The 57,671-nt window shown below is 74.3% G+C and carries 41 protein-coding genes (2 of these 41 cut by a window edge); 20 read left to right on the top strand and 21 right to left on the bottom strand.

Annotated elements, in window-relative coordinates; all coding sequences use genetic code 11:
- Together AB0L89_RS11675 and AB0L89_RS11670 are read right to left on the bottom strand one after the other, a co-directional pair.
- A protein-coding gene (locus tag AB0L89_RS11675) for a cytochrome P450 (RefSeq protein WP_365138184.1) crosses the window boundary here: on the bottom strand, positions 1–317 show its beginning. The gene continues 961 nt to the left of window position 1, outside the view; 317 of the gene's 1,278 nt are visible here — the first part of the coding sequence; the start codon lies at positions 315–317; its stop codon lies off the left edge, out of view.
- The gene (locus AB0L89_RS11670) at positions 314–1,126 is read right to left on the bottom strand and encodes an alpha/beta hydrolase (RefSeq protein WP_365138181.1); all 813 of its coding nucleotides are present in this window, start codon (positions 1,124–1,126) and stop codon (positions 314–316) included. Before AB0L89_RS11670 ends, AB0L89_RS11675 begins: the two co-directional genes overlap by 4 nt.
- A 194-nt stretch (positions 1,127–1,320) precedes the next feature.
- Here AB0L89_RS11670 and AB0L89_RS11665 point away from each other — a divergent pair, with 194 nt between their 5' ends.
- From AB0L89_RS11665 to AB0L89_RS11650, 4 genes are all read left to right on the top strand, one after another.
- Entirely contained in the window at positions 1,321–3,759 is a 2,439-nt protein-coding gene (locus AB0L89_RS11665; protein WP_365138178.1) for a GTPase-associated protein 1-related protein, read from the top strand.
- 207 nt (positions 3,760–3,966) lie between these two features.
- Positions 3,967–4,626 (top strand): tellurium resistance protein, encoded by a 660-nt coding sequence (locus tag AB0L89_RS11660; RefSeq protein WP_365138574.1) that lies wholly within the window; start codon positions 3,967–3,969, stop codon positions 4,624–4,626.
- Positions 4,623–5,525: a protein phosphatase 2C domain-containing protein gene (locus tag AB0L89_RS11655; protein WP_365138175.1), complete on the top strand. Its 903-nt coding sequence runs from the start codon at positions 4,623–4,625 to the stop codon at positions 5,523–5,525. The genes AB0L89_RS11660 and AB0L89_RS11655 overlap by 4 nt, the downstream gene beginning before the upstream one ends.
- 16 nt (positions 5,526–5,541) lie before the next feature.
- The gene (locus AB0L89_RS11650; protein ID WP_365138172.1) at positions 5,542–6,891 is read left to right on the top strand and encodes a serine/threonine-protein kinase; all 1,350 of its coding nucleotides are present in this window, start codon (positions 5,542–5,544) and stop codon (positions 6,889–6,891) included.
- A 67-nt stretch (positions 6,892–6,958) separates the two neighbouring features.
- Here AB0L89_RS11650 and AB0L89_RS11645 read toward each other — a convergent pair whose 3' ends face one another.
- The 10 genes from AB0L89_RS11645 to AB0L89_RS11600 all read right to left on the bottom strand — a co-directional run bounded on the left by AB0L89_RS11645 (position 6,959) and on the right by AB0L89_RS11600 (position 24,911).
- The gene (locus AB0L89_RS11645; RefSeq protein ID WP_365138169.1) at positions 6,959–9,058 is read right to left on the bottom strand and encodes a hypothetical protein; all 2,100 of its coding nucleotides are present in this window, start codon (positions 9,056–9,058) and stop codon (positions 6,959–6,961) included.
- A gap of 3 nt (positions 9,059–9,061) precedes the next feature.
- Complete coding sequence (locus AB0L89_RS11640) at positions 9,062–9,550, bottom strand: hypothetical protein (RefSeq protein WP_365138166.1); 489 nt, start codon at positions 9,548–9,550, stop codon at positions 9,062–9,064.
- A complete protein-coding gene (locus AB0L89_RS11635) occupies positions 9,547–11,106 on the bottom strand; it encodes a hypothetical protein (protein ID WP_365138163.1) in 1,560 nt (519 codons plus the stop codon). The genes AB0L89_RS11640 and AB0L89_RS11635 overlap by 4 nt, the downstream gene beginning before the upstream one ends.
- 54 nt (positions 11,107–11,160) lie before the next feature.
- Complete coding sequence (locus tag AB0L89_RS11630; RefSeq protein WP_365138160.1) at positions 11,161–13,233, bottom strand: Hsp70 family protein; 2,073 nt, start codon at positions 13,231–13,233, stop codon at positions 11,161–11,163.
- Entirely contained in the window at positions 13,230–15,371 is a 2,142-nt protein-coding gene (locus AB0L89_RS11625; RefSeq protein ID WP_365138157.1) for an Hsp70 family protein, read from the bottom strand. Before AB0L89_RS11625 ends, AB0L89_RS11630 begins: the two co-directional genes overlap by 4 nt.
- The gene (grpE, locus tag AB0L89_RS11620) at positions 15,368–15,799 is read right to left on the bottom strand and encodes a nucleotide exchange factor GrpE (RefSeq protein WP_365138154.1); all 432 of its coding nucleotides are present in this window, start codon (positions 15,797–15,799) and stop codon (positions 15,368–15,370) included. Before grpE ends, AB0L89_RS11625 begins: the two co-directional genes overlap by 4 nt.
- Entirely contained in the window at positions 15,792–16,151 is a 360-nt protein-coding gene (locus tag AB0L89_RS11615; protein WP_365138151.1) for a hypothetical protein, read from the bottom strand. The genes grpE and AB0L89_RS11615 overlap by 8 nt, the downstream gene beginning before the upstream one ends.
- Positions 16,148–21,880 carry a CHAT domain-containing protein gene (locus tag AB0L89_RS11610; RefSeq protein WP_365138148.1) on the bottom strand — a complete coding sequence of 1,911 codons (5,733 nt, stop codon included), beginning with the start codon at positions 21,878–21,880 and terminating at the stop codon, positions 16,148–16,150. The genes AB0L89_RS11615 and AB0L89_RS11610 overlap by 4 nt, the downstream gene beginning before the upstream one ends.
- Positions 21,881–21,885: 5 nt before the next feature.
- Positions 21,886–23,733: a hypothetical protein gene (locus tag AB0L89_RS11605; RefSeq protein WP_365138145.1), complete on the bottom strand. Its 1,848-nt coding sequence runs from the start codon at positions 23,731–23,733 to the stop codon at positions 21,886–21,888.
- Positions 23,734–24,422: 689 nt separating this feature from the next.
- Entirely contained in the window at positions 24,423–24,911 is a 489-nt protein-coding gene (locus AB0L89_RS11600) for a hypothetical protein (RefSeq protein WP_365138142.1), read from the bottom strand.
- Between the two features lie 249 nt (positions 24,912–25,160).
- Between AB0L89_RS11600 and cyc2 the strand changes: the two genes are divergently transcribed.
- Both cyc2 and phsA read left to right on the top strand, forming a co-directional pair.
- Positions 25,161–27,326 (top strand): germacradienol/geosmin synthase Cyc2, encoded by a 2,166-nt coding sequence (gene cyc2, locus AB0L89_RS11595; RefSeq protein WP_365138139.1) that lies wholly within the window; start codon positions 25,161–25,163, stop codon positions 27,324–27,326.
- A 268-nt stretch (positions 27,327–27,594) separates the two neighbouring features.
- A complete protein-coding gene (gene phsA, locus AB0L89_RS11590; protein WP_365138136.1) occupies positions 27,595–29,496 on the top strand; it encodes an O-aminophenol oxidase PhsA in 1,902 nt (633 codons plus the stop codon).
- Between the two features lie 19 nt (positions 29,497–29,515).
- Here the strand turns inward: phsA and AB0L89_RS11585 are convergent, their stop codons facing one another.
- Complete coding sequence (locus tag AB0L89_RS11585; RefSeq protein WP_365138133.1) at positions 29,516–30,268, bottom strand: hypothetical protein; 753 nt, start codon at positions 30,266–30,268, stop codon at positions 29,516–29,518.
- Between the two features lie 95 nt (positions 30,269–30,363).
- Between AB0L89_RS11585 and AB0L89_RS11580 the strand changes: the two genes are divergently transcribed.
- From AB0L89_RS11580 to AB0L89_RS11570, 3 genes are all read left to right on the top strand, one after another.
- A complete protein-coding gene (locus tag AB0L89_RS11580; protein ID WP_365138130.1) occupies positions 30,364–31,266 on the top strand; it encodes a LysR family transcriptional regulator in 903 nt (300 codons plus the stop codon).
- Positions 31,267–31,287: 21 nt separating this feature from the next.
- Entirely contained in the window at positions 31,288–32,097 is an 810-nt protein-coding gene (locus tag AB0L89_RS11575; protein ID WP_365138127.1) for a PDZ domain-containing protein, read from the top strand.
- 136 nt (positions 32,098–32,233) lie between these two features.
- A complete protein-coding gene (locus tag AB0L89_RS11570) occupies positions 32,234–33,358 on the top strand; it encodes an aminopeptidase P family protein (RefSeq protein ID WP_365138124.1) in 1,125 nt (374 codons plus the stop codon).
- Positions 33,359–33,383: 25 nt separating this feature from the next.
- On the opposite strand, the gene AB0L89_RS11565 is transcribed toward AB0L89_RS11570, so the two are convergent.
- Together AB0L89_RS11565 and treZ are read right to left on the bottom strand one after the other, a co-directional pair.
- Entirely contained in the window at positions 33,384–34,394 is a 1,011-nt protein-coding gene (locus AB0L89_RS11565) for an aldo/keto reductase (protein ID WP_365138121.1), read from the bottom strand.
- A 74-nt stretch (positions 34,395–34,468) separates the two neighbouring features.
- The gene (gene treZ / locus AB0L89_RS11560; protein WP_365138118.1) at positions 34,469–36,214 is read right to left on the bottom strand and encodes a malto-oligosyltrehalose trehalohydrolase; all 1,746 of its coding nucleotides are present in this window, start codon (positions 36,212–36,214) and stop codon (positions 34,469–34,471) included.
- A gap of 145 nt (positions 36,215–36,359) precedes the next feature.
- Between treZ and AB0L89_RS11555 the strand changes: the two genes are divergently transcribed.
- Positions 36,360–36,911 carry a DUF1707 and FHA domain-containing protein gene (locus tag AB0L89_RS11555; RefSeq protein ID WP_365138115.1) on the top strand — a complete coding sequence of 184 codons (552 nt, stop codon included), beginning with the start codon at positions 36,360–36,362 and terminating at the stop codon, positions 36,909–36,911.
- Between the two features lie 21 nt (positions 36,912–36,932).
- On the opposite strand, the gene AB0L89_RS11550 is transcribed toward AB0L89_RS11555, so the two are convergent.
- Positions 36,933–38,228: a M14 family zinc carboxypeptidase gene (locus tag AB0L89_RS11550; RefSeq protein ID WP_365138112.1), complete on the bottom strand. Its 1,296-nt coding sequence runs from the start codon at positions 38,226–38,228 to the stop codon at positions 36,933–36,935.
- A 172-nt stretch (positions 38,229–38,400) separates the two neighbouring features.
- On the opposite strand from AB0L89_RS11550, the gene AB0L89_RS11545 reads away from it, so the two are divergent.
- Positions 38,401–39,681, top strand: coding sequence for a cytochrome P450 (locus AB0L89_RS11545; protein ID WP_365138109.1), 1,281 nt, complete (start codon positions 38,401–38,403; stop codon positions 39,679–39,681).
- Positions 39,682–39,693: 12 nt separating this feature from the next.
- On the opposite strand, the gene treY is transcribed toward AB0L89_RS11545, so the two are convergent.
- On the bottom strand, positions 39,694–42,111 hold the full coding sequence (treY, locus tag AB0L89_RS11540) for a malto-oligosyltrehalose synthase (RefSeq protein WP_365138571.1): 2,418 nt from the start codon (positions 42,109–42,111) through the stop codon (positions 39,694–39,696).
- A gap of 90 nt (positions 42,112–42,201) precedes the next feature.
- Here treY and AB0L89_RS11535 point away from each other — a divergent pair, with 90 nt between their 5' ends.
- The gene (locus tag AB0L89_RS11535) at positions 42,202–43,491 is read left to right on the top strand and encodes an MFS transporter (protein ID WP_365138106.1); all 1,290 of its coding nucleotides are present in this window, start codon (positions 42,202–42,204) and stop codon (positions 43,489–43,491) included.
- Here AB0L89_RS11535 and glgX read toward each other — a convergent pair.
- Entirely contained in the window at positions 43,466–45,571 is a 2,106-nt protein-coding gene (glgX, locus tag AB0L89_RS11530; RefSeq protein ID WP_365138103.1) for a glycogen debranching protein GlgX, read from the bottom strand. The two genes, AB0L89_RS11535 and glgX, sit on opposite strands and share 26 nt — an antisense overlap.
- Before the next feature lie 194 nt (positions 45,572–45,765).
- Between glgX and AB0L89_RS11525 the strand changes: the two genes are divergently transcribed.
- From AB0L89_RS11525 to AB0L89_RS11510, 4 genes are all read left to right on the top strand, one after another.
- Entirely contained in the window at positions 45,766–46,521 is a 756-nt protein-coding gene (locus AB0L89_RS11525; RefSeq protein WP_365138100.1) for a Tat pathway signal sequence domain protein, read from the top strand.
- A gap of 64 nt (positions 46,522–46,585) precedes the next feature.
- Entirely contained in the window at positions 46,586–47,899 is a 1,314-nt protein-coding gene (locus tag AB0L89_RS11520) for a copper amine oxidase (protein WP_365138097.1), read from the top strand.
- A gap of 104 nt (positions 47,900–48,003) precedes the next feature.
- Complete coding sequence (locus tag AB0L89_RS11515; protein WP_365138094.1) at positions 48,004–49,245, top strand: SAV2148 family HEPN domain-containing protein; 1,242 nt, start codon at positions 48,004–48,006, stop codon at positions 49,243–49,245.
- A 100-nt stretch (positions 49,246–49,345) separates the two neighbouring features.
- Positions 49,346–50,056 carry a 3'-5' exonuclease gene (locus AB0L89_RS11510; RefSeq protein WP_365138091.1) on the top strand — a complete coding sequence of 237 codons (711 nt, stop codon included), beginning with the start codon at positions 49,346–49,348 and terminating at the stop codon, positions 50,054–50,056.
- Between the two features lie 18 nt (positions 50,057–50,074).
- Here the strand turns inward: AB0L89_RS11510 and AB0L89_RS11505 are convergent, their stop codons facing one another.
- The gene (locus tag AB0L89_RS11505; RefSeq protein WP_365138088.1) at positions 50,075–50,938 is read right to left on the bottom strand and encodes an aminoglycoside phosphotransferase family protein; all 864 of its coding nucleotides are present in this window, start codon (positions 50,936–50,938) and stop codon (positions 50,075–50,077) included.
- Positions 50,939–51,109: 171 nt separating this feature from the next.
- On the opposite strand from AB0L89_RS11505, the gene AB0L89_RS11500 reads away from it, so the two are divergent.
- The 3 genes from AB0L89_RS11500 to AB0L89_RS11490 are packed head-to-tail and all read left to right on the top strand — an operon-like array spanning position 51,110 to position 54,161.
- Complete coding sequence (locus AB0L89_RS11500) at positions 51,110–52,033, top strand: sugar ABC transporter permease (RefSeq protein ID WP_365138085.1); 924 nt, start codon at positions 51,110–51,112, stop codon at positions 52,031–52,033.
- Positions 52,033–52,866: a carbohydrate ABC transporter permease gene (locus AB0L89_RS11495; RefSeq protein WP_365138569.1), complete on the top strand. Its 834-nt coding sequence runs from the start codon at positions 52,033–52,035 to the stop codon at positions 52,864–52,866. The genes AB0L89_RS11500 and AB0L89_RS11495 overlap by 1 nt, the downstream gene beginning before the upstream one ends.
- Positions 52,866–54,161, top strand: coding sequence for a sugar ABC transporter substrate-binding protein (locus AB0L89_RS11490; RefSeq protein ID WP_365138082.1), 1,296 nt, complete (start codon positions 52,866–52,868; stop codon positions 54,159–54,161). The genes AB0L89_RS11495 and AB0L89_RS11490 overlap by 1 nt, the downstream gene beginning before the upstream one ends.
- A gap of 10 nt (positions 54,162–54,171) precedes the next feature.
- On the opposite strand, the gene AB0L89_RS11485 is transcribed toward AB0L89_RS11490, so the two are convergent.
- Positions 54,172–54,900: a response regulator transcription factor gene (locus AB0L89_RS11485; RefSeq protein WP_365138079.1), complete on the bottom strand. Its 729-nt coding sequence runs from the start codon at positions 54,898–54,900 to the stop codon at positions 54,172–54,174.
- Complete coding sequence (locus AB0L89_RS11480) at positions 54,897–56,132, bottom strand: sensor histidine kinase (RefSeq protein WP_365138076.1); 1,236 nt, start codon at positions 56,130–56,132, stop codon at positions 54,897–54,899. Before AB0L89_RS11480 ends, AB0L89_RS11485 begins: the two co-directional genes overlap by 4 nt.
- A gap of 276 nt (positions 56,133–56,408) precedes the next feature.
- Here AB0L89_RS11480 and AB0L89_RS11475 point away from each other — a divergent pair, with 276 nt between their 5' ends.
- Positions 56,409–57,671, top strand: the 5' portion of a protein-coding gene (locus AB0L89_RS11475) for an MMPL family transporter (RefSeq protein WP_365138073.1). The gene runs 957 nt beyond the window's last position; only the first 1,263 of its 2,220 coding nucleotides appear in the window; the start codon lies at positions 56,409–56,411; the stop codon falls past the right edge of the window.

Here is a 57,671-nt window from a genome sequence, read left to right as displayed (position 1 = left end):
GGGGGATCCTGGTTGAGCATCATGCGCCGGATGAACGGCAGGTCGTCCGGGGCGGGGTCGCGGATCTGGGTGGCGCCCAGGTGCGAGGAGAAGGTGACCGGGTCCTTCAGGACGCGCACCACGTCCGCGTGCCGGGTGACGGCCCAGAACCCCGGGCCCGCGGGCCAGCCGAGCACCCCCGGCTCGTCCTGCCGGGCCACGGGGTGGTGGTCGCGCAGGACGCGGTAGCGCTCGTGGGGGACCCCCGTCGCGTACAGGCGGGGGTCGAAGACGTCGGGGACGGGCGGCGGGGTCGTCGGCGCGCTGCCCGGTCTCACGCCGCCCCGCCCGCGGCGTGGTCCTCGTCCGTGACGCCGCCCCCGTCCGCGCGCAGGAAGTCCTCCACGGTGCGGATCAGTTCGAGGGGCACCTCGTCCATCGCGTAGTGCCCGGACGTGGTCAGCTCGGCCAGCTCCCCCTGGGGGTAGGAGCGCAGCCAGGTGCCGCGCATGAGGTCCGCCGAGAGCGCCGGGTCGAGCGCGCCCGTGACGGCGAGCGCGGCCACGGGGGAGCCGTCGACGTCGGTGTGGAAGTCCTCGCACGCCCAGGAGTCGAGCCAGGCGCGGAACGCCTTCACGTCGCTGACCTCCAGCGAGCGGCGCACCATCCGGTCCAGCCAGGCCCGCGGCCGTACGCCGCCCGTGGTGACGTCGAGAATGGCGCGGCGGGCGTCCGGGTCCTGCGCGGCCGAGGCGAACAACTCCCATTGCTCCGTCGGCAGTTGCAGTCCCGAGGCGGGCACCGGCGACACCCCGACGAGGCGGCGCACGCGGTCCGGGGCGGCTGCCAGGACGCGCTGCGCGACGCTCCCGCCCATGGAGTGCCCGATCAGCGAGAACCGCTCCCAGCCGAGCCGGTCGGCCAGGTCGAGCACGTCGGCGGCACCCTCGCCCGTCGTGTACGACCCCGCGGTGTCCTTGGCCTCGCCGTACCCGCGCAGATCCACCACCGCGTAGGTGAACGCCTCGGTGTCGAGGTCCGGCAGCACCGGCGCGTACGCCGACCGGTCGGCGAACCAGCCGTGCACGGCGACCACCTTGTGCGGACCGTCGCCGAGCAGGGTGTGGGGGAGCAGGAAGGAGGTCACGTCGACTCCGATCGCCGGCAGGGTCCGGGCACCCGGCGGTGCGGGACGATCCCACGGTGTCCCCAAGTCCCGGGCCGCGCAAGGGCGCACGGAAGGGGTCGGGTGCCCGGCCGGGTGCGGGCGGCGCGCACTGGGGCGGGGGTGAACTTGGCGGACGGCCTGCGGGGCGGTGCCGCTGTTGGTCAGAATGTGGCATGGCCATTCGTCGCCTCAGCTACCGGCTCGATGAGGAGCCGGACACCGGAACCCGTTCTCTGGTCCCGGCTGCCCCGGGAGATCCGCAGGAGCATCAACTCGGCTCTGAGTACGGTGAGTTGAGTGATGTCGTCGAGCGCCTCATCGGCGTCGGCTCCGAGCTGAGCTACAGCCTGCTCCCGGACGGCGCCCGGCTGCTGTGCGCGGCCCTGCCGGACCAGCGGGTCGAGGCGCTGCACCTGAGTGCCGACACCCCCGGACCCGGACCCGTGTGGCCGATCGACACCTGGCGCTCGGCCACCTGGGAGCCGGGCGCCGAGGACACGCTCGGGGCCGGGTTCGTCGAGTCCGAACTGCCCGTCCCCGAGGCGCACGTCGACCGCGAGATCCTCGTGGAGTTCGCACGGGCGCACGCCGAGCGCGTGGCGCCGTTCCTCGCCGACGTACGACGCCTGTTCGAGGACCCCGCGGGCCGGCAGATCGTCCTCGTGGAGCGGGACGCCGAGAGCGTGGCCCGCTGGGTCGCGCTCGCCTGCGCCTCGCTGCCCGAGGCGTACGTCCCCGCACTGACGTTCACCACCTGGACCACCGACCCGCACGGCGCGCCGCAGCAGATCATCGGCATCGGCCCGGACGTGGAGTTCGACCGGTCCGACGACGCGACGGTCGAATACCTGTACCGCGTCCACGACGCCACGGGCGGCCCCGAGAGCCCGCACGCCGAGCTCGACGCCTGGGCGCAGCTGACGGCCGAGCGGTGGCTCGCGGGCCATCCGCCGCGCCCTCGACCCGGCGCGGCGGCCGGAGCCGAGAGCGCCTTCTCGCTCCTCCCGCTGATCTCGGGGACGCCGACGGGCGGCAGCAAGGGCCGGCGCGCGCACGCGAAGGGCGAGGCGGAGCCGGCGGAGGAGACCGGCACGCGGTCCGCGGCCCCCGCACCCTCCGGTGCCGACCTCGCGGGACTCGGCGGCGACTCCCTGCGGACCGTCGTCGAGGCCTTCACCCGGTCCGTGGGCAGGGGCGAGCTCGACGCCCGCACCCTCGACGAGCTCGACCGGCTCTGCCGTGGCCTCGACGGCGACCAGGCCCTCGCCGTCCGGCCGCTCGCCCTCGCCCTCGTCCGGCACCGGCTCGACGCGGCCCGCTCCCGCGGCACCCTGCCCGACCTCGGCGCGTTCGAGGGGCTGCCGCTCGGCCAGGACGCGTGGCGGGAACTGCGCGAGGAGTACGGCGGCCGCGCCGACGACGCGCTGCGCGCCCGGCTCCGCGACCCCGTGCCCACCTGGACGGAGCCCCTGCGCCTGGCCCTCGCGGTCGGCGCGGACGGCGGCCCCGGACTCGCCGAGGCCATGGACCGCCTCGCGGACGCGCTGCTGCACCCCGACCGGAGCGTGTGCGGACACGCCGTCCGGGTCCTCACCGACCTCGACCACGTCGCCTTCACGCGCAGGGTGCTGCGGCTGCTCATCGTGGACTTCACCGAGCGCAAGCTGGACCGGCTGCGGGAGCTCGCCAACTCCCACCAGGGCGACTGGCTGTGGGACCACATCGACGACGCGCCGCTCACCGTCCACCTCGCCGCGGCCGCCGCGCGCTGGAACGGCCCCCCGGACCACCTGCGCGGCTCCCGGCTCTTCGAGCGGCTCACCGAACTGCTCCCCGGCAAGCGCGTCGACAACGTCAAGACGCTGAAGCTGCTGTGGCGCATGGTGTGGCGCAACACCCCGCCGGACCGCTCCGAACAGCCCTGGGTGGCCCGTACCTGCACCCCCCGCCTGATCCTTGAGGCGGGCCTCGGCCGCCGCGTCATGGGCTGGGTGCGGGCGCCGGACCGCTGCGACGCGGAGCTGGTCGAGTTCGCCCGGACCATGCGCAGCGACGGCCAGCTGGGCGCCACCGACCGCGACACCGCCGACCTGCTCGTGACCGCCCAGGACCTCGCGGACGGCAGGCTGCGCCTGAGCAGGTCCTCCGTCGCCCGCCTCCGGGAGCTGAACCGAAAGGTCTCGCCCCTGGACACCGTCCTGCGACAGGGGATCGACGAGCGGGTGGGGCGCGCCCTCGCCGGGGCGAACCCCCTCGACGTGTGCGAGGCGCACGGCCTGCAGATCCTCGTCGCCGCGGGCCCCCACCTGCTGAAGGCCTACCGCGCCCACCTCCTCGACGAGCGGCAGTGCGAGCGCATGGTGCGTGAACTGCCCGGCAAGCCGGCGGAGTTGGCCGCGTACTACCACATCTGGCGGCCCCGGCGGCGGCACGGCGTCACCCCCGAGTGGCGCGACGTCGCCGAGGACCTCCTCGACCACGCCCTCGCGCCCGTCCTCGCCCACCTCGACCACCACCACCTCGGACAGGTGGCCACCGTTCTCCAGCGAGAGGGCCAGGACGTGCAGGAGTGGACGGCGTGGCGTCATCGGGCGGCCCAGGGGGAGACCTGACCGTTCCGCACGGCTGCCCGGGCGGCGCGGGGCGCGACCTCCGCCGGATCCGGGCCCATGGCTCCCGCGGGCGCTCCTGACCCTCCGTCCCCGACGCACCACACCCCGCACGACCCTCCCCATGAACCTCCGTACGACCCTCCCCACGAAAGGACCAGCGTGAGCGACACGACACAGACCGTCGCCGACAATTTCCCCGGCGGCAGCATGGCGAGCCGTCCCGTGCACTTCATCTGGATGCTCGACTGCTCGGGCTCCATGGGCGTGAACGGCAAGATCGGCGAGCTGAACTTCGCCATCCGCGAGGCCATCCCGGAGATGCAGCAGGCGGCCCAGTCCAACCCCGCCGCGTCGCTGCTGGTGCGCGCCATCACCTTCGCCAGCGGGGCGAGCTGGCACGTCAGCGAGCCCACCCCGGTGGACCAGTTCTCCTGGGAGGACGTCCACATCTACGGCGGCACCGACATGGGCTCCGCGTTCAAGCTGGCGGCCGGCGCGCTCCAGACCCCGCCGATGCCACAGCGCGCGCTGCCGCCGGTGCTCGCCCTCGCCTCCGACGGCCAGCCCACCGACGACTGGCGCGCCGGGCTGCGCGCCATCGACGCCACCCCGTGGGGCAAGCGCGCGGTGCGCGTCGCGGTGGCCATCGGCGACGACGCCGACAAGAGCATGCTGAAGGAGTTCCTCGGCAACCCCGAACTGGACCCCCTCCAGGCGAAGAACCCCCGTCAGCTCGCCGCCGCGATCCGCTGGATGTCCACCGCGGTCGTCAAGGACGCCTCCACGCCGAAGGTCGACGACGGCTCCAAGCCCACGACGCCCATCGACGTGCCGTCGCTGACCAAGGGCGAAGACGACATCTGGTGACCGGGCCGGAGACGACGACCAGACCCGTGCGGGCGGCGGCGGCCTGGATACTCCTGAGCGGCGCGGTCAAGGGCGTGGCGAAGAAGTACAGCCAGGACCGCGGCGCCGCCCTGCCCGTGGCGGGGGGCCGCGCGGCCGTCCTCGCGGTCGCCGACGGACACGGCAGCGCCGCGCACTTCCGCAGCGACCTCGGCGCGCGCTGGGCCGTCGAGGAGTTCACGGCGTGCGCCCGGACCTTCGCGGACGAGGCGGTCCGCGTCGGCGAGGACGCGGCGGGCTGGCCCGCCCTGCGCGAGGAGGCGCGCCGCCTGCCCCAGCAGGTGGGCCACCGCTGGCACGAGCGCGCCCTGCTGCACGACTGCAACTCGCCCGCGCGCGGCGCCCGTTCGCTCGCGTCGGCGGACCGCGTCGGAGCCGGACAGCGGCCACGGCGTCCCGAGCCCCCGGACCTCGCCGCCTACGGCAGTACCCTCATCGGTGCCGTACTGACCGAACACATGCTGTTCTGCTGGCAGTTGGGCGACGGCGACGTCGTCCTCGTGGACGCCGACGGCACCCCGCACACCCCGCTCTCCACCGGACCGGACATGGGGGACGAGACCGACTCGCTCTGTGAACCGGAGCCCTGGCGCAAGATGCGCTCGCACTGGCAGCCCTTCACCGGGGGCGCGCCGCCGTGCGTGCTGCTCTCCACCGACGGGCTCTCCAAGAGCTTCGCCGACGACCAGGGCTTCCTGGACTTCGCCACCGGTCTCGGCGAACGCGCCGCCCAGCAGGGCGTGGCGGCGGTGCAGGACCAGCTCCCGGACTGGCTGGGGCGGGCCGCCAAGTTCTCCGGGGACGACACGACCCTCGTGGGCGCCGTCGCGGCGCCCCCGCAGCGCAGCGACGAACGATAGGGCAGAGAGGAACAGCATGGTGAACGGCATGCTCGCCGCCGGAAAGACCCTGGTGGCCGAGTCGGGGGAGAAGCTCAAGGTCGCCGAGCTCTTCGGCTCCGGCGGCCAGGGCGAGGTCTACCGCGTCACGTCGCCCACCGGCGACCAGGCGGTGAAGTGGTACTACCCCCAGCTCGCCGACGCCCGCCAGCGGGAGATCCTCGAAGGGCTCATCGCCAAGGGCTGGGACGACCCCCGCTTCCTGTGGCCGCGCTCCATCGTGATGGACCCCCAGGGCAGACAGCCCGGCTTCGGGTACGTCATGGACGTGCGGCCCGCGCGGTTCTGCGATCTGCCCGCGCTGTTCCGCCGCGACCCCTCGGTGTCCGCCGCGACCATGCGCACCCTGGTGACCGTGGCGCTGCACACCGTCGAGGCCTACCGCGCCCTGCACTCGCGCGGCATCGCCTACCGCGACATCAACTGGGGCAACATCTTCTTCGACCCGCACACCGGCGACGTCCTGGTCTGCGACAACGACAACGCCGTCGTGGAGGGCGCCGAGGCCGCCGTCGCGGGCACCATGGACTTCATGGCGCCCGAGCTGGTGCGCGGCGAGAAGGGCCACCAGCCCGGCACCCAGAGCGACCTGCACTCCCTGGCCGTGCTGCTCTTCCTGCTCCTGATGAACGACCACCCGTTCAACGGCGCGCTGGCCCTGAAGATCCGCTGCATGGACGAGGCCGCCAAGCGCCGCCTGTACGGCACCGATCCGGTCTTCGTCTACGACCCGGCCGACACCCGCAACCGCCCGGTGCCCGGCGAGCAGCCGACCGTCGAGGCGACGTGGGGCGCGCTGCCGCAGATCCTGCGTGACCTGTTCATCCGGACGTTCACGGACGGGCTGCGCCACCCCAAGCTGCGGGTGCGCGAGACGCAGTGGCGCGACGCGCTCAGCCAGGTCCTCGACTCCATCACCCAGTGCGGCGTCTGCGGCAAGCAGAACATGACCCAGCCGGACGGCGCGCCGCCGGACTGCTGGAAGTGCCGCCGCACGCTGACGCTGCCGCCCCGCCTCGAACTGGTCACCGGCACCGGCACGCTGCGCACCCGGCGGGGCATCCGGCTCGCCCCGAACGCCCGCGTCTACGCCCATCACCTGCGCGACGACCCCGAGCGGCACGACTTCTCCGCCGTGGTGGGCGAGGTCACCGAACACCCGCAGCAGCGCGGCAGGTTCGGCCTGACCAACCGCACGTCGGCCGTGTGGACGGCGCGCAAGGACGACGGGACGGTCCGGGACGTGGAGCCCGGCAAGACGATCGCGCTGCGGTCCGGTCTGCTCATCGAGTTCGGGGGCGGGACGGAGGCCGTGGTCAAGGAGTGAGGTCCGCGGCCGGTCCGGTGGCTCCCGAAGCCGCCGGACCGGCCTGACCGCGCAGGGCCACGGCCGCCTACGACCACCAGGTCCGCCAGCGCCGCCACCAGCCGCGCCACCGGGGCGGCGCGACCGGCGGCGGTGGCGGGGGCGGTGGCGGCGCCGCGGGCAGGAGCGCGCGGGCCGGCTCCGTGCCGATCGCCACGGCGTCGGGCCGGGGCAGCGGCACCGCGGTGACCACGCACCGCTCGGCGGACACGGGCAGGTCCACCCGCCCCGCCCGGTGCGCGCTGCGTGCCACGCGCCGCTCGCCTCCTAAGTGCCCGTCGCTCCACGTCACCCGCACCAGGACGGCGGGCTCCGGCCAGGCGAAGAACAGCTCGGCACGGTCCGCGGCGACCCGTCGTACCGTCAGATCGTTTATCGGGGCCGGGTGTTCGATGACGACGCTGGGGCCCGACACCGCCCGGTCGCCGAGGACGCTCACCGCGGTCACCCGCATCCGCCGCTCGGGCGGCGGCGTCAGCTCGGCGCGCGACTCGGCGCCGACGGCGGTCGCCGGGATCCGGTCGGCGCCGCCCACCAGGCCGGAGACGTCCGTGCCCGGGGCGACAGGACCCGCCGTCCAGGGCAGCAGTACGCCGTCGCCGAGGTCGGGCGGCCGCCACGCGATGGTCACCCGCTCGCCGTCCGCGTGCCGGCGCACCGTGAGCTCCTCGACCGGCGAGGGCCACCGCTCGGCGCGCGCGGCGACGGTGACGCCGCGCGACCACACCAGGTCGCCGTCCGGATCCGGGTAGCCGCAGCGCACTTCGTACGTGTACGTCCCCGGGGCCAGCGGTGCGTCGAGCACGCCGTCGTGCGCGCACGGCACCCGCACCAGCGACGCCTCGCCCCACCCGCCGGTGTCCGCACCCGAGCCCGAGCGCGTCACCCGCACCTCGGCCGCCGCCGGGTCGGGCCGCCAGTCCAGCCGCACCCCGCCGGGCACCACCGTGGCGCGCAGCCGGGTCACGACCGGCGTGAGCAGCACCGGCGCGGTGACGCGGGGCACCCCGGCGACCCGGTCACGGCGCAGCGGCACGACCGCGTACCGCAGGGGGCGGCCCACGGGCGCGTCCGGGTCCACGGCGCCGGGCCCCCGCTCGGCGCCCACCGTCTCGACGGCCAGCTGCGGGGCGCCGTCGGGGAAGCGCAGGACGCGGTACGACACGTCGGCGCCGCCGCGCGGGGGCGCGCACCACGACAGCCGTACCGCACGCTCGTCGGGCACGGCCGTCACCTGTGAGGCGGCCGGTGCGAAGGGATCGTCGGCGAGGAGCGCGGCCACCCGCAGCAGACCCGTCTGGGCGTCCGCGTCGTCCCTGGCCAGGCGGAGCGCGGCGAGCCAGGCGGCGGACGCGGTGCGCAGCGCGCCGGTCGCCTCCGCGGCGGCGCCCTCGTCGGTGAGCCGCGCGACCTCCGCGGCCCGCGCGCGGACGCCGTCGACGAGCGCGGCCAGGCGGTGGTCGTCCGGCCCGTCGGGGTAGCCGGAGCCGCGCGGGAGCCGCGCCACGACCCGCTCCGCCGCGCGCAGCCGTACCCCGGGCCACACGTCGTTGAGGGTCTCGGCGGCGTGCCGCGCGGGTCCCGCCTGCGGGAATCCGGCGGCCACCGCGGAGGCGAGCAGCGCCGCCTCGGAGCGGTGCACGCCGAGCGCGACGGCGTCGCTCTCCGTGGGCCGTTCGCCGCCGTCCCTGAGCAGGCAGCACACCTCCCACAGGACCAGGCGGCGCAGGCCCATCGCGTCGTCCCGCAGAACGGTCTCCAGGGTGTCCACCAGCGCGGCCGCCGTGTCGGCGCGCGGGTCCGACGAGGAGAGCCACTGGCCGCGCGCCCGCCGCACGAACGGCACGTCGACGCGTTGCCAGATGCCGCCCCGGCCCGGGAACCAGAGCCCGTCGAGGGCCCGGAAGCCGTCGTCGGTGGCGGACTTGGGGAGCGTGCCGAAGACCGCGTTCGTCGCGGCGGCGGGCGCCGGGGCGCGCAGCGCGTCCGCCGCGTGCCGGAACTTCGCCGCCCGCAGCTGGGTGCGCAGTTCGACGTAGCCGCGCATGGCGGGGGAGCGCGGCAGCGCGGGCAGCGGGTGGCGGGCGCCGCTCGTCTTCGGGTGCTCGCCGGGGCGCAGGACCGCCATGGCTCAGCCGCCCGGTGCCGTGTAGAAGTACACGCGGACGACGGCCGTCTCCGGGGACTTGCCGAGGTTGTGGAAGTCGTCCGTCGCCGTCTTCTTGGTGAACATGTCCGGGCGGCCCTTGCCGAGCAGGCCGTTGACGCGGTGGGCGTAGACCGTGCCGTTCTGGCCGCCGCCGAAGGTGAGGACGAGCGCGGCCTCGCGGCCCGACCACTTGCCCGTGCCCTTGGAGATCTGCTTCACGAGCTTGCCCTTGTCATCGCCCGAGACCTGGAACTCCTGGGGGTGGCGGTCCACGGAGCGGGGGCCCGTGGGCTTGTGCGAGGGCGAACTGCCCTTGGAGGGCTTGGGCTTGGGCGGGTCGTCGAACATCGGGTCGGGCCGGTCCGCCATCGACACCAGCGCGAGCACGAGCAGCAGATCGGCGAAGAGCCACCCCGCGAGGACGACCACCCCGAGCCGCCCGGCACGCCGGCCGGGACGCCATCGCGTCACGCGGCGCCCCCGTCCTTCGGCGCGGGCGGGGGAAAGCGCGTCGTCGGCGCGTCCAGGGGAGCGTCCGGCGTCGGGTCGAGCGGCCGGTCGGGCGCGGGGTCGGGTGTCGGGTCGAGCGGCGGGTCCACGGGACGGCCGGGCGCGGGGAAGGCGCTCGACGTGGTCGGGGCGGAACTTCCGGTGTCCGGGCGGCCGTTCGCCGAGCCGCTTCCTTCACTGCCTCCGTAGGTGCCGCCGCCGTGAGCACCGCTTCCGTAGGTACTGCTTCCGTACGTGCCGCTTCCTTCACCGCCTCCGTACGTACCGCCGCCGTGAGCAGCGCTTCCGTACGTGCCGCCGCCGTACGTACTGCTCCCGTACGGCGACCCGTTGGCGGAGCCGTGCGTCCCCGCCTGCGACCCGAGCGACAGCGAGGGAAGGGCGCCCGAGAGCGAGTCCATGCGGGCGTCGAGACGGGCCGCCGCGTCCTGCCAGTGGGCCGCCGCCGCGTCCCAGCGCTCGGTGGCCTCGCGCATGCCGTCCACCGCGTCGCCCGTGCGGCCGGTGCTCGACACCAGGGCCTGCGAGGCCAGTTCGGTCGCCTTGGCCACCGACTCGGACTTCGCGACGAGCGACTGCTGGGCCGCGACCAGCGCCTTGAGGGAGGCCTCGACCGTGGCGCCCGCCGACTTGACGTGGTCGGCGATCCCGCGGGCCGCGGCCGCGTTGGCCTGGCCGGCCTTGGTGGCCTGCGCCGTGCCGTCGCGCAGCGTCGTGTCGAGGCGGACCGCCGCGTCGCCGAGCTTGGGCACCTCCTTGGTGAGGGAGAGCGCCGCCTGCTTCAGCGCCTCGGTCGCCTGGTTCACCGACGCCGTCGCGCCCGAGAGCGCCTTGTGGCTCTGCTCCGCCTTGTTCGTCAGGAGCTGCATCTTCTGGGCGGCCTTCGTCAGCTCCGCCGTGAACTGCAGCGGCGACGCGCTGCGGAACGGCGCGAGCAGCATCTGGGTGCGTGTGAGCACCGAGGCCAGCTCGGCGAGCAGCCGCTCGCGGGCCGCCTCCTGTGCCTCCTCGTCGCGCTCGCCGCGCACCCGCACGCGCGCGTGCCACACCGAGAGCGCGACGAGCAGGGCGATCAGGAGGACGGCCATCAGGGCCACGTTCTCGAAGCGGCCGAACGACGACAGATGACCTCCGAAGCCGGACTGCCACAGCTGGAGGAAGGGGCGCGTGGCCTGCTTGCGGTCCTCCTCGGCGAGTTCCCCGTACGCGCGCACGGCCTCCCGCAGCCCGTACCAGGTGATGAGGAGGGGGATGAAGACGAGGACGCCGAGGGCCGCCTCCAGGAGGCGGTCGTACCGCCCGCTCTGCCGCGCGGCGGTCGACGCGCGCACGCTCTCCGGGCGTACGTAGGACTGCACGAGGTCGACCTCGGCCCAGGAGTCGAGCCGGGTCGTGGCCGACAGGTCCCGCTCCAGTGCCGTCAGTTCGGCGGCGCGCGGGGACAGCTCGGGCACTGCCGCGAGCCGCCGCAACTCCTTGACGACCGAGGCCTTGTCGAGCAGTTGTGCGGGCGTCAAACGGGTTCCCTCCCTGGCTTGCGGCGCGGCCCCTCGGGGCGGGGCGCCGGTCCTCTACCCGAGGACGTCGCCCCTGCCACGCCGGTTCCTGCCGTCACGGTTCAAACGCCTCAACAGCGCCTCGGCGTCGGCGTGTTCAGGATCCCACGTCAGGCACTTCCCGAGGGCCTCAATCGCCTCATCGCGCTGCCCGCGCCGGTCCAGTTCCACGGCGTGCCGGTAGGTGCGCTCGGCGAGGAGCCCGCGCACGCGCACGTTCGTCGGGTCGTGGCTGTAGGCGCAGTTGAGCCACCGCTCGGCGTCGGCGAAGTGCTCCGGCGCCATGTCGGCCATCGCGGCCGCGCAGTGCACGTCGATCATCGCGTCCAGCATGTCGGCCCCGGTCGGTCTGGTCGCCGCGTCCTGCCAGGCGATGTGCGCAGCCTGGATGGCGTGGTCGTAGCGCCCGAGCGACAACAGGGCCTGGGCGCGCGCCAGTTGGCGCCGCGAGGCGTAGTCGAGGGCCGGGGCGGGGCCGGGCGGCGCGGGCGGTGAGGTCGCCGCGGGCACCTGGCCGCCGAGCCGCCGTGCCTGCAGGTCCCGCTGTTCGGGGGCGGCCCGGGTCCCGGGGCGGTCCTGCCCGCCGGACCGTCCCGGCGCGTCCGAACCGCCCGGTCCACCGGCCCGGACCGGGGAATCCGGCCTGTCGACGGCCGCGGACCGGTCCGGCCCCGCGGACCGGTCCTGGCTCCCCGGCCGCTCCCGTTCCACGGAGCGGTCCAGGCCGTCCAGGATTTCCTGGGCCTCCGCGATGATCCCGCGCAGCAGCGTCACGGCCTCGCCCGCGCGCCCCTGCCGCACGAGCAGCCGCGCCCGCGCCACGCCGTGCGGCTCGCCGTCGTCGTCGGCGCCCGCCTCCCGCAGGTCGTCCGGACGCTGGGCGGCCGACGGTTCCCGCTCCTCCGACCCCACCAGGGCCGCCCCCACCAGCGTCGCCGTCAGCGGCGGCGCGTCGGAGAGGGTGTCCTGCGGCGAGGCGGCCGGTTCCAGCGGGCCCTCCTCCAGGGCGGCGGGGCCCGAGGAGGCCGCGCCGCCCGCGAGCCGCACCGCGTGCTTGAGGGCCCCCAGCGCGAGCAGCTCGGGCGGCCCCTGCACGCTCTGCCTGCCGAGCCCCGCCACCCGCGAACGCACCTGCTCCATCCGGGTGTTGCCGCCCACCAGCAGCAGCGTGTCGACGTCCGACGGTGTCATCCCCGACTGGTCGAGCAGGGCCCGCGCCCGGTCCAGGGTGCGGCGCACGTGCAGGTCCAGATACGCGTCGAGGTCGTGCCGCGCGATCCGCACCCACAGCGGCGGCCCCGCGCCGAGCGCCAGATCGAGCACGGCGGCCTCGGGCCCGTCCGGCCTGCCCAGCGCCTCCCGCGCCTCCTGCCCGCGGGCCCGCAGGTCCTGCCACACGGCCGCGTCGACCCCGGTGGCCGAGCCCGCGCCGCGGTGCCTGCTCAGCAGCCTGACCGCCGACGACAGCGTCTCCGCGTCGAACGCGCGTCCCCCCGAGGTCGCCCCGCCCTCGTAGCCGAGCGAGCGGAAGTGCCCGCGCACACTGCGGATCAGACCGAGTTCGAACCCCTCGTACCCCATGCCGTAGACCAGGCACGTGCCGCTGTCCCGCTCCGTCGAGTGACCGATCACGGCGGCCATGGAGTCGCTGATGAGCCGCGCCGGTTCCAGGCCCGCCTCGCGCGCCGCGTCCCGCAGCGCCGCCCGCTGCGCCGAGCCGAAGCGCGCCGGCACGCTGATCACGGTCTGTGCCACCCGTCCCGGCGCCTCCTCCTCCACGTGCTCCCGCACGGACCGCAGCAGGCGCACCACGACCTGGTCCGGGTCGAAGGCCGAGCCCCCCACGAGCACCGGACGCCCGCTTCCCAGGCGGCTCTTGAGGCTCGGGAAGGTCACGGGCAGCACGCCCGTGTCGACGGGCTCGCACAGCAGCCACGGGCCGTCCGTCGGCTCCGCGTCCAGGCGTCGGCCCGGCGCGTCCGGCAGGGCGTAGACCGCGCGCAGGCCCGTGGCGCCGAAGTCGATCCCGAGGCTGACGGGGGCCGCCGCCCCCGGCGCCGGACGGCCCGCGGCACGTGCCTGCGTCATCCGCCCGCCGTCTCTCCGGCGAACCGCAGGATGCCCTTGTAGTCCGGCTTGTCGGGGAGCGTCGGCACCGCCCGTTCGGACTGGGCGATGGCCACCAGGTTCACCAGGTTGCGGGACTGCTGCTGGGTCGTCATGCGATTGCCCTGCCGGTGCGCCTGCTTGACCCACTCGACGGCCTCGTTGATCTGCCGGACCGTCTCCGGCGGCGCGCCCTCCGAGGCCAGCTCGGCCTGGCGGAACTGGCTCGCCAGACCGCACTGGCGGTACATGTCGTCGAGGAGCAGTTCGGTCAGGCGTTTGTACTCGCCGCTGTCGCCCATCGCGATCGCCCGCTGCGCCTGCTCGATGTCGCGGCGCACCTTCATCGCCTGTACGGGCTCGATGTAGGGCCCGTACCGCTTCAGGAAGTGGTCGGCCTCCCGCTCGGCGAGGTCCAGCTGCTCGCGCAGCACCGCGCTGTCCAGTTCCTCGACGGGCTCCGGCGGCGGGGTACGGGGCTTCTCGCGGTTGGGGGTGGCCTCCATGACCATGTCGGTGCCGCGCACGGAGATCTTCACCGTGATGATGCGGTCCGCCGAGTAGTTGAAGGAGACGTCGACCTGGCGGTTGATCTCGATCTCCTGCGGCAGCTCGAACTCCACGACGCCCTGCTCGTGGTTCTCGCTCGCCACCTTGCTGTCGCCCTCGTAGACCGGCACCCGGATGCGCCGGCTGTCCGTGGCGTGGAAGGTGCGCTGGCGCGGCTCGGACAGCGGGTACGGCGAGCCCGCCTCGATGATCTCGACGAAGACGTCGCGCTGGTTGCCCTTGATCGCGGCGATGCCCATCGCCATCGGCGTCGACTCGTACAGACCCGTATCGCCCTTGGACCGTCCGTCGGCGAGGCTGCGCCCGCAGGCCGCACAGGCGTCCGCGCCGTACTCGTTGACCTTCGCGCACTCCGGGTCCGAGCACTCCACGCCGTGCAGCGTCTCGGCGAGGACGCCCGCGCCGAAGGCGACGCACTCCATGGGGTTGATGTTCCTGCGCACCTTGGCCGTGCCGAAGAACGCCTCGACCGCCTCGTACACGGGACGGGTGAGCGTGCCGCCGCCCACCAGCAGCACGTCGGAGATGTCGTCCGTGGAGAGCTCGTAGCGGTTCAGGGACTCCCGCACCAGGTCCATCGTCCGCGTCACCAGCGGCGCGATCATCTGCTGGAACTCGCCGCGCGTCAGCTCCATCTCGACGTCCAGGACGCCGTTCTCGCTGCGGTACGCGGCCGGGATCACGATGTACGTCTCCGGCAGGTCGTTCAGCTCGCGCTTGGCCCGCTCGGCGGCCTTCTTCGCGTGGAACAGGAACGCCTTGTCGCCGGACGGGTCCACGTGGTGCTCCTCGCGCATCCACGCGATGATCCGCTCCACGATCGCCAGGTCGAAGTCGTCCCCGCCGAGCCAGATGTCCCCGGCCGAACGCAGGACCTGGAACTGGCTCCTGCCCTCCTGGTCCTTGACCGCGTTCAGGACCGAGATGTCGAAGGTCCCGCCGCCCAGGTCGTAGACGAGCACCCGGCTGCGCGCGCCGCCCGGCTTGTGCAGGCCGAAGGCGACCGCGGCGGCCGTCGGCTCGTCGACGATCTTCTTCACCACCAGGCCGGCCTTCTCGGCGGCCTCGCGGGTGGCGGCGCGCTGCGCGTCGCGGAAGTAGGCGGGCACGGTGATCACGGCGTGCGTCACGGGCTCGCCGAGCGTGCGCGAGGCGTCCCTGACCAGCTTGTCCAGGATCACGCTGGAGATCTCCGCGGGGGTGCGGGCGCGCCCGCCGAGCAGCACGTGCGCCCGCGGGTCCTCGTCGGGCCCCGCGACGATCTCGTAGCTCATCCGGTCGCGCGCCTGGACCACCGACGCGTCCGCGAAGTCCCGCCCCATCAGGCGCTTCACGGAGACGATGGTCTCCTTGGGCTGCCTGATCGCCCAGTTCAGCGCGTCCTCGCCGACCAGCGGCTGGTCCTTGCCGTCGCGGCGGCCGACGCCGACGACGGACGGCGTGAGCCGCTCACCCTTGCTGTTGGTGAGCACCGCGATGTCCGCGCGGTGCGGATCGTGGGCGGCGACCGCGCTGTTCGTGGTGCCGAGGTCGATGCCGATGGCCTTCATTCCCGCTCCGTCCCTTGCTCCGTGCCGCCGTCGGCGGCGACGACCACCCGGGCGGCACGCAGCAGTTGCCCCCGGTATCGATACCCGCGCTGCACAATCTCAAGGACCTCGTCGGCGTCCGCCGTGGACGGCGCGGCGCGGACCTCCGCGATCTGGTGCGTGGCCGGTGCGGCGCGCTCGCCGACCCGCCCCACGCGTTCGAGCCCCTCCTCGGCGAGTGCCGTCTCCAGCTGTCCGGCGATCAGCGCCACGCTCCTGCGGTACGTCTCCACGTCGCCGGCAGCGCCGTCGGCGAGCAGCCGGTCGAAGGAGTCGAGGACGTCGGCGCAGCGCAGCAACAGCCGCTCGGTGAGCGCCTGGTGGGCGGCGTCACGGGCGACGAGGGCGCGCGCGTGCTCATAGGCGAGCCGGGCCGCGGGGTCAGACATCGAACCGGATCAGGTCGTGGAGGAGGCGCACGGTGTCCTCCGGGGGCGGGCCGGGGTCGGGCTCGCGCCCGGCGCCCGCCGCGGCCAGCTCGCGGTCGATCCCGGCGACGGCCAGGGGCGCCTCGGCCGCCGGGTCCACGTCGTACAGGAGCAGATCGACGAGCAGCCTGCGGCGTACGCTGCGCAGCTCGTCCCAGGCCTGCTGGGTCACCGGCGTCATCAGGTGCCGGGCGAGCAGCTCGAAGGAGACGTCCCGCATGTCCGCGTGGGACGTCCAGGGGGTCACGCCCGCCGGGGCGAGCGTGCCGTAGGGGAAGGGCCCGTCCCAGCTCGCCGATGGGTCCTCGATCACGCGACACCGCCTCCGTCTTCGGTCTTCACGGCCTGCGCCGCACCGTTCCTGTCCGCGCCGTTCCGCGGTCCGCCGTAGGTGTTGTTCTCCAGGGCGCCGTGCCCCGGAGCCAGTTCGGCGAGCCAGCGCTGCGCCGCGTCGAGCAGGGCCCGCCGGATGCGGCTGTCGGTGGGCTCCGCGCGGGTGGCGCGGATCAGATGGTGCAGCGCCCACAGGATGTCGCCCGCGCGCAGGGCCCGCTCGGCCCGGTCCGTCAACTCCGCCGCCCACGCGGGCAGATCGTCGTCGTCGGGCGGGGTCTCCTCGCCGTCGCTGCGGATCAGGTCGCCCATGCCCTCGACGCCGAGATGGCGGGTGAGCAGCTTCTCCATCTCGTCGAGGGCCTCGCCGAGCGTCTCGCGGTAGCGGTGGGTCAGGGCCTGCCCGAGGCCCACGTCCAGGAGTCCGAGGGCCTCGCGGATCAGTTCCAGGCGTTCGGAGACCTCGTACGTACGGTCGTCGAGGGTGAAGACCAGCGCCCGCGCGAGGTTGTCGCGGGCGTGGCTCGACTCCGGGTTGAGGGCGAGCGCGCGGCGCAGGTCGGCCTCCGCGCCGTACACGTCGGAGCGCATGCCGTGCTTGGTGCGGGTGTAGCCCCGCCACACGCCGCGCATGGACATCAACGCCGAGAGCTTGGCGTGCAGTTGCCCCGTCAGGTCGCGGTCGAGGGGGTGCAGCACGGTGATGACCGACTCGACGAGCGCGACGGCCTCGTCCAGGCACTCGCCGAAGTGGGCGCCGTCCTCGTCGGTGAGCGCCTCGACCCGGCCGAGCACCGTGCGGATCACGGCCTTCTTCGAGCGGGCCTGCATCCCGGCGTTGCGGGACACCTTCACCAGCTCGCCCCACTGCGCGAGCGCCTCGTCCAGTCCGCCGTCGCCCCGCGTCAGGGCCGTCCTGGCGAGCGCGAGACGCACGTGCACGGCGAGTTCGACGCCGTCCTGGAGGAGCCGGGCGTGGCGGCGCGGGAGGCGGACGTAGGCGGGGTTGCGCCGCAGGAAGTCCTGGCAGTGCTCGCACTGCCCGGTGTGCGCGGCCGCCGACGCGGGGCCCGCGCAGTCGTCCGGCAGGGTGGTCAGGGTCGGGAAGACGGGCAGGGCGCGCAGCGCGGTCTCGAACTTGCGCACCTCCGAGAGGGCGAAGCTCTGCGCCAACTCCGAGAAGGCCCAGCGCAGTTCGCGCACCGCGTACTCGCCGGGGTCCTTGCCCTGCTGGGCGGCCGCGTCGAGCTGCGCCGCGAGCTCGCCGAGCGGTACCTGGAGTCCCAACAGCCGCAGATAGCGCGGCCCGCAGGCCAGCGTGGCGCCCGAGCCCGGCACGTCCGGCAGTCCGCCCACGTCCTTGAGCACGCGCGCGCCGCCCAGCTCGGATTCGAGTACCGCCGCCAACGCCTCGTAGGCGTCGGCCTGTTGGGGGCGGTCCTGCTCGGTGTGGCGCTGCTCGTACGCCGACAGCTGGCCGAACAGGTGCTGGCTCAGCTCCCAGCGCAGCGACGCCATGTCCTCGTGGGTCAGTTCGCGGTCGTAACAGGCGGCGCGCTCGGCCCGCCAACCGTCCCAGTACTCGTCGTCGCTCAGCAGCGTCGCCCAGTAGGCGAGCGCCGACTCCCAGGCGTGCACCGCGTGCTCCCAGGCGCCGCTCTGCTCCAGCTCCTGCGCCTGCCACAGCCGGGCCGCCGCGAGCCCGTGCAGCACGGCCATGTCGCCGGGCGCCTCCTTCAGCCGCCGCTCCCACTCGGCGGCGGCGGTCTCGCGGTCCCGGGCGAGCAGGAGCAGCAGCGGGGCGTCCTGCGGGAAGCGCTCGCACAGGGTGTCGAGGAGCCCCGGGCCGTCGTCCGGCGACAGCCCGGCGAGGGCGTCGCGCAGGGCGTCGGGGGAGTGCCAGCGGTAGAGCAGCGCGTCCAGCTGGAGCCGCCTGCCGGGCAGCCGCATCCGCTCCAGCGCGACGCGCTCGTGCCACGACATGGAGCCGCGCTCCAGGAGGGCGTACGAGGCGTTCTTGACGACCGCCATCGAGGCGCCGGGGTCGACGCCCGCGTCCCGGAGCGCCAGATACGGAAACGCCTGGTCCCGTACGGCGAAGGGGTCGGCGACCAGGGGCGCGCTGGTCAGCCCGTCCGCCCACGGCAGCAGCCCGATGAGCCGCCGCAGCCGGCGGCAGCGCACGTCGGCCCGGTCCAGGACGCCACCGGCCCGCTCGTACGCGACGACGGCGGCACTCCACTTCCCGGCCGCCTCCAGCAACCGCCCCTCGGCGTAGGCGAGATGGGCGTCGGCGTCCCGGTGCCCCGGGCACTGCCGGAAGGCGTCGGCGGCCCGCTGCCACTCCTGGTGGGCGTCGGCGAGGCGCCCGCGCGCATAGGCGGCGACGTCCGGCGAACCGCCGTCCTCCCCGAGCGCGTCGGCCTCCGCGACGACACCGGCCCAGTCGCTCTCGGCCTCGGCGGCCCGCACACGCGCGTGGCGCCCCCGCGCGGCGACGTCCGCGCCCCGTACGCCCTCCCGCCCCAGCTCCGCGTACGTCTCGACGATCTCCCGCCAGTCCGCCGCGGTCTCGGCGCCCGCCTCGGCGATCCGCGCCCGCACGTACCGCACCCGTACCTCGACGTCCTCCCACGCGCGGTCCATCGACGCGTGGACGCGGAGCGCCTCGTCCCACCGCTCCTCGTCCTCGTGGGCGCGGGCCAGGGCGTAGAAGTAGAGGTGGAGCTCCTCGTGGGAGGAGTCGGTGCCGTCGGCGGACGCGGGGTCCGGCGGGCACCCGGGAAACGCGCGCGCGTGGATCGCGCACGCCGTCCCCCACGCGTCCGCCTCCTCGGCGAGGCGGCCCTCCGCCTTGCGCCGCAGGGCGTCCACCGCGCCCTCGCGGGCCTGGTCCGCGACACCGGTGAGCAGGCTCAGGACCGCCGCCCAGTCGCCGCGCAGATCGGCCGCCACGCGCGCGCGTGCGTACAGGCGCCGCGCGCCCACCTCGCCGTGCGCGTAGCCGTCGGGCAGCCGTCCGAAGCCGTCGATGACGCCGTTCCACTCGCCCCGGGTGTCCGCCGCCCGCCCCCGCGCGTACAGCACCCGGTCCGGGACGTCGGCCAGCGAGGACGGCAGCGATCCGAAGTGCACCAGCGCCTCGTCCCACCGCTCCTGTTCCTGGCACAGGCGCCCCTCGGCGTAGGCGCGAAGGTCCTGCGCGTCGCCGGGAACGTCCCCGCGCACGTCCTCCTCGACGGCCCCGCACGCGCCGAACTCCCCGGCCGCCGTCGTCCACTCGCCCGAGGCCGCAGCGAGTCGTCCGCGCGCGTAGTGCCCGAGGGCACGCGTGGCCCGGTGGCCGTCCGGCAGCGGCGCGAGCCGCGCCAGCACGGACGGCCAGTCGGCGGCCTCGGCGGCGGCGAGCGCCCCCTCGTACACGCGCCCGCTCAGCTCGCTCAGCAGGGGCTCCGTGTCCCAGCCCCGCTCTGCCGCGCCGGCCAGGTCCGCCAGCGCCTCGGCGAGCCGTCCCTGGGCCGCCGCGTCCCGGCCGCGCGCGTACAGCAGGCGCACCGCGCTGTCCAGGAAGCCGTCCGCCGCGGCGTACTCCCGCGCCGCCTCTGCCCACCCGCCCGTCGCGTCCGCGGCCCGCCCCGCGCAGTACGCGCCCCAGGCCCCGCACTCGGCCCCCGCCCGCGCGAAGGCGTCCCGCGCCGCCGCCCAGTCGCCGAACTCCGCCGCCGCCCGCCCGCGCGCGTACGCCGCCCGCGTCACCGCGCCGTCGAGCCCCTCGCACGCCGCGTACGCGGACTCCGCCGCGCCCCAGTCCTCGCCCTCCTCCGCGGTCCGCCCGGCCAGGTACGACACCCAGGCGGTGGCCGCACGGTGGCCGGGCCGCAGCGCGAGGACGGCGGCGTACGCCTGCGCGGCCGCGCCCCAGTCGCCCGCCTGCCGGGCCCGCTCGCCGGCCGCGCAGGTCCGCGCCACGTGCAGCTCGTCCCGTGCCGCCGCGAGCCGCTCGGCGACGTCCCGCGGCCCGCCGGGCCGGACGGCGAGCACCTCTTCGTAGCGCCCGATGGCCGTCTCCCAGTCCTCGGCCGCCTCCGCCGCCCGCGCCTCGTCGACCAGCGCGGCGATCCGCCGCAGCCCGGCCACCTCCGCCACGAGCGCGTCCGGCACCGCCCCGGGGAGCAGCTCCCGCACCACCGCGAGCTGGGCCTCGGCGCCCGCCGCGTCCCGCTCCCCGGCCAGCAGCGCGCAGAGCTTCTCCAGCTCGGGCCAGGCCAGTTCGAAGGCCGCCTCGGCCCGCATCCGGCGCTGCTCGTCGGCGTAGTTCTGCGTCGTCGTCCGCAGGATCCGCTGCACCTGCGACCACCGCCCGAGGTCCCGCTGGAAGCGCGCCGCACCGATCAGGTCGGCCGAGCCGACGTGGCCGACGGGGCTCTGGAAGGTCCGCAGTGCCTCGGCGCCCTCGCGCAGCGGATCGGCCACCGCGCCCGTCCCGAAGTCGTCGTCCCGCACCTCCCGCGCCTTGAACAGCCAGCCCTGCCGGCACTCCTCGTGCAGGAACAGCGCGGGCGTCGCCCACTCCACCGCCGTGTGCTCGGGCTGGTGCGAGATGCGCAGCCGGGCGGCGGCCATGGACTCGTCGACGGTCTTGTTGGTCGCGATGCCCTTCAGGAGCTCGGGGCCGAACGCGCCCGCCGACACGTCGCTGACCCGTCCCCGCATCGCCACCACGGCGGGCACGCCCCCGCCGATCAGCGCCTGCGCGAGCCCCGAGAAGGGTTCGAGGTGCGAACTGTCGGCGCTGGAACAGAGGTTGAGGACGGCGAGGCGCAGGCGCTGCGCCTTCAGGAGGATCCCGCTGAGCGTCTCCGCGGGCACCCGGTCGATGCCGCCGCCGTCCGTCTCCAGGGCCACCACGCCCTTGCCGAGGTCCTGGTCGTACGAGCCGTGCGCGATCAGCAGGACGGCCGTGGGCAGGTCCGAGTGGCCGCCGAGCGCCGACTCCAGGCCCGCGCGCGTCGCCCGCTCCAGGACCGTGGTGTGCACGGCGACGTCGGGCAGGTCCTGGCGGAGCGCGGCCACCTCGGCGGCGGCCCGCAGCGGATCGAGCCCCCGGGGGGACGCGCAGGCCACCAGGAGGCGGATCACGCTCGGCTCGTCCGCCGGGTCGGGCAGCCGCTGCCCCACCGGGCCGCCGGGCAGCGAACGCACCAGTGAATAGCCGTGGTTGAGGGCCAGGGACTGCTGTGGGCTGCCCGGCGGCGCGCACAGCGACTCCAGGGGCAGGTCCCGCAGCTCCGGCGGCAGGTCGAAGCGGAGCCGGAGCCCGCGCGCGGGCCGCATGCGCTGGGCGCGGTCCAGGGCCGTGTCGACGCAGACGCCGACGCGCGGGCCGACCTCCTCGCCGGTCCCGCCCGGGCCCACGGTGTTCCCCATGCCGCCGGGGTCCGAGCCGTCCCCGCCGGGCCCCGCGTCGCCGAAGAGCAGCCGGAACACACCGCGCCCGAGCGTCCGCAGCTGCGCCACGGTGTGCTGCTCGCCCATCGGCGCGTATCCGAGCTCGGCCGCGATCAGCCGGTCCCACTGCTCGCGGAAGGCCGCGGGCTCGCCGTCGACCGCCATCACCTCGGCGGCGCACGCCGGGCCGCCCGCGGTCACGAGATAGCGGGACGCGCCGACGCGGCGGACCCGGATGCGGAGTTCCTCATAGGCGAGCACGGCCGTCACTCTTCGCTCGCGTCGGGCTGCCACATGACGTGATTGAGGTCGGCGACCGCGGCCTCCCGCTGCTCTTCGAGGTCGGGGTCGTCGGGGAAGAGCGCGAGCGCGGCGGTCAGCTGGTCGATGGCCTCCTGGAGGGTGGACCGCGCGCCCGACAGGCTGCCCGAGGTCCACCGGGCCGCGGCCAGGCCGCGCAGCACCACGCCGAGGCTGACCTGGGCCCGCAGCAGGTGCGGGTTGAAGGCGACGGAGCGGCGCAGGTCGGCGGCGGGCTGGTCGAGCGGCGACTCCTCGTCGTTGGCGACGGAGATCCCTCGGTCGGCCAGGACCCGCGCCAACTGCCCCTCCAGGCGGCCCCGTTCGTTGGCGCCGATCACCGAGTGGGCCGTCTCCAGGGTGCACACGGCGAGGTCGAGGCGCCCGTCGCGGTGCGCGAGCCGGGCCGCGCCGAGCGACATGTCGACGATGGCGACCTGCGCCTCGTGATAGCGCTCCAGCGCCCTGCTGTGGACCAGGGCGCGCCGCCAGTACGCGGCCGCGGCGGCGAAGTCGGGCCGCCTGCCCGTCAGTTCGGTGCGGCCCATGGTCAGCCGCGCCTCCAGGGCGAGGCCGCGCGCGTCGAGGGAGAGCCGCCGGTGCTTGTCGGGGAGTCCGGCGTAGCCGGGGTTGAGCTCGTCGAAGCGGGCGCAGTCCGGTTCGCACACGGCCGCCGCCCCGGGGCCGCTCCCGCCCGCCCGGCAGCCGGGGCAGCGCAGCTCCGAGAGCGCGGCGAGCGCGTCGGCGGCCTTGTCCTGCCCCAGGAGGAGCTGCGCGAAGCCGAGTTCGGAGAACGCGTACGTGAGGGAGGTGTAGGGCGAGGCGGCTTCCTGGGCGGCGGCGAAGGCGCCGAACTCCGCCGCCCTGCCGAGCTCCGCGACGCGCAGCGGCCCGCAGAACAGGGGTGCTCCGCCGCCCCCGGCGGACGGGAAGCCGCCGGCCGCGGCGAGGAGTTTGGCGGCGTCGGCCTCGCGCTGGAGCAGCGGGCCCGGCGCGACGCGCGCTCCGGCGTCCTCGGCGGGCATGCGGCGTTCGAGCGCCTCGCGCAGCCCGGCGCGCAGGGCGGGCACGAGGGTGGCCTCCACGGCGGTGCCGTACCGCTGGGCCGCGGTGGCCCTGACCCGCTCCCAGAACCCGGCGTCGTGCAGCACCGCGGCCCAGGCGGCGACGCACGGCTCCCAGTCGCAACCACCCTCCTCATCAGGCGAGTTGAGCAGGGCCAACGCGAGGGTGTGGGTGACGCGGTGGTCGGCGGGGTCGTGCCGCACGGCGTCCCTGAGCAACTCCACGGCGGCCGGGCGCCGCCCGCCGCGCACGAGTGTCACGGCGTGGAGCGGGGCGAACTCCGACGGCCCCCGGTCGAGTCCCCGCGCGGCGGCGACCAGTGCTCCGGCCCGCGCCCACGTGGCCGCGTCCGGCTGCGCGCGCTCCTCGCCGGGGCCGGTGAGCGAGGCGAGGGCGGCCCGGCGCAACCGCAGCGCCACTTCGCGCGCGGGGCGGCCCGACAGTACGGCGAGCACCCAGCGGGCCTCGTCGTCCAGGGGCGCGGCCGACGCGGCGGCGCGCAGATCGGTCAGGGCGGCGTCCGTGCGGCCAGCGCGGGCGCGGACGTAGGCGCGCTGGACGAGGCTGCGGCCGTGCGGCACGGCGCAGGCCAGGGAGGCGGTGAGATGACGCTCCGCAGCGTCGAGGTCCCCGCGGTGGGCCTCGGCGCAGCCCAGCCAGTGCAGCGGCCCGGCGGCCGCGGGCCGCAGCGCGCGCGCCCGCTCGAACTCGCCCACGGCGCGCTCGACGTCGCCCGCGGCGAGCCACACCCGCCCGACACCGGTCCACGCCCGCGCGGCAAGCCGCGCGGCGTCGTCGGGGAGCGGAGGCGGGGGCAGAGGCGGGGTGTGGTTCGGGAGGGGGGTGCCGTTGGCCGGGGAGGTGCTGCCGAGGGGAGGTGTGCCGTCCGACGGAAGGGTGCCGTCAAGGGGGAGGGTGTCACTGGACGGAGGGGTGCTGCCGAGGGGAAGGCTCCCGCTCGACGGTGAGGTGCCGTGAAGAGGGAGGGTCCCGCTCGACGTAGAAAAGCCGCCAGCGGGAGGGGTGTCGTTCGACGGCGAGGTGCCGCCAAGGGGAGAGGTGTCGTTCGACGGTGAGGTGCCGCCAAGGGGACGGGCGTCGTCCGGACGAGAGGTGCGGTCAAGGGGAAGGGTGCCGTCCGGGCGGGAGGTGCCGTCTGCGAGATGCGTGCCCTCGACCCCCGCGCCTCCCTCGATCCCCGCGCCTCCCTGAGCCCCCGCGCCTCCCGCGCCCCCCGCATCCGCCACGGACACGCCCGCCAGTGTCAGGGCGCGTCGGAAGTGGCGCTCCGCCGTCTCGCCGTCGGCGCGCGCGAGGGCCGACTCACCCTCGGCGCAGGCCTGTTCGGCACCTGTCACATCGGTACGCGCGCTCTGCGCAGTCACAGTCAGCCCCCGATCCGCGGGCGGGCGGCCCGCCGCGTCCTGTGGCCGGCGGATCAGCCGGCGGCCTCGTCAAGGACCGAACGCCAGCGGCCCTGGGCGCGGTCGTAGTGCAGTGGTCCCACCGCGAACCGCGTCAGGTCGAGCGCGGCGAGGCTCTCGTACGCCTCGGCGGGCAGATCGGTCTCCAGCAGGACGGTCAGTCCCGTGGCCGCGTCCTGGAGCACGAGCGGTCGAGCCTCGCGGTCCTCGCCCAGGGTGCCGGGGGCGGGCGACGCGGGCCGGGCCGTCCTTCGTACGACCCCCTTGAACGCCTCGTACGCGTCCCTGACGGCCTCCGCTCCCAGGCCGCTGAGGAACGCCTGGAGGGGCAGTGAGGCCAGCACGATCCAGGGGATGTCGGCGGCTCCGCGGTGCTCGACCACGCGGCGGACCCGGGCCGGCGGCACGCCGAGCCCGGCGAACGCGGCGACCAGCTCCTCGCGCAGTTCGTCCGGGACCTCGCGGCCCAGGAGCAGCTCCGCTCGCGGCGGCGCATCGGTCATGGACGTGCTTCCTTCCCGGGGTGTGCACCGCAGCCTAGAGGCGTGAGCCCTGCGCAGGCGGGGAAACCGGTGATTCAGTGGGGCAGATCCGGGACAGGGCCGGATCGCGCGTCCGCGGGGTTCGGCCGGGGCGGTCGTCCCTATCCCTCGCGCGCCCGCCACGTGCGCCGGTCCACGCCGATTCACGCGATAAGGCGATCATGTGTCCCCTCGCGGATGTCGGCCGAGGGCCCCGGGTAGGGCCGGGCCATGACGCAGCCGTTCGAACTGCCGCACTTCTACATGCCGCATCCCGCGCGGCTCAACCCGCACCTGGAGGAGGCGCGCGCGCACTCCACGCGCTGGGCGCGCGAGAGGGGCATGCTGGAGGGTTCCGGCATCTGGGAGCAGAGCGACCTCGACGCGCACGACTACGGCCTGTTGTGCGCGTACACCCACCCCGACTGCGACGGCCCCGCCCTGTCGCTGATCACCGACTGGTACGTGTGGGTCTTCTTCTTCGACGATCACTTCCTGGACAGGTACAAACGCACGCAGGACCGTTCCGCCGGGAAGGCCCACCTGGACCGGCTGCCCCTGTTCATGCCGATGGACCTCGCCGCTCCGGTGCCCGAGCCGCAGAACCCGGTGGAGGCGGGCCTCGCCGACCTGTGGGCACGCACGGTGCCCGCGATGTCCACCGACTGGCGCCGCCGCTTCGCGCTGTCCACGGAGCACCTCCTCAACGAGTCCCTGTGGGAGCTGTCCAACATCAACGAAGGGCGGATCGCCAACCCCGTCGAGTACATCGAGATGCGCCGCAAGGTCGGCGGCGCCCCCTGGTCGGCGGGGCTCGTCGAGTACGCGACCGCCGAAGTGCCGGCCGCCGTCGCGGAGTCGAGGCCGCTGCGCGTCCTCATGGAGACGTTCTCCGACAGCGTGCACCTGCGCAACGACCTCTTCTCGTACCAGCGCGAGGTGCAGGACGAGGGGGAGCTCAGCAACGGCGTCCTCGTCCTGGAGACCTTCTTCGGCTGTACGACCCAGGAGGCCGCCGACACCGTCAACGACGTCCTGACCTCGCGCCTGCACCAGTTCGAGCACACCGCGCTCACCGAAGTGCCCGCCCTCGCCCTGGAGAAGGGCCTCACCGCGCCCGAGGTCGCCGCGGTCGGCGCGTACACACGGGGGCTTCAGGACTGGCAGTCGGGCGGCCACGAGTGGCATCTGCGCTCCAGCCGGTACATGAACGAGGGCGCCCTCGACTCCTCACCGCTCGGCGGGCCCACCGGAATCGGCACCTCCGCGGCCGGCGTGGGCGCGCTGCTGGCGGCGGCCGGGCAGGAGCGCCTGCGGTCCTTCACCCACGTGCCGTTCCAGCGGGTGGGACCCTCCCGGATCCCCGACTTCCCCATGCCGTTCGAGCTGCGGCTCCATCCGGGTCTGGACGCGGCGCGGCCACGGCTCACGGCCTGGGCGCACGCGACGGGCATCCTGGCGGAGGGCGTCTGGGACGAGGACAAACTCACCGCGTACGACCTCGTGCTGTGCTCGGCGGGCATGGACCCGGACGGCACCGAGGAGGCCCTCGACCTCAGCGCGCAGTGGCTGGCCTGGGGCACCTACGCCGACGACTACTACCCGCTCGTCTTCGGCCGCCGCCGCGACCTCGCGGGCGCCCGGCTCTGCACGGAGCGCCTCTCCGCCTGCATGCCGCTGGAGGGCGAGCCGGTCCCGGCGCCGCTGAACGCCATGGAGCGTGGCCTCGTTGACCTGTGGCGGCGCACGGCCGGGCCCATGACCCCCGAGCGGCGGCAGCGGCTGCGGGAGTCGGTTGAGGTCATGACGGAGAGCTGGCTGTGGGAGCTCTGGAACCAGGCGCAGAACCGCGTTCCCGACCCGGTCGACTACCTGGAGATGCGCCGTGCCACCTTCGGCTCGGACCTCACGATGTGCCTGAGCCGGCTGGGCCACGGACCCGCCGTCGCGCCCGAGGTCTACCGCAGCGGTCCCGTGCGCTCCCTGGAGAACGCCGCCGTCGACTACGCCATGCTCGTCAACGACGTCTTCTCGTACCAGAAGGAGATCGAGTACGAGGGCGAGTTCCACAACGGCATCCAGGTGGTGCGGAACTTCTTCGGCTGCGACTACCCGGCCGCGCTGCGCGTCGTGAACGACCTGATCACCCAGCGCATGCGGCAGTTCGAGCACGTCGTCGCGCACGAGTTCCCCGTCCTGTACGAGGACTTCGAGCTGTCGCCCGAGGCGCGCGCCGCGCTGGACGGCCATGTGGTCACGCTGCGGAACTGGACGGCGGGCATCCTGAACTGGCACCGGGAGTGCCGCCGCTACGGCGCGGCGGACCTGGCCCGGCGCGCGCACGGCTTCGTGCCCGACCGGGTGCCGAGGGTGCCGTCGATCGCGGGGATCGGATGACGGACCCGCGGGTCGGCGGTCGGCGCTGACCGGAAGGCGTGTGTGAGGGGTCTCACCCGGCGTGCGGGTGGGGCCCTTCCGCCGTCCGATGTGCAGGTGGGGCGCCTGCACCGGCATATCCGGAGTGTCTCGTTCGGATGATTTCTTCCGGAACGCGGGATTCGTGGAACTTCACTGCTGCGCCAGGAGTCTTCTGGGGTGAGGGCGGCCGGTGCACGGCCGGCCGCGACATGGGGGAAGAACGAAGCGAACACGGGGGTGTTCCATCGTGACCGACATCATCGAACGCATCGCGGACCGCTTGACGGGCGACGCGGCACAGACCGAGGCGAAGGCTCCGGTGGACGGCGAACTGACGCCGTTCGTCGCGCCGTTGACCGTCCCGCCGGTGCTGCGTCCCGACGCGGCGGACGTCCGCGAGGAGACCGAGATCGCGCTGCGGCCGACCTGGGTGCGTCTGCACCCGCAGCTGCCGCCGACGCTGATGTGGGGCTATGCGGGCTCGGTGCCCGGACCCACCATCGAGGTGCGGCGCGGACAGCGCGTCCGCATCGCCTGGACCAACCGCATCCCGCAGGGCGAGTATCCCGTCACGGCCGTCGAGGTCCCGCGCGGGGACCCGAGGACCCCGCCGCCGAGCACCGAGCCCGGCCGCGCGGGCGTCGAGCCGAACAAGGACGTGGCGGCCCTGCCCGCCTGGTCGGTGACGCACCTGCACGGCGCGCAGACGGGCGGCGGCAACGACGGCTGGGCGGACAACGCGGTGGGCTTCGGCGACGCCCAGCTCAGCGAGTATCCGAACGACCACCAGGCGGTCCAGTGGTGGTACCACGACCACGCCATGAACATCACCCGGTGGAACGTCATGACGGGTCTGTACGGCACCTACCTCGTCCGTGACGACGAGGAGGACGCCCTCCAACTCCCCTCCGGGGAGCGGGAGATACCGCTGCTGATCGCCGACCGCAACCTCGACACGGACGAGGGCGACGGCCGGCTGAACGGCCGCCTGCTGCACAAGACCGTCATCGTCGACCCGAAGAACCCGGAGACGGGCAAGCCGGTCTCCCTGCCCTTCACCGGCCCGTACACCACGGTCAACGGCCGCATCTGGCCGTACGCGGACGTGGACGCGGCCTGGTACCGCTTCCGCCTGGTCAACGCGTCGAACGCCCGGATCTACGACCTGGTGCTCATCGACGAGGACGACAACCCCGTGCGGGGCGTCCTGCACCAGATCGGCAGCGACGGCGGACTCCTGCCGCGCCCCGTGCCGGTCGACTTCGAGGGGGCGCTGCCCGCGCTCACGGTCGCGCCCGCCGAGCGCATGGACCTCCTTGTCGACTTCCGGGGGCTCGCCGGCAAGCGGCTGCGCCTGGTCAACAAGGGGCGCGACCAGGCGCCCGGTGTGCCCGACGCGGCGAACGACGTGCGCTATCCGCAGGTCATGGAGTTCCGGGTGGGCGAGTGCGCCGAGCCGGACGCCTTCGAACTGCCGGAGATCCTCTCGGGTTCGTTCCGTCCGCTCACGCACGACATCAGGCACGGCCACCGGCTGATCGTGCTGACCCCGCCCGCCACCAAGGGCGGTGGCGGCCACCCGGAGATCTGGGAGATGGCCGAGGTCGAGGAGCCGGGCGACATCCAGGTCCCGACCGAGGGGATCATCCAGCTGCGCGGCGAGGACGGCAAGGTCAAGACGTACCGCCGCATCGCCCGTACGTTCAACGACGGCCTCGGCATCAACATCGCCGAGGGCACCCACGAGCAGTGGAGCTTCCTCAACCTCGCGGTGAACCCGCCGGTGACCCACCCGATGCACATCCACCTGGCGGACTTCCAGCTCCTGGGCCGCGACGCGTACGACGTCTCGGGCTTCGACGTCACGATCGGCGGCACCCTCGCGCCGGTCGCCTTCGACCCGGACCGGCGCATCCCGCTGGCTCCGAACGAGCGCGGCTGGAAGGACGTCTTCCGGGTTCCGGGGGGCCAACTGCTGCGCGTCATGGGCCTGTTCGACGGCGCGTACGGCCGCTTCATGTACCACTGCCACCTGCTGGAGCACGAGGACATGGGCATGATGCGGCCCTTCGTCGTGATGCCGGAGGAGGCCCTGAAGTTCGACCACGGCGCGGGGCACGGCGGCGGTCACGGGGGCCACGCGGCCTAGCCGGGCCCGACGCGCGGCCTCAGGCCGGCAGGCCCGCGTGGCGCACGGCGGCTCGCGCCAGCGCCCGCACGATCGGGTGCGGCCGCGCGCCGTCGTCGGTCAGCTCGGGCTGGAAGAGGGTGGCCAGGAAGAAGGGGTGACCGGGCAGTTCGGCGACCCGCACCTGGCCCTCCTCGTCCTCGCCCGTGAAGCGCAGTCCGTGCGCGCGCAGCGTGTCGAGGTGGGCGCTCGGACCGTAGGAGCAGTGGTAGCGCTCGACGGACCCGCGGGCGCCGACGACCGACTCGGCGAGCGAGTCCGGCGCGAGCGTCACGGTTCCCTCGTGGCCCACCAGGGAGCAGGCGAGCGGAGTGATCAGGAGGTCCTCGGCGTCCGGGTCGTTCTCGGCGTGCGCGACGTGCGGCAGGCCGCACACGTCGCGGGCGAATTCGAGGAGCGTGTGCTGGAAGCCGCCGCAGGTGCCGAGGAAGGGCACGCCGTCCTCGCGGGCCGTGCGGATCGCGGCGAGCACGCCGGCCTCGCTGCGGTAGGGGCTGCCGGGCAGCACCCACACGGCGTCGAAGCCGCGTACGGCGTCCGGCTCGGCGGCGTCCTCGCTCGGGATCCAGTACGCGTCGAGGAACAGGCCGTCGTGGACGGCGAGGGCTTCCAGGAGAAGCGGGATCCGGGTGTGGGCGGTGACGTTCGGCGAGCGGTCGCCGACGAGGGCGATGCGGGCGGCGCGGGGCGCGGGGGCGTCCGGGGCCGCGGTGTGCGGTGTGGTCGTGGTCATGCGGATCATCCTGGGCGCGGCACGTGGTTCACGTCCAACGATGAAAACTGCATCCGCCATAAGCATCGCTGATGAGGTGGGGGATCCTTGGGGCCATGGATCCGCACCTCCTGCGTACGTACGTGACGGTGGCCCGCCTGGCCTCCTTCTCCGAGGCCGCGCGCGAGCTCGGCTACACCCAGTCCGCCGTCTCGCAGCACATCGCCGCCCTGGAGCAGGACCTCGGCACGGCCCTGCTCACCCGCCGCCCCGTGGCGCCCACCCCGGCGGGCGTGCGCCTGCTGGAGCACGCGGGCCCGCTGCTGCTGCGTCTCGACGCGGCCCGTGCCGAGGTCGTCCGCATGGCCGCCGCTCCCGCGCACGGCCTGACCCTGGCGGCCACGCCGACCGCGCTGACGCGCCGCGCGGTCGAGGCGCTGCCCCCGGCGGGCGTCACCCTGCGCGTGCTGCCCCGCGAGGAGATCCCCGCGGCCGTCGCGGCCGGCCACGCCGACCTGGGTCTCGTGGACGGCCTCGCCGCCCCGAACGACCCGCTGCGGCTGCCCGACGTGGCGCCGCTGACCGCGCGCGCCATCGCGCAGGAGCCCGTCGACGTCCTGCTGCCCGAGGGGCATCCGCTGGCCCGCCGCGCGGGCCTGCGGCTCGGCGATCTCGTCGACGCCCGCTGGATCGACGCCCCCGGCGCCGGGCTGCCCCTGGCCCAACTCCGCGCCGCGAACGGCACGTCCGGCTTCCGGCCCGCCCTGTGCTACGACGGCACCGACCTGCGGACCCTCGCCGCGCTCGCCGCCGCGGGCCACGGCCTCGCCCTGCTGCCGCGCTCGGCGGCCGGGCAGGCGCCGGGCACGGTCGCCGTGCCGCTGACGGCGCCCCGCGTCGTCCACCGCACCGAGGCGGTCCACGCGGGCGCCCTGCGCGGGCCCGCGGCGGCGCTTGCCGCACAGCTGGACACCGCCTCACCCGTTCGTGAGGCGTCGCCGCCGGGTCACGCCGGGTAGGGCTGTGGCCGGAGGCGAGCCATGGATCAGACCACGTTGCGTCCCAAGCCGATGCCGGGCGAGAACCCCGGCCAGAACCCGGGCCGGGCCCCCGGGCACCACCCCGGAAAGCGCTGGGCCAGGGGCCCGGGGCAGCGGTGGCGGAAGAGCTGGGTGAACCACCCCGCGAGCGGCCCGGCCGGCCTCGGCAAGAGGCCGGGGAAGGGCCCGGGAAAGGCCTCGGGGAAGGCCCCGGGCAAGGGGCACCGTCCGCACGCCGCGAGGCGCCGCTTCAGGCGTCTGACGACGCTTCTGTTCGGCCTGCTGGTCGCGGCGATATTGGTGCTCTCGGGCGTCGGACTCGGCACCGTGAGCGCCACCGTCATAGGCATGAGCAAGCTGGCCGAGATGCAGGAGGCGGCGCAGAAGGCCGCCCAGAAGGGGCCAGGCGGCGCGCCCGGGGCGAAGCCGCCGACGGCCGCGGGGCCGGGAGCGGGGACGGCCGCCGCGCCGGGCACTCCTTCCGCGCCGGGCGCGTCCGCCGCGCCGGGCACCGGCGGACGCCCGCCCGCGGGCCCGGTCCGCACCGCCACCCTCGGCGTCGAGGCCGTCGACGCCCCCGGCGGCGCGGGCGCGCTGCTCGTCGGCGTCCACATCCCCGGACCCGGGTACACCGCGGGACTCGTCCGCGGAGACGTCCTCGTCGCCGTCGGCCGCACCCGCGTCGGCTCCGCGGCCGGGCTCGCCGCGGCGGTCGGCGCCGCGCGCCCCGGCAGGGCGACCACCCTGACGGTGCGCCACGAGGGCGGCGCCCGCCAGACCCTCCCGGTCCGGCCGGGCGTCGTCACATGAGCGCCGGACCCCGGGTTCGCGGGCGCGGACGGCTGCGGGCAGGATGCCGACTGGGGCGCCCGGACAGGGACGCCCGCACAGGGACCGCCCGGACAGGGACGATCCGGCAGGGACGAAGCGACCACAGGAGGCCCTCATGAGCAGCGCGCCCGCGCCCTTCACCGCCGACGACTACCGGGCCCGGATGGAGCGCGCCGCCGCGAGCGCCGCCGACGCGGGTCTCGCGGGCGTCCTGGTCGCCCCGGGCCCCGACCTCGTCTGGCTCACCGGCTACCAACCCACCGCCATCACCGAGCGCCTCACCGTCCTCGTGCTCGCGGCCGGGCAGGACCCCGTCCTCGTCGTGCCGACCCTGGAGGCCCCGGACGCCGAGCGGGCCGTCGGCGCCGCCGCGCTGACCCTGCGCGACTGGACCGACGGCAAGGACCCGTACGCCGTCACCGCGCCCCTCCTGGACGGGTCCGGCCGCTTCGGGGTGAGCGACAACGCCTGGGCGATGCACCTCCTGGGCCTCCAGCAGGCGCTGCCCGGCACCTCCTACGTCTCGCTCACCGAGGCGCTGCCCATGCTCCGCGCCGTCAAGGACGCCGCCGAGCTGGAGCGCCTCGCGGCGGCGGGCGCGGCGGCCGACGCGGCGTACGAGGAGATCCAGAAGGTGCCCTTCGCGGGCCGCAAGGAGACCGACGTCGCCGCCGACCTCGCGGACCTGCTGCGGAGGTTCGGGCACGCACAGGTGGACTTCACCGTCGTCGGCTCGGGCCCCAACGGGGCCAACCCGCACCACGAGGCGGGCGACCGCGTCATCGAGCACGGCGACATGGTCGTCCTCGACTTCGGCGGGCTGCTGCACGGCTACGGCTCCGACACCTCCCGCACCGTCCACGTCGGCGAGCCGACCGCCGAGGAGCAGCGCGTGCACGACATCGTGCGCGAGGCGCAGGCGGCGGGCTGCGCGGCGGTCCGGCCCGGCGCCGCCTGCCAGGACGTCGACCGCGCGGCCCGCGCCGTGATCACCGAGTTCGGCTACGGCGAGCGGTTCATCCACCGCACCGGCCACGGCATCGGCGTCACCACCCACGAGCCGCCCTACATGATCGAGGGCGAGGAGCGGCCGCTCGTCCCCGGCATGTGCTTCTCCGTGGAACCGGGCATCTATCTGCCCGGCCGCTTCGGCGTGCGCATCGAGGACATCGTGACCGTCACCGAGGACGGCGGGCGGCGGCTGAACACCACCGCCCGCGAGATGGCGATCGTCGGCTGACGGCGGGCCGCGCCCGCGCCGGACGTCAGGCGAAGTCCGTGCGCGGGCCGGTGCGCGGCTCGCGGCCCGGGTAGTACGCGAGGACGTCGTACGGGTAGGGCAGCGGCCGGGCGCTCGCCTCGGTCAGCCGTTCGTGCTGCGCGGCCGTCAACTCCCACTCCACACAGCCGAGACTGTCGGCCAGCTGCTCCACCGACCGCGCCCCGACGATGGGCGCGGTCACCCCGGGCCGCTGGAGCAGCCAGCGCAGCGCCACCTGTGCGGGCGGCCGCCCGACCTCCTCGGCGACCGCCACGACCGCGTCGACGACCCGCCAGGTCTCCTCGGTGTTCCGCCGCTGCCACGCGCCCGCGCCGCGCGTGCCCTCGGGCGGCTCGACGCCCCGCCGGAACTTGCCCGTCAGCCAGCCGCCCGCCAGTGGGCTGTAGGGGATCACGCCGACGCCTTCCGCCGCGCTGAGCGGCAGCAGCTCCCACTCGGTCTCCCGGGCGAGCAGGTGGTACAGCGGCTGCAGACAGGAGTACGGCTCCCAGTCGCGCGCCCGCGCCACGTCGAGGGCCTTCTGCAACTGCCCGGGGGAGTGGTTGCTCGCGCCCAGGTAGCGCACCTTGCCGGCCTTCACCAGGCCGTCCAGGGTGGACAAGGTCTCCTCGATCGGCGTCGTCGCGTCCCACACGTGCGTCTGATAGAGGTCGATGTGGTCGGTGCCCAGGCGGCGCAGGCTCGCCTCGACCGCCGCGACGATGTGCTTGCGGCTCAGGCCGCCCGCGTTCGGCGCCTCGCCCATCGTGGCGAACACCTTGGTGGCGATGACGAGTTCGTCCCTGCGGCGGCCCTTGAGCCAGCGGCCGAGGATCTCCTCCGAGACCCCGCGGCCGTACATGTCGGCCGTGTCCACGAAGGTGCCGCCCGCCTCCGTGAACGTGTCCAGCATGCGGTGCGAGGTCGCCTCGTCGGCGCCGCTGCCGAACATCATCGCGCCGAAGCACACCTCGCTGACGCGCAGCCCCGTCCGGCCGAGAAATCGCTGCTTCATGATCCGCCTCCCCTGGTCCGGCCCTCAAGATAGGCGCCGCGTGCGAACGGCCGCACGATTCCTCGGAGGTTGCGCTACGCCGTGCCGAGCACCGCGCACGACTCGGCGGGCAGCAGGAGCGCCCCGTCCGCGCCGGGCGACTCGACCGGCTCCCACGCGGCGAGCACGCGCGCGTGGCGGGCGCCCAGCGGCACGGACACCGGCTCCTTGCCGAGGTTCACGCCGATCCGCAGGTCCCCGCGCCGCAGCGCGAACCAGCGGGCCCGCTCGTCGTGGGCGACCCGCACGGCCGCGAGGTCCGGGTCGGTGACGTCGCCACGGGTGCGCCGCAGCCGGAGCAGGTCGCGGTGCCAGGTGAGCAGGCGCGCGTGGCGGCCGTTGGTGGGCTGCGACCAGTCGAGGCAGGACCGCTCGCGGGTGGCCGGGTCCTGCGGGTCGGGGATGTCCTCCTCCGCCCACCCGTGCGCCGCGAACTCCCGCCGCCTGCCGCGGCGCACGGCCTCGGCGAGGCCGGGGTCGGTGTGGTCCGTGAAGAACTGCCAGGGCGTCGTTGCCCCCCACTCCTCGCCCATGAACAGCATCGGCGTGAACGGGCCCAGCAGGGTGAGCGCGGCGGCGCAGGCCAGCAGACCGGGGGAGAGGGCGGCGGAAAGGCGGTCCCCCTGCGCGCGGTTGCCGACCTGGTCGTGGGTCTGCGTGTAGCCGAGGAAGCGGTAGGCGGGCGTCCGCGCCCGGTTCACGGGGCGGCCGTGGGCACGGCCGCGGAACGACGAGTACGTCCCGTCGTGGAAGAAGCCGCGCGTGAGCGTCTTGCCGAGCGCGGCCAGCGGGGCCCGCGCGAAGTCCTCGTAGTAGCCCTGCGACTCCCCGGTGAGCGCGGTGTGCAGCGCGTGGTGGAAGTCGTCGTTCCACTGGGCGTCCATGCCGAGGCCGCCGGCCGCGCGCGGAGTGACGACCCGCGGATCGCCCAGGTCCGACTCGGCGATCAGGGACAGCGGCCTGCCGAGCTCGGTGCCCAGGTCGGCCACGGCGGCGGAGAGTTCCTCCAGGAAGTGGCACGCGCGCGTGTCCCGCAGCGCGTGCACCGCGTCCAGCCGCAGACCGTCGATCCGGTAGTCGCGCAGCCAGGCCAGGGCGCTGCCGATCAGATACGCGCGCACCTCGTCCGAGCCCGGCGCGTCCAGGTTGACCGCCGCCCCCCAGGGCGTGTGGTGCGTCTCGGTGAAGTACGGCCCGAACGCGGGCAGATGGTTGCCCGCCGGGCCCAGGTGGTTGTGCACGACGTCCAGGACGACACCGAGCCCGAGCCCGTGCGCGGCGTCGACGAAGCGCTTCAGCGCCTCGGGCCCGCCGTACGGCTCGTGCACCGCCCACAGCGACACGCCTTCGTAACCCCAGCCGTGCCGGCCGGGGAAGGGGCACAGCGGCATCAACTCCACGTGCGTGACGCCGAGGTCCGCGAGGTGGGCGAGCCGGTCCGCGGCCGCGTCGAGCGTGCCCTCGCGGGTGTACGTCCCCACGTGCAGCTCGTACAGGACCGCGTCCCGCACGCCGCGCCCCGCCCACGCCGTCCGCCACGCGTACCGGTCGTCGTCGACGACGGCGCTGAGCCCGTCGGGCCCGTCCGGCTGGCGCCGCGAGCGGGGGTCGGGCAGCACCGGGCCGCCGTCCAGCGAGAAGCCGTAGCGCGTCCCGTCCTCGGCCGGCGCCTCCCCGGCCCACCAGCCCGCGCGGTCCGCGTCGCGCCCCAACGCGTACGTGTCGCCCGCGCACTCCAGTACGACCTGCTCGGCCTGCGGCGCCCACACCTCGAACCTCACCGAAAGTTCCCCCTCGTCAGCCGTCCGTCACGTCGTGGATCCCATGGTGCGTCAGCGGCGTCCGGTCCGTGGGTGATCCCGTTCCGTTCGACCGCCGCCAGCCCCTTTCTGGACACCCGGGGCGCGGTTGCCCGACAATCTCCTGGTGACCTCCTCCTTCGAGTTCTCCACGCACCCCGCTCGGGTCACGGACGCCGAGCGCGACCGGGCGCTGGACGCACTCAAGGAGGGCGCGGCCGTCGGCCGGCTCTCGCACGACACGTTCCTGCGGCGCATGGAGCTGGTGCTCGCCGCCCGCAGGCCCGACGAACTGGCCGTGCTCACCGCCGACCTGCGCACCGAGGGCCGCTGGTCGCGCCTGGTGCTCGGCGGCGTCGGCGCCGTCTCCGGCTTCACGATGAAGATGCGCAGGGCCTGGCAGGCCGAGCGGCTCCCGAAGCTGCTGCTGCCCTCGCCGGAGAGCCCGTATCCGCTGCGGATCGGCCGCGACCCGGCCAACAGCCTGCGGCTCAGCCACGACACGGTCTCCCGGGTGCACGCCGAGCTGCGCCGCCAGAGCGGCGTATGGGTGCTGCGCGACCTCGGCTCGACCAACGGCACGTCCGTGAACGGCCGCAGGGTCGTCGGCGCCGCCCTCGTCCAGGACGGCGACCTGGTCAGCTTCGGCCGGATGGCCTTCCGGCTCGCCGTGAGCTGAACCCCGCCCGGAATCCGGCCCTCACGGGCGCGTCCGGTCGATGTCGGACTGTACGCGCGCGTGGCGCGCGGCGGCGACCGTCGTGCGCGACTGGTGCTCGACCTGGTGCTCCAGCGGCACCCAGCGCGCCCTGAACCGCTCGGCGAACGCCTCGCTCCACTGCGTCACCAGCCGCTCCAGACGCGGCGCCGACCGGTCGCCCGCCTCGTCCAGGACCCGCAGCAGCATCGCGGCCGCCCGCAGCGGCAGGCGTCTGCCGAACGCGTCGACACTTCCGATGTACGCCATGCTGGTGCCCGCGGGCGGCAGCCGCCCCCAGTCGTCGGCGAGGCCGGGCACCAGCGCCAGCGCCCAGCGCGCCGCCCGCAGCAGCGGTCCTTCGGCGCCGGGCAGCCGGGGCAGCGCCTCGGCCAGCACGTCCTCGACCAGCCGCGCGTCCCGGCTCAGCCGCCGCGCCAGCGCCCGCATCGCCCGCACCGGCGCGGGGTGCGTCGCCGGGTCGTCGACCAGGTCGCTCGCCCACATCGGCACCTCGACGATCGCGGTGCGGCCGCCGTAGCGGTGCACGTGGTGCCAGGTCGTGCGCCGGGCGTCCTCGGGCAGGCTCGGGTAGGCCGCGTCCGCGCCGGGGCCCGGCAGGACGTGGACGCCCGGCCCCGAGACCGGCCAGCCCGCCGCGTCGGACGCCCCCGTCTCCACCGGGATGTGCAGCTCCGCGGCCGACTTGGCGAACGGCTCCACGAGGCCGGGGATGTCCTTCGTCAACTGCACCCAGCTGCCGCCCAGATCGGTGCCGTGCAGGGACACCTGGAGGTAGGGCCGCAGCTCGTCGATGACGGCGGTCAGGGCGCGGGTCTCGGGCGGCAGCCGGTGCGGCGGCAGCACGGAGGGCGACCACTCGGGCTGCTCGGGGCCCGCCGGGCGGAAGAAGTTGCGGTGGTAGTCCAGGAGCGTGCGCGGGGCGGGCGTGCGGTGCAGGTGCGCGCCGTCCGGGTCCGCGCACAGCAGGAAGTGCCAGGAGGTGTCGGCGCGCAGGGCCGGGTCGCGCAGGGTCTGCTCGGCGAGGTGCAGGAGCGTGGAGCCGCCGGTCGGTTCGTTGGCGTGCGCGCCCGCGACCACCAGGACCGCGTGGGGCGAGTGCCCCACGGACAGCAGGTGCAGCGGCCGGCCCGCGCGCGAGGAGCCCACTTGGCGGAGGGCGCCCAGGTCCGGACGCATGGCCGCCAACTGCCCTGCTCCGGAGACGAGTTCGTTCACACTGGGATAACGCTGCACCGCCAGTTGACTCACCCCCGTCTGGTCCGCCACTGACGCCATCGAAGTACGCCACGCCCCGGGGGAGGTGTCAAGGAGCTGCACGCGGGGCGGCACCTCGTGCCTCCCTCACTCGTACGGGTGTACGGAACCTGCGGCGCGGCCCCCGCGGTGGTCCTCTGGAACACACCCGCGCTGCCCTTCGCCGCGCCGACGCACAGGTGGGAGCCCCGCGGTGCGCTGCCTTCCCGTCCCGCCGGACGGCCCGTTCTCCTCCTTCCGCGCCACCGGGGGCGGGATGTCGCACCGCCTCCGGCCCGAGCCGGTGCCGTCCGGCCGCGGCGTGTGCCCCCTGGTGAGACCGGAGGCCGCCCCGGTCGCGGTGGGCCCCGGCACCGCGGCCCCGCATCGGCGGCTGCCCGCGCCCGGCCTGCTGTCGCCCGGCGTCGACCGGGACCCCTACCCGCTGTACCGGCTGCTCCGCGAGGAGCTTCCCGTCGTGCGCGACGAGGCCTTCGGGGCGTGGCTGGTGAGCCGGTACGCGGACGTGCGCTCCGCGCTCACCCGGGCGGCGCTCGTCGCGCCGCCGCCCGGGCGCACCCTCACGCACATGGAGGGCGCCACCCACCGCGCGCACCGCGCCCTGGTCGAGCCGGGGCTGCGCGACCGCGCCGTCGCCGCCCTGGCCGCGGGTACCTCGCGCACCGCCTACGTACTGGCCCGCCGCATCGCGGCACGCGAGGAGGCCGACCTCGTCGCCGAGTTCTGTCAGTGGCTGCCCGCCGCCGCGGTCGTCGCCGCCCTCGGCCTGCCCCGCGAGGACGCCGCCCGCGTCCACGCGTGGTGCCGCGACGGCCTCACCCACCTCGGCGGCCACCACCGCGACCTGGACGCCTTCCTCCGCCCCCACCTGGCACGGCGCCGCGCCCACCCCGGCGACGACCTGCTCTCCGTGCTGTGCGGCGCCGAGGTCGACGGGCGGCCCCTGTCGGACGGGACCGTCGCCGGGCTCGTCGGCTCACTGCTCGGCGGAGGCGGCGAGGCCACCGCGCTCGCGCTCGCCGCGTGCCTCGCCGCCCTCCTGGACCACCCGGACCAGCTGGCCCTGGTCCGTGAGCGGCCCGAGCTGATCCCCGCCGCCTGGGCGGAGTCCCTGCGCCGCGACCCGCCCGCCCCCGTCGTGCTGCGCCGCGCGGTCCGCCCGGTCGCCGTGGCGGGCGTCCCGCTCCCCGCGGGCGCCACCGTGGCGTGCCTGGTCGGCTCGGCGGGCCGCGACCCCGCGCGGTTCGCCGACCCCGACCGCTACGACCTGTTCCGGACGGACCAGGGACCCCTCGCGTTCGGCGCGGGCCGGCACGCCTGCCCCGGCGCCGAACTCGCGGCCCGCACCGCCGAGTACGGCCTGCGCGCGCTGCTGGACGCCCTGCCGGGGCTGCACCGGGCACCGGGCTTCCGGCCGACGTCCCAGGGCCTCCTGACCCGCGGCCCGCGCACCCTTCTCGTACGCACAGGGTGAGCGGCGTACGCCCTAGGGGAGCCGCTCCAGGAGCGCCACCGGCGACTCGGCGAAGAGCTCCGCCACGCGCGCGTGCCCCTCGAACTCCCGCTCCGGAGCGAGCAGATCGCCCCACCGGCCCGCCGGGAGCGCCAGCTCCGTCCCCTGCCAGCCGCCCGCCTCGGCGAGCCGCAGCGACAGCCGTGTCGCCGCCGCCACGACGTCCTGGGAGCGGACGAACGCCACACAGTGCGCGGCACCGGGTCCCTCGGCCGCCAGCGGTTCGTACGTCGCCGCGTCGCCGAACAGCGCGGGCCGCCGCGCGCGCAGCCGCAGCGCCGCCGCGGTGAGCCTCAGCTTCTCCCGCGACAGGCCGTCCCGCCCCGGTCCGGTCCCCGGCTCCTCCAGGGCGTCCGAAAGGAACCTGACCGGGCGCCGGTTGTCGGGGTCGACCAGGGCGCGGTACTCGCCCTCGGTGCCCTGGTAGAGGTCGGGCACCCCGGGCATCGTCAGCTGGAGGAGCGCCGCCCCCAGGACGTTCGCCCGCACATGGGGGGCCAGCTCCCGGGCGAAGGCGGCCACCGTGTGCCGCGGCGGCCCGCACGGCCCGGCCGCCACGAAGGCGTCCACGGCCTTCTCGTACGCCTCGTTGGGCTCGGTCCAGCTGGTGTGCAGGCCCGCCTCGCGCACGTGCTTCAGGAGGGCGCCCCGCAGCCGCGCGTCGTCGGGCGACCCGAAGCCGACCGCCGTCTGCCAGGCGGCCCAGGCCAGTTGGGGGTCGGGCGCGCAGGCCCCGCCCACGCGCGCGGTCTGCTCGGTCAGCTCGACGAGGAGGTCGGCCCACCGGCCTGGGCACTGCGTCAGGACGGATATGGCGGCGCGCACATCGGCGCTGCGCTTGGTGTCATGGGTCGTCAGGACCGTCCCCGAGTGCGGCCAGTCGCGCTGAACGCGCGCGCAGTACGCGTGGAACGCGGCCACGTCCACCGCGGGACGCTCGGGCGCACCGCCGACCTCCGCCGCCGAGAGCAGCGGCGCGTGCCGATAGAACGCGGTGTCCTCGACGGCCTTGGCGCGCAGCGCCGATGCGGTCTGCGCGAACCGCGCGCGGAAGGCGTCCCCCGCCGCCGCGGGCACCCCCTCCCGGCGGCCCAGCGCCAAGTCCCGCACGACGTCGATCGCCTGGGCCTCCTCGGGCACGCCGAAGGCCGCCCCGGCCTCCTCGGCCGCGCGCGGGGTGAGCACCGTCTCGGGAGGGACGCCTCCCACGGCGTAGGGCCGGTAGACGGGGACGCGCACGAGCAGCTCCCCGAGCGCGGTGCGCAGGGCCCACGGCGCGTGGTCGCGCAGCGCGGGGTCCGCCGCGCAGATCGCGGCCGCCGCGCGCGTGAGCCGGTCGACCTCGGCGGCCAGCTCGTGCGTGACGACCTTGTACGCGGCGCGGCGCACCGTCGCGTCCCAGTCGCCGCCCCGGTCGGCGGGCGGCGCCGCGAAGCGCCGGTACTGCCCGAGGAGCTCCCCGGCGCCCGCCGGGTCCGTGAGGACGCCGTCGATGTGGCGCAGCGCGTCGTAGCCGGTGGTGCCCGCCACCGGCCAGGCGGCGGGCAGGTGTTCACCGTCGGCGAGGATCTTCTCGACGACCGTCCAGCGCCCGCCGGTCGCCCGGTGCAGCCGCTGGAGGTAGGCGCCCGGGTCGGCGAGGCCGTCGGGGTGGTCGATCCGCAGCCCCTCGACGACGCCTTCGTTGAGCAGCCGCAGGATCGTCGCGTGGGTCGCGTCGAACACCTGCGGGTCCTCGACGCGTACGGCGATGAGGTCCGAAATGGTGAAGAAGCGGCGGTAGTTGAGCTCGGTCCTGGCCAGGCGCCACCACGAAAGGCGGTACCACTGCGCGTCCAGGAGTTCCGGCAGCGGCAGGCGCGCGGTGCCGTCGCGCAGCGGGAAGGCGTGGTCGTGGTAGCGCAGCACGTCCCCGTCGACCCGCAGCCGCTCCAGCTCGTCGCCGACCCGGCCGCCGAGGAACGGCAGCAGGACGCGCCCGTCGCCCGCCTCCCAGTCGATGTCGAACCAGCGCGCGTACGGCGACCGCGGTCCCTCGCGCAGCACCTCCCAGAGCGCGTGGTTGTGGCGCGGCACCGCCGCCATGTGGTTCGGCACGATGTCCACGACCAGCCCGAGGCCGGCCCGGCGCGCGGTGCGGGACAGCGACCGCAGGCCCTCCTCGCCGCCCAGCTCGTCGCGCACGCGCGCGTGGTCGACGACGTCGTACCCGTGCGTCGATCCGGGGACCGCCTCCAGCACCGGCGACAGATGCAGATGCGAGACACCGAGCGAGGCCAGGTGGGGCACGGCCGCCTCGGCGGCCGCGAAGGGGAAGTCCGGCTGCAACTGGAGCCGGTACGTGGCGGTGGGCGGCGGTGGGACCGCGGCCCCGGAGCGCTCCGGCGTCATGCGCGTCATGCGAACGTACGTACCCGCCTGGGCGGCTTTCGTGCCATCGACTCATGCGTGTCCGCGCCACCGCGTCGTTAGCGTCGGACGATGGCCGAGAACACATGGGACGCGTACCGCACGGTGATCCGGATGACGGGGGCGGCGCTGCCCGTCGTCTCCTTCCTCGGCAGGCTGCCCGTGGCCATGATCCAGTTCGGCAGCGTGCTCCTGGTGACCGAGACCAGCGGGTCGCTGGCCACCGGTGGGATCGTCGCCTGCGCGCTCGCGCTCGGCCAGGTGACGGCGGGGCCGTTCGTCGGGCGCCTCGCGGACCGGCGCGGCCAGCGCGCCGTGGTGCTCGCCTTCTCGCTCGCGAACGCCGTGGCGATCGCCGCGTACACCCTGGGCGCGGTCGCGGACCTGCCCACGCCCGCGCTCGGCGCGCTCGGCGTGCTCGCGGGCGCGACGATCCCGGGGATCGGCCCGCTCGCCAGGGCCCGCGTCGTCCCGCTGGTGCGCGCCAAGGGCGGCGACGACCGGCTCGCGAGCACGGTGCTGTCCTTGGAGAGCACCATGGACGAGCTGTCCTTCGTGCTCGGCCCCGCGCTGGTGGGGCTCGCGGCCGTGGCGGCACACCCGGCGTACGCCTTCGGGGCCGCCGCGCTCCTGGTCGCCGTCTGCGGCACGGGCTTCGCGCTGCACCCGACGGGGCGCACCGCGAGGGCGCTCGCGCCGGACACGGCACGCGCGCGCGGACGGCGGCCGGGCCTGCCGCGCTCGGTGTACGTGGTGCGGGTCGGCCTGGTCTTCCTGGGCGTGCTGCTCGGCGCCTGCGGTGCGGGCATCACGGCGCTGACCGAGGAGTTGGGGCAGCCGGGGCAGGCGGGACTCGTGTACGCGGCGATGGGCGTCATGAGCGCCGTCACCGGGCTGTCCATGGCGGCGCTGCCCGAGCGGTTCGGGCTGCCGGCGCGCTGGCGCGTGGCGACGGCGGCCGCGGCGCTCCTGGTGCTGCCCCTGGTGTGGACGGACAGCCTGCCCGGCCTCTACGTGGCGGTCACGCTGTTCGGCGCGATCTTCGCCCCGAACCTCATCACGGGCTTCGCGCTGACCGAGCGCGCCGTGCCGCCGGGGCGGCTCGCCGAGGGCATGACGTTCGCCTCCAGCGCCTTCGTCGGCGGCCAGGCGGTGACGCTGGCGGCGGCCGGGCGCCTCGCGGAGTCCCGGGGCGCCGCGGCGGCCTTCGCGCTCGGCGCCGCCGCGGCCGGGGCGGCGTTCGTGGTGGCCCTGCTGGCCCGCGCCGAGCCGCCCCACGACCCGCCCCGCGAGGAGCCGCCCCACGAGGACCCCGCCCCGCGCTCCCGCGCCGGTCTCACGCCGGACGCTGCAGCACCGTAAGACTCCGGTCGGCCAGCGTCAGCCGGTCCCCGGCCCGCACCTTCGCCGGGTCCGGCGGAACGCCGTCCTCATGGGCCGTGTCGACCACGATCTGCCACTGCCGGCCGTGGTTGACCGGCACCGTGAACTCCAGCGGGTCCGGCGAGGCGTTGAACATCAGCAGGAACGAGTCGTCGTTGATCCGCTCGCCGCGCTGGCCCGGCTCCGAGATGGCGTTGCCGTTGAGGAAGACACTCAGTGCCCGCGCCTGCGAGGCGCTCCAGTCGTCCTCCCGCATCTCGTCGCCCTCCGGGGTGAACCAGGCGATGTCGGACAGTTCGTCGTGCGTGCCCTGGACCGGGCGGCCGTGGAAGAAGCGGCGCCTGCGGAAGACCGGATGGTCGCGCCGCAGCATCGCCATCGCCCGCGTGAAGGCCAGCAGCGTGTTCTCGTCGTCCGGCCAGCGCACCCACGCCAGCTCGCTGTCCTGGCAGTACGCGTTGTTGTTGCCGCCCTGGGTGCGCGCGAACTCGTCGCCGTGGCTGAGCATCGGGACGCCCTGGGAGAGCATCAGGGTGGCGATGAAGTTCCGCATCTGCCGCGCGCGCAGGGCCAGCACGTCCGGGTCGTCGGTCTCGCCCTCGGCACCGCAGTTCCAGGAGCGGTTGTGGCTCTCGCCGTCCTGGTTGTCCTCGCCGTTGGCCTCGTTGTGCTTCTCGTTGTACGAGACGAGGTCGTGCAGGGTGAAGCCGTCGTGGCAGGTGGTGAAGTTGATCGACGCCAGCGGGCGCCGCCCGTCGTCCTGGTAGAGGTCGGAGGAGCCGGTCAGCCGGGAGGCGAACTCCGCGAGCGTGCGCGGCTCGCCGCGCCACAGGTCGCGGACCGTGTCGCGGTACATGCCGTTCCACTCGGTCCACAGGGGCGGGAAGTTGCCCACCTGGTAGCCGCCCTCGCCGACGTCCCAGGGCTCGGCGATCAGCTTCACCTGGCTGACCACCGGGTCCTGCTGCACGAGGTCGAAGAACGACGACAGCCGGTCCACCTCGTGGAACTGCCGCGCGAGCGTCGCCGCGAGATCGAAGCGGAACCCGTCCACGTGCATGTCGGTGACCCAGTGCCGCAGCGAATCCATGATCATCTGGAGCACGTGCGGCGAGCGCATCAACAGCGAGTTGCCCGTCCCCGTGGTGTCCATGTAGTAGCGCGCGTCGTCCATGAGGCGGTAGTACGAGGCGTTGTCCAGGCCCTTGTAGGAGAGCGTGGGGCCCAGGTGGTTGCCCTCGGCCGTGTGGTTGTAGACGACGTCGAGGATCACCTCGATGCCGGCCTTGTGCAGGGCCTTCACGGCCTGCTTGAACTCCAGGACCTGCTCGCCCCGGTCGCCCCAGGAGGCGTACGCGTTGTGCGGGGCGAAGAAGCCGATGGTGTTGTAGCCCCAGTAGTTGTTCAGGCCCATGTCGACCAGGCGGTGGTCGTTCACGAACTGGTGGACCGGCATCAGCTCCAGGGCCGTGACGCCGAGCTTCGTGAGGTGCTCGACGACCGCCGGGTGCCCGAGCGCCGCGTACGATCCGCGCAGTTCGTCCGGAAGGTCCGGGTGCAGCATCGTCAGGCCCTTCACATGGGCCTCGTAGATCACCGTCTCGTGGTACGGCGTGCGGGGCGGCCGGTCGTCGCCCCAGTCGAAGTACGGGTTGACCACCACCGAGGTCATCATGTGCGGCGCCGAGTCCAGGTCGTTGCGCTGGTCGGGCTCGTCGAAGTGGTAGCCGTACACCTCCTCGCCCCAGTCGATGCGGCCGCTCACCGCGCGCGCGTACGGATCGAGGAGCAGCTTCGCGGAGTTGCAGCGGTGCCCGCTCGCGGGTGCGTAGGGGCCGTGCACCCGGAAGCCGTACCGCTGTCCGGGCATGACGCCGGGGAGGTAGGCGTGCCGCACGAACGCGTCGGACTCGCGCAGCTCGACCGCCGTCTCCGAGCCGTCGTCGTTCAGCAGACACAGCTCGACGCGCTCCGCGGTCTCGGAGAAGACCGCGAAGTTCGTGCCGGCTCCGTCGTACGTGGCGCCTAAGGGGTACGCCTGTCCTGGCCAGACCTGCATGCATTCGACTCTTCCACTAACGCCCCCTCGGGTCGGGGCCACTTTGGCCAGAGTCTCCCCGAAAGTGGGGCAACCACCCAGGAGTTGAACCCGTCTAACCGTCTGACCACATACTCGGTATGCCCATGAATGGGGCGCCAGGGGAGTAGGGGGAGTAAGTGCGAGAAATAGTCAGACGTCACCTGGGGAAGGTGGTGGCGGGCGCGGCAGTGGCGGCGGCCGCCACCGCCGTGCTGGTGGGCGTCAATCTGCCGGGATCGGGGGCCGGTGGGTCGGGGGACCGCCAGGCCAACGCGGCAGCGGCACAGCAGGACGCCATCGCCAAGGACGGCGTCGTGGAGGCCGCGCCCGAGGAGGGCGCGAAGGGCATCGGCAGCGACCCGCTGACCGACGCGGAGATCGAGCGCGCGGAGAAGGCCTCGGTTTCCGGCCAGATGCGCTCCAGCGCCCGGGACGTGGAGGGGGACCGCGGCCCGCAGCTGCTGTCCACGAACCTCAGCGAGCCGGAGCCGGGCGACAACGGCGCCGCGGCTCCGCGCCGGGCCGAGGTCGTCTACTACGACTACAAGAAGGACGCCGTCATCACCAGGACGGTGAACCTGGAGACCGGCAAGGTGGACGACACCGCCACCACGCAGAACGTCCAGCCGCCACCCAGCCAGGAGGAGCTCGCCGAGGGCGCGAGGCTCCTGATCGCCGACCCGCTCGGCAAGGGCCTGAAGAAGGACTTCAAGCACGCCACGGGCAAGGCGCTGACCGGCCCGGACCAGCTGCAGCTCAGCGGCATGATCTTCCGCAAGGAGACCGTGGAGCGCGTGCCGTCCGACCTCGCCGCGTGCGGGAAGAACCGGTGCCTCCAGGTCGTCACCAAGGTCAAGAACGGTCCCTGGATCGACACCAGGTCCTTCGTCGTCGACCTGAGCACCCGCACCGTGGGCCGCCTCGGCTGACGCCGGCCGCCCGCGCCCGACACCACACATCAACTTCTCCTCGTACGAGGGAGTTCACTCCGCAATGCACGTCAACAGACTTTCGCGTGCCCGCAGACGAGCCACGCTGGCCGTCGCGGTCTCCGCGCTGCTCGGCGGCGCCGTCATGTCCACCGCGGGACCCGCCTCCGCCGCGCCGCCCCAGGCGCCCACGGCGGCGGCCGACTGCAGTGACGCCTACAAGATCGAGCAGACGGTCGACGGCGGCACGACCTGGCGCATGTGCTGGCACTACAACACGCTCTCCGGACTGATCCTCGACAAGATCAGCTACCAGCCCAAGGGCGAGCCGAAGCCGATCCCCGTCCTCACCAGTGCCCGCCTCGCGCAGGTCCATGTCCCCTACGACGACGGCGAGGCCGAGTACGACGACGTCACGGGCACCGACTTCGGCCAGGCCCTGCAGAACCTCAACGCCGGCGAGTGCCCCGGCGGCACCATCAAGACCGTCAAGGTCCCGCACCGGGGCAACGTGAAGGGCCTGTGCACCACCACGCGCGCGCGTGGGCACGCGTACCGCCTCAACGACGACGCGTCCACGGGCGGCAACGGCAAGGTCTACACCGGCCAGGGCAAGGACCTGCTCGTCTACACCGTGAACAAGGCCTCCTGGTACGAGTACATCACCGAGTGGCGGTTCTCCTCGGACGGCACCATCACGTCCAACGTCGGCGCGACCGGCAGCCTCTCGCCCTACGACTATGACGGCGGCGACAGCCGCGGCTGGCCCATCGGCAAGGGCGACCAGGCCAAGGCCGAGAGCCACGCCCACAACGTCTTCTGGCGGCTGAACTTCGGCCTGGACGGCTCCCCGAAGGCCAAGGTCGAGCAGTACGACTCCAAGGTCACCCCGCCCACGGGTGACGGCAGCCCCACCACGAAGACCACCCGCACCAAGGTCACCAAGGAACTCGCGGGCGACCGCAAGGACATGCGCTGGTGGCGCGTGGTCAGCGGGGCGGGCAAGAACAAGGACGGCCACCCCAGGTCGTACGAGATCGTGCCCGGACCCAGCAACAAGCACGCCGGACGGCCCTTCACCAAGCACGACGTGTACTTCACCGAGTACAAGAAGTGCGAGCAGTACGCGAGCAACAACCCGGGCTGCCCCAACGGCACACCGACGAGCGTCGACAAGTGGGTGAACGGCCAGAGCCTCACGCACCCCGTCACCTGGGTGCACATCGGCTTCCACCACATCGCCCGTGACGAGGACCAGCAGCCCATGCCGGTCCACTGGCAGGGCTTCTCCCTGGCGGCGCGCGACGTCACCGCTATGAGCCCGCTCACTCCGCAGGACCTCGCGAACCAGAACGGCCAGCCTCCGCTGGGCGGTTGAGAAACCACCCTGCCCATCGGGCTGCACCGCCCGCCGCTCCCGGAGTACCCTTCCTTGATCGTTGACCGGGGGAGTGGCTCGGGGGAGCGGAAGGCGGTGCGCGGGTGAGCTCGGGTGGGCGGGAGCTGACCCCTGGTGACGAGGGTCACGAGGGGAGCTCCGCGGACGTACCTCCCGGAGCGGTGTCCCTGGCACGGCCGATGGAGATGGGATCCCAGATCGGACCGGAACTGGACTGGGGCGCCGACGCCTGGCGCGAGGTCCGTACGCGTGCCCAGCGGGCCGGCCGGGCCTACATCTGGCTGAACCTGGTGGAACAGCGGCTGCGCGCGGTCGTGGCCGCTGTTCTGCGTCCCGTCTACGAACCCGTCCACGCCGACGACTGGGTCGTGGCCGCCGCGGGCCCCGCCGGGCAGGAATGGGTCCAGCGGGCCGTCGCCGTGCGCGAGGTGAGCCGCCGCAAGGGCTATCTGCTCGACCCGGCCGACGACAACGTCCTCAGCTTCCTCACGCTGCCGCAGCTGCGCGAGCTGATGGTGCAGCACTGGCCGTGCTTCGAGCCCTACCTCGACGACCGGCGCGACGTCGAACTGGCCCTGGACGAGCTGGAGGTCACCCGGAACGTCGTCTCCCGCAACCGCGCCCTCTCCGAGACGGTCCTCGCCCAGGCCGAGCGCGCCTCGGCCCGCCTCCTGGACATGCTCGGCGCGGGCACGGACACGCCCTCCGCGCGGCGCCTGCCCGTCGACGCCGTCGAGGACCTGGTCGGCGACCGGTACGCGGACGTGGTCGGCGTGCACCCGGACCGGGTGCGGCTGCTGCGGCAGTTCCCGGCGGAGGACATCTTCGGCGGCGCCCGCCGCCTCGACGCCATCGGCATCGGCCTCAACCTCCTCGTGCAGAACTTCTCGGGGCGCCGGCTGGTCCGGCTCGCCGAGTCCGGCTGCCGTACGCGGCTGCTCTTCCTCAACCCGGCGAGCAGCGCGGTCAAGCGCCGGGAGCGGGAACTGGGCATCAAGAAGGGCGAGTTGAGCCGTTCCGTCGAGATGAACATCCTGCACATGCGCCGGGTGCGGGCCCGGCTGCGCGACCCCGGGGCCTTCGAGATCCAGGTCTTCGACGAGACGCCGCGCTTCACCGCGTACCTGGTCGACGGGGACGGCGCGGACGGCATCGCGGTCGTCCAGTCGTATCTGCGCAGGACGCGCGGGATGGAGGCGCCGGTCCTCGTGCTGCGCGGCGGCGGCCGGGTGGTCAAGCAGGGCGACCCGGGCGAGGGCGGGCTCTTCACGACGTACCGCGAGGAGTTCGAGCTGGCGTGGGCGGACTCGCGGCCGGTGTCGTGACCGCGGGGACGGGCGAAGCGGAACGCGGTCCTCGGATTGTCAGTGGCGCATGGGATCGTGGTGGTCACTGGGGGAAAGCACCACGAAGAAGGGGGCGGCCATGGGCTGGCACCGGGAGCTGCTGATCGGGTTCGACCTGGAGACGACGGGGACGGACCCGGGCGAGGCGCGCATCGTCACGGGGGCGGTGATCGAGGTCAAGGCCGGCGAGACGCTGGGCCGCCGCACCTGGCTGGCGGACCCGGGCGTCCCGATCCCCGCCGACGCGGTGGCGGTGCACGGCATCACGGACGAGAGGGCGGCCGCGGAGGGCCGCCCCGCCGCCGAGGTGGCCGACGCCCTCGCCGAGGTCCTCACCTCGTACTGGCAGTCGGGCGTCCCCGTCGTCGCGTACAACGCGGTCTTCGACCTGAGCCTGCTCTCCGCCGAGCTGCGGCGGCACGGGCTGCCGTCCCTGGGCGACCGCCTCGGCGGCAGCGCCCCGGGCCCGGTCATCGACCCCTACACGATCGACCGCTCCGTGGACCGCTACCGCCGCGGCAAGCGGAACCTGTCGGCGGTCTGCGCGGAGTACGGCGTGGTCCTGGAGTCCGCGCACGACGCGGCGGCCGACGCCCAGGCCGCGGCGAGCCTCGCCTGCGCGATAGCCGACCGCCACCCCAAGGTCGCCTCCCTCGGCCCGGCGGAACTGCACCGCCGCCAGATCGAGTGGTACGCGGCGTGGGCGGCGGACTTCCAGAACTTCCTCAGGAAGAAGGGGAACGAGGACGCGGTCGTGGACGGGGTGTGGCCCCTCCGCGCGGAGGGGTAGGGGCCCCGGGCGGGGCACTCAGAAGGGGTACCAGCGCACGGCCGCGTCCCCGTCACGGAGTGATGCCACCCGGCGCCGGAACTCGGCAAGGGCCTTCGGGTTGGCGGGTGCGTGCTGCGCGACCCACGCGCAGCTGGCCGTCTCGCGTGCCCCGCGGAGCACACCGCAGCCCTCCCACTCCCGTACGTCCCACCCGTACGCGGCGACGAACCCGTCGTACGCCTCCGGCGCGAGCCCGTACCGGTCGCGCGACAACGCCATCACGACCAAGTCGTGCTCCCGCAGGTCCGAGGAGAACGTCTCCAGGTCCACCAGGACGGGCCCGTCCGGCCCGACCAGGACATTGCGGGGCAGCGCGTCCCCATGGACGGGCCCCGGAGCGAGCCGGGGAGTCAACGCGGCGGCCGCCGCGGCGAACCCGTCCCGCCGCTCCCGCAGATAGTCCGCGTCGGCCGCGTCGATCGCGTCGCCCGCGAGCCGCAGCCACCGCTCCACCCCGCCGAGCAGCTCGCGGCGCGGCAGGTCGAAGGAGGGGGAGTCCAGCTCGTGCACCAGACGGAGAAGCCCCGCGAGGTCCCGCGGCTCGGCGGGCCGCACGGCCTCGGGAAGCCGGTGCCAGAGCGTCACGGGGTGCCCGTCCACGTGCCGCGCCTCGGCCTCCGCGGCCCGCACCGCCGGCACGCCCGCCTTCTCCAGCCAGCGCGCGACGCCCAGTTCACGGCGCGCCCGGTCGAGGAGCTCGGGCGCGTCGCGGCCGACCTTGACGACCAGGTCGCCGACGGCGAACACCGCGTTCTCGCCGAGCGCGAGCAGCCGCGCCCCGCTCACCGGAACCGGCAGCTCCGCCGCGTCCAGTACGTCCCGTGCCCGCGCCTCATCCATGACGTGCCTCCCGTACCTCTTGCCCCGTTCGCCCGACAGTCTCGCATTCGCACTGGCCAACAGGCGTGTGAGGGCCGCCCGGCTGCTTGACGTATCAAGATCACATCAGCACGATGACGGGGGCCGCCGGGGCGGCCAGACCTACACGAGCCGCCCGAAGGAGCCCATTCCGTGACATTGGCGACCGCAACGAAGCGGTCGGCGAGAGGCACGCCGACAGGCAGACCTGCGGACCACGGCGCGTGGTTCCTCGTCCTGCCCGCGCTGATCCCGATCCTCGTCCTCAGCGTCGGCCCGCTCCTCTACGGCATCGCGCTGGCGTTCACCGACTCCCAGTCGGGCCGCACCGAGCCCACGCAGTGGGTCGGCGCCCTCAACTTCCAGGACCTGCTGCACGACACGCTGTTCTGGGAGTCGTTCCGCATCGGCCTGCTCTGGGCGTTCGGCGTCACCGTGCCGCAGTTCCTGCTCGCGCTCGGCCTCGCGCTCCTGCTCAACCAGAACCTGCGCTTCCGCTGGCTGGCGCGGGCGCTCGCGATCATTCCCTGGGCGATGCCCGAGGTCGTCGTCGGCATCATGTGGCGGCTCGTCTACCACCCGGACGCGGGCGTACTCAACGAGACGCTCGCGAACCTGGGCCTCGGGGAGGGGAAGGACTGGCTGACCGGCACCTCCACCGCGCTCCTCGCCGTGATCGTCGTCGGCGTCTGGGCGGGCATGCCGCAGACCACCGTCGCCCTGCTCGCCGGTCTCCAGAACACCCCGCGCGAGCTGCACGAGGCCGCCGCGATGGACGGCGCGGGCGCCTGGCGCCGCTTCACCACCGTGACCTGGCCCGCGATCAAACCGGTCGCCCTTGCCATCACGGCGCTCAACTTCATCTGGAACTTCAACTCCTTCGCCCTGGTCTACGTCCTGACCCAGGGCGGCCCCGGCGGCCGCACCCGCCTGCCCATGCTCTTCGCGTACGAAGAGGCCTTCCGGTACGGCCAGTTCGGCTATGCCGCCGCCATGGGCTGTGTGATGGTCGCCGTGATCTCGGTGATCCTCGCCTTCTACCTCGTGGGCCGCCTGAAGGGAGGCGACGAGGCATGATGCGTACGAAGCGGACGACGCGCGCCGCGCAGTACCTCGCGCTCGCGGCCTATCTGGTCTTTCTCGCCTTCCCGTTCCTCTGGCTGATCTCCACGGCCTTCAAGCCCGCGCGGGAACTGGGCAGCCTGCACCCCACCTGGATCCCCGAGGACCCGACCCTGGAGAACTTCCGCCAGGCCTTCGACGAGCAGCCGCTGCTCCGGGCGGCGGGCAACTCCCTGGTCGCCGCGCTCAGCGCGGCCCTGATCGCGGTGGTCATCGCGACCCCGATGGCGTACGTGATGGCACGGCACCGCAACCGCGTCGCGAAGGCGGCCACCGGGTGGGTGGTGGTCAGCCAGGCGTTCCCGTTCGTCCTGATCATCATCCCGCTGTTCCTCGTCCTGAAGAACCTGCACCTGATCAACTCGCTGCTCGGTCTGATCATGGTGTACGTCGTGTGGTCGCTGCCCTTCGCGCTCTGGATGCTCGTCGGATACGTCCGCGCGGTCCCCGCCGAGCTGGAGGAGGCGGCGGCCGTGGACGGCGCGAGCAAGGCGCGCACCTTCGTCTCGGTCGTCGCGCCGCTGCTCGCGCCCGGCATCGTGGCCACGGCGATGTTCTCCTTCATCACCGCGTGGAACGAGTTCTTCTTCGCGCTCGTCCTGCTCAAGACCCCGGAGAAACAGACCTTGCCGGTCATCCTCAACCGCTTCATCGGCGCGGAGGGCGTCGCGGACCTGGGTCCGCTCGCCGCGGCGGCGTTCCTCGCGACCATCCCCTCGCTGGTCATCTTCGCGATCATCCAGAAGCGGATCACCGGCGGCATGCTGGCCGGGGCGGTGAAGGCCTGATGCGCACCGCGCCCCGGCTGCTGACCGCCGCCGCCACGGCCCTCGCGCTGCTGCTCACCGGCTGCGCCGGGGACTCCGGCGAGGACGACGGGAAGATCACCCTCCAGTTCCAGTCCCTGGCCTGGCAGAAGGAGTCCGTCGACGCGAACAAGGCGCTCGTGAAGGAGTGGAACGCCACCCACCCCGACGTCCAGGTCAGGTACGTCCAGGGCAGTTGGGACAGCGTCCACGACCAGCTGCTCACCTCCTTCGAGGGCGGCGAGGCGCCGGACATCATCCACGACGCCTCGGACGACCTCGCCGACTTCGCGTACGGCGGGTACCTCGCGGACCTCGGCGACCTGCTGCCCGAGCGGCTGCGGTCCGACATCCCGCAGCGGAGCTGGGAGACGACGACCTTCGGCGGCAAGGTCTACGGCGTGCCGTTCCTCCAGGAGCCGCGCGTCCTGATCGCCAACGCGACGTGGCTGAAGAAGTCGGGGGTGCGGATCCCCACGCCCGACAAGCCCTGGAGCTGGGCGGAGTTCCGGCAGGTCACCAAGGAGCTCGGCGACGGCACCGACGGGAAGTACGGCGTCGCCTGGCCGCTGAAGGAGCCGGTCTCCGCGACGCTCAACCTGTCGCTGTCCACCGGCGGGCAGATGTTCCACCGCGGCGCGGACGGCAAGGTCGACGTCCGCTTCGGGGCGGCCGACGAGGTCGTGCCGCGCACCGTCCACGACCAGGTCAACACCGACGGGAGCGCCTCCGGGACGACCCTCGGCATGGGCGGCTCCGACACCCTGCCCGGCTTCTTCGGCGGCAAGTACGCGATGGTCCCGCTCGGGTTCTCGTACCGCCAGCAGATCGTGCAGCAGGCGCCCGACGGCTTCGAGTGGCAGGTGCTGCCCGCGCCCGCGGGCAAGGAAGGCCTCGCGCAGGGCGTCAGCCCGCAGACCCTGTCCGTCTCCGAGGACAGCCCGCACAAGAAGGAGGCGGCGGAGTTCATCGACTTCTTCCTCCAGCCGGAGAACATGGTCAGGCTCGCACGCGGCGACTGGATGCTGCCCACCGGCAAGGAAGCGCTGAAGGACCCCGCCCTGCACACGAAGAAGGACGACTGGGCCGCGGGCACCGCGCTCGCCGCCGACCTGCGGTCGGCGCCCGCCCAGTCGGTGCGGGGCTACCCGGAGTGGAAGGACAAGGTCGCCACCCCCGCGTTCCAGGAGTACTACAGCGGCGCGATCGGCCTGGACGAGCTGCGCGAACGCCTGGTGAAGGACGGCAATCTGGTCCTCAAGAGGTACCAGCGCTAGCGCCGTGACGTCAGCCGGCGGGCCGGTCCGTCCCCGTGCCCCGGTCCGCCGCCCGCTCCCCGGCCCGCACGAGCCCCGACTCGTACGCCACGATCACCGCCTGCGCGCGGTCGCGGACCCCCAGCTTGGTGAAGACGCCGGAGGCGTGGTTCTTCACGGTCTGCACGCCGATCTCCATCCGGTCGGCGATCGCCGCGTTGTCGAGGCCCGCGGCGATCAGCCGCAGCACGTCGACCTCGCGCGGGGTCAGCGCGGAGAGGTCCCCGGACAGCGGGTGCGCGGCCGGGGCCGGTGCCACGAACGTGGCGAGCAGCCGGGTCAGCAGCCGCGGCGCGACCACGGCCTCGCCGCGGTGCACGGTGCGCAGCGCGGCGACCAGTTCCTCGGGCGTGACGTCCTTGGGCAGAAAGCCCGCCGCCCCCGCCCGCAGCGCGCCGACCACGTGCTCGTCCAGGTCGAAGGTGCTCAGCGCGAGGACCCGGCACCCCGGCAGCTCGGCGGCCAGCCGCGCGGTCGCCCCGACCCCGTCGAGCACGGGCATGCGGATGTCCATCAGGACCACGTCGGGGCAGAGCCGGCGGGCCGCCGCGACGGCCTCCTCGCCGTCGCCCGCCTCGCCGACGACCTCGACGGCCGGGTCCGAGCGCAGGATCAGCGCGAGGCCGTGGCGGACGAGGGGCTGGTCGTCGGCGATGAGCACGGTGATCCGCTCCAGCGCCGGACCCGGGGGAGCGGTCATCGGGTGGTCCTGTCCTTCTCGTACGCGCCCTCATGGGCCTCGGCGGGCAGCGGTACCGCGGCGGTCACCGCGAAGCCGCCTTCCGGACGGTTGCCGACATGCAGCGAACCGTCGTGCAGGGCGACGCGTTCGCGCATGCCCAGCAGACCGTATCCGCCGTCCCGGCTCCCGCCGCCGGGGGCCCTGGTGTCACCGACGCCGTCGTCACCCACCTCGACGGTGACGCGGTCCGGCAGATAGGCGAGCCGCACGGTGGCGCGGGTGGCGCCCGCGTGCTTGCGGGTGTTGGTCAGCGCCTCCTGGACGATGCGGTGGAGGGTGAGGCCGACCGTCGTCGGCAGCGGCCTGGCCCGCCCGGTGACGTGCAGGGCGACGGGCAGCCCCGCGGCTCCCGAATCGGCGACGAGCCGCTCGATGTCGTCGACACCGGGCTGGGGTTCGGACGGCGCCTCCTCCGGAGTGTCGGTGCCGCGCAGCACGCCGAGGAGCTGGCGCATCTCGCCCAGCGCGGTGCGGCCCGACGCCTCCAGGGACAGCAGGGCCTCGCGGGCGGTGTCGGGGTCGCGGTCCAGGGTGGCCCGCGCGCCGCCCGACATGAGGTACATGGTGGTGACGTGGTGCGCCACGACGTCGTGCAGCTCGCGGGCGATGCGGCGGCGCTCCTCGGCCACCGCGCGGTCGGCGAGGAGCGTGCGGTTGATGTCCAGCTGCCGCTTCCACTGCCGTACGCCCAGGCCCACGGCGACGACGGCCGCGGTGATGACGACGTCGATCGTGCCCGTCATCGCGAAGGGCTCGGCGCCCTGCGCGTCCCGTACGAACTGCACGGGCACGCACACGGCGGCGCCCACCACCACGGCGCGCGGGCCGGAGTACCGGGCCACGGTGTACAGCGCGATGCTGGCGGCGGCGCCATAGCTGTGCGTCATGGGGCGGCCCGGGTCGGCCGCGACCCCCAGGTTGGCGGCCAGTTGCACGGCGAGGACCGCGCCGAGGGCCGGTACGGGGCAGCGGCGCCGCACGATGAGCGGGAGCACGAACGAGACGATCAGCAGGACACCGGCCACGGTCACGGGCGAGGTCGTGACCGCCGGAACGCCGGCGACGGCCGGGCCCGGCGTGACGTAGGCCAGCATTTCGACCGCCGTCGCGACGACGGCGAGCACCACGTCGCCCCGCGTGGGCCGTTCGCGTCCTTCGGGCGGTACCGGAGGGAAGTAGTCGCGTCCCATCCGGGCGCCTCCTAGCGGGGCCGATGGCCGGCCCCTTGTGTTCCGTTCTGTCCGCACCATTAGATCCCGGCCCACCGTGCCGCGGATCGGCGCGGGGTGGGGCCTTTCCCCAGTACCCGGGTACTGCCCGCGCCGGATGACCGGACCGGGGTCCCGGTCACTTCCCCTTCCGGCGGCCGAGGATTCCGGCGGGTTGCGCGTGATGGCCTGTGGGGAGCCCCGAGAACCCCTCGTGGCCCGTCGTGCAGGCCGGGAAGAAGCAGGGAAGAAAAGACCATGATCCACAAGCTGACCTCGTTCTCCACCCGACATCGATGGACGGTGGTCGTCCTCTGGACCCTGCTCGGCGCGGCCCTGAGTTTCGTGGGCAAGGCGATGATGTACGACGTCACCGATTCCCGGTCGGGCGACTTCCTGCCCAAGAAGTACGACTCGGCCGTGGCGCTGCGCATCGCCGAGGAGAAGTTCGGCACCAGGCCCGACCCCAACGCCCTGACCGTGCTCGTCGCCAGGGACGACGAGGCGAGGCTCACGGCGGACGACCAGCGGCGGATCGCCCGTGCCGGGGCCGTTCTTGGCCGGGAGCGGCTCACCGCGCCGAAGCCCGAACCGCTGATGAAGGACCATTCCCAGACGCCCCGGGTGGCGCCGGGCGCCATGGCCCCCGACCGGAGTTTCCAGCTCCTCACGGTGTCGCTCGACGGAAATCCCCAGGACCCCGGAGTCCAGGACGTCTACAAGGAATTCCGCGACACCGCGAAGAAGGAATTCGCGGAATCCGGACTGCGCGTCGGATTCACCGGCGGCATCGCCTCCACGGTGGACAACGCGGACGCGGAGGAGACCACCGGGAAAGTCGTCGGCGCGCTGACGACGGGCCTCATCGTCCTGCTGAACATCCTGGTGTTCCGCAGCCCGGCGGCCGCGTTCGTGCCGCTGGTCGCGGTCGCGCTGATCGGCGGTGTCGCCTCCGGAGCGGTGGTCGGCGCGGCGAAGCTCTTCGGCATCGACCTCGATCCGTCCACGCCCTCGCTGATCGGCGTCGTACTCCTCGGCATCGGCATCGACTACTTCCTCTTCCTGATGTTCCGGTTCCGCGAGCACCTGCGGAACCACCCCGGGCAGGACGCCCGGACGGCCGCGGCCGAGACGACCCGGCGGGTGGGCGGCGCGATCACGTCCGCCGCGCTGACGATCGTGGCGGCCTTCGCGACCCTGGGGCTCGCGAGCTTCGGACAGTTCCGGGTCCTCGGCCCCGCGATCGCGGTCTCCGTGCTCGTGATGCTGCTCGCCAGTCTCACGCTGATGCCCGCCCTGCTCGCCGTGCTCGGGCGCGGCATGTTCTGGCCCGCCCGCGCCTGGCGGAAGGAGCGCACCGGAGGCACCGCCGCCCGCCTGGGGCGCGCGGTGAGCGGCCGGCCGGTGCGGTACGCGCTCGGCGCCCTGGTGCTGCTCGGCGCGCTCGGCGCGGGCACGGTCGGCATCAAGATGAGCTACGACCAGCAGGGCCTGCCCGAGACCGCCGCGACCAGGACCGCC

Origin of the sequence: Streptomyces sp. NPDC052114, assembly GCF_040680155.1 — a bacterium.
Lineage (GTDB): Bacteria > Actinomycetota > Actinomycetes > Streptomycetales > Streptomycetaceae > Streptomyces.
Note: the sequence above shows the minus strand (reverse complement) of the source record. Positions and strands in the feature narration are given on the sequence as shown.

Coding starts and splice junctions, on each gene's coding strand:
- AB0L89_RS11665 (WP_365138178.1), top strand. CDS start 1,321: ATGGCCATTCGTCGCCTCAGCTACCGGCTCGATGAGGAGCCGGACACC.
- AB0L89_RS11660 (WP_365138574.1), top strand. CDS start 3,967: ATGGCGAGCCGTCCCGTGCACTTCATCTGGATGCTCGACTGCTCGGGC.
- AB0L89_RS11650 (WP_365138172.1), top strand. CDS start 5,542: ATGGTGAACGGCATGCTCGCCGCCGGAAAGACCCTGGTGGCCGAGTCG.
- AB0L89_RS11645 (WP_365138169.1), bottom strand. CDS start 9,058: ATGGCGGTCCTGCGCCCCGGCGAGCACCCGAAGACGAGCGGCGCCCGC.
- AB0L89_RS11630 (WP_365138160.1), bottom strand. CDS start 13,233: ATGACGCAGGCACGTGCCGCGGGCCGTCCGGCGCCGGGGGCGGCGGCC.
- AB0L89_RS11625 (WP_365138157.1), bottom strand. CDS start 15,371: ATGAAGGCCATCGGCATCGACCTCGGCACCACGAACAGCGCGGTCGCC.
- grpE (WP_365138154.1), bottom strand. CDS start 15,799: ATGTCTGACCCCGCGGCCCGGCTCGCCTATGAGCACGCGCGCGCCCTC.
- AB0L89_RS11600 (WP_365138142.1), bottom strand. CDS start 24,911: ATGACCGATGCGCCGCCGCGAGCGGAGCTGCTCCTGGGCCGCGAGGTC.
- cyc2 (WP_365138139.1), top strand. CDS start 25,161: ATGACGCAGCCGTTCGAACTGCCGCACTTCTACATGCCGCATCCCGCG.
- AB0L89_RS11585 (WP_365138133.1), bottom strand. CDS start 30,268: ATGACCACGACCACACCGCACACCGCGGCCCCGGACGCCCCCGCGCCC.
- AB0L89_RS11580 (WP_365138130.1), top strand. CDS start 30,364: ATGGATCCGCACCTCCTGCGTACGTACGTGACGGTGGCCCGCCTGGCC.
- AB0L89_RS11575 (WP_365138127.1), top strand. CDS start 31,288: ATGGATCAGACCACGTTGCGTCCCAAGCCGATGCCGGGCGAGAACCCC.
- AB0L89_RS11570 (WP_365138124.1), top strand. CDS start 32,234: ATGAGCAGCGCGCCCGCGCCCTTCACCGCCGACGACTACCGGGCCCGG.
- AB0L89_RS11565 (WP_365138121.1), bottom strand. CDS start 34,394: ATGAAGCAGCGATTTCTCGGCCGGACGGGGCTGCGCGTCAGCGAGGTG.
- AB0L89_RS11550 (WP_365138112.1), bottom strand. CDS start 38,228: ATGGCGTCAGTGGCGGACCAGACGGGGGTGAGTCAACTGGCGGTGCAG.
- treY (WP_365138571.1), bottom strand. CDS start 42,111: ATGACGCCGGAGCGCTCCGGGGCCGCGGTCCCACCGCCGCCCACCGCC.
- AB0L89_RS11535 (WP_365138106.1), top strand. CDS start 42,202: ATGGCCGAGAACACATGGGACGCGTACCGCACGGTGATCCGGATGACG.
- glgX (WP_365138103.1), bottom strand. CDS start 45,571: ATGCAGGTCTGGCCAGGACAGGCGTACCCCTTAGGCGCCACGTACGAC.
- AB0L89_RS11520 (WP_365138097.1), top strand. CDS start 46,586: ATGCACGTCAACAGACTTTCGCGTGCCCGCAGACGAGCCACGCTGGCC.
- AB0L89_RS11510 (WP_365138091.1), top strand. CDS start 49,346: ATGGGCTGGCACCGGGAGCTGCTGATCGGGTTCGACCTGGAGACGACG.
- AB0L89_RS11505 (WP_365138088.1), bottom strand. CDS start 50,938: ATGGATGAGGCGCGGGCACGGGACGTACTGGACGCGGCGGAGCTGCCG.
- AB0L89_RS11495 (WP_365138569.1), top strand. CDS start 52,033: ATGCGTACGAAGCGGACGACGCGCGCCGCGCAGTACCTCGCGCTCGCG.
- AB0L89_RS11490 (WP_365138082.1), top strand. CDS start 52,866: ATGCGCACCGCGCCCCGGCTGCTGACCGCCGCCGCCACGGCCCTCGCG.
- AB0L89_RS11485 (WP_365138079.1), bottom strand. CDS start 54,900: ATGACCGCTCCCCCGGGTCCGGCGCTGGAGCGGATCACCGTGCTCATC.
- AB0L89_RS11480 (WP_365138076.1), bottom strand. CDS start 56,132: ATGGGACGCGACTACTTCCCTCCGGTACCGCCCGAAGGACGCGAACGG.